Source organism: Rossellomorea sp. DUT-2, from assembly GCF_052665285.1.
In genome coordinates this window covers 1-57,671 of the sequence record NZ_JBQPEO010000008.1, presented here as the reverse complement: position 1 = coordinate 57,671, position 57,671 = coordinate 1, and the positions used below count along the sequence as shown (strand labels likewise).

47 protein-coding genes, 2 tRNA genes and 2 rRNA genes are annotated in these 57,671 nt (G+C 35.1%); 8 read left to right on the top strand and 43 right to left on the bottom strand.

Features of this window, described 5'->3' with window-relative positions; all coding sequences use genetic code 11:
* Positions 1-546: 546 nt before the first annotated feature.
* From ACOSV2_RS21270 to ACOSV2_RS21180, 19 genes are all read right to left on the bottom strand, one after another.
* Positions 547-1,740 carry an alanyl-tRNA editing protein gene (locus ACOSV2_RS21270; protein ID WP_428976788.1) on the bottom strand — a complete coding sequence of 398 codons (1,194 nt, stop codon included), beginning with the start codon at positions 1,738-1,740 and terminating at the stop codon, positions 547-549.
* A gap of 64 nt (positions 1,741-1,804) precedes the next feature.
* A complete protein-coding gene (locus tag ACOSV2_RS21265) occupies positions 1,805-1,957 on the bottom strand; it encodes a hypothetical protein (protein ID WP_428976787.1) in 153 nt (50 codons plus the stop codon).
* 474 nt (positions 1,958-2,431) lie between these two features.
* Positions 2,432-6,226: a hypothetical protein gene (locus tag ACOSV2_RS21260; protein WP_428976786.1), complete on the bottom strand. Its 3,795-nt coding sequence runs from the start codon at positions 6,224-6,226 to the stop codon at positions 2,432-2,434.
* 401 nt (positions 6,227-6,627) lie between these two features.
* On the bottom strand, positions 6,628-8,031 hold the full coding sequence (locus tag ACOSV2_RS21255) for a hypothetical protein (RefSeq protein WP_428976785.1): 1,404 nt from the start codon (positions 8,029-8,031) through the stop codon (positions 6,628-6,630).
* 273 nt (positions 8,032-8,304) lie between these two features.
* Positions 8,305-9,627: a hypothetical protein gene (locus ACOSV2_RS21250; RefSeq protein ID WP_428976784.1), complete on the bottom strand. Its 1,323-nt coding sequence runs from the start codon at positions 9,625-9,627 to the stop codon at positions 8,305-8,307.
* A complete protein-coding gene (locus ACOSV2_RS21245) occupies positions 9,624-11,462 on the bottom strand; it encodes an AAA family ATPase (RefSeq protein WP_428976783.1) in 1,839 nt (612 codons plus the stop codon). Before ACOSV2_RS21245 ends, ACOSV2_RS21250 begins: the two co-directional genes overlap by 4 nt.
* Positions 11,463-11,520: 58 nt before the next feature.
* Positions 11,521-11,748, bottom strand: coding sequence for a hypothetical protein (locus tag ACOSV2_RS21240; RefSeq protein ID WP_428976782.1), 228 nt, complete (start codon positions 11,746-11,748; stop codon positions 11,521-11,523).
* A gap of 106 nt (positions 11,749-11,854) precedes the next feature.
* Positions 11,855-12,250 (bottom strand): hypothetical protein, encoded by a 396-nt coding sequence (locus ACOSV2_RS21235; RefSeq protein WP_428976781.1) that lies wholly within the window; start codon positions 12,248-12,250, stop codon positions 11,855-11,857.
* On the bottom strand, positions 12,243-12,839 hold the full coding sequence (locus ACOSV2_RS21230) for a hypothetical protein (protein WP_428976780.1): 597 nt from the start codon (positions 12,837-12,839) through the stop codon (positions 12,243-12,245). Before ACOSV2_RS21230 ends, ACOSV2_RS21235 begins: the two co-directional genes overlap by 8 nt.
* A 96-nt stretch (positions 12,840-12,935) precedes the next feature.
* Entirely contained in the window at positions 12,936-16,274 is a 3,339-nt protein-coding gene (locus ACOSV2_RS21225) for a DEAD/DEAH box helicase family protein (RefSeq protein ID WP_428976779.1), read from the bottom strand.
* 13 nt (positions 16,275-16,287) lie between these two features.
* Positions 16,288-17,433 carry a restriction endonuclease subunit S gene (locus ACOSV2_RS21220; protein ID WP_428976778.1) on the bottom strand — a complete coding sequence of 382 codons (1,146 nt, stop codon included), beginning with the start codon at positions 17,431-17,433 and terminating at the stop codon, positions 16,288-16,290.
* A complete protein-coding gene (locus ACOSV2_RS21215) occupies positions 17,430-18,887 on the bottom strand; it encodes a type I restriction-modification system subunit M (RefSeq protein WP_060674643.1) in 1,458 nt (485 codons plus the stop codon). Before ACOSV2_RS21215 ends, ACOSV2_RS21220 begins: the two co-directional genes overlap by 4 nt.
* Positions 18,888-19,072: 185 nt before the next feature.
* Positions 19,073-20,395 carry a restriction endonuclease subunit S gene (locus tag ACOSV2_RS21210; RefSeq protein ID WP_428976777.1) on the bottom strand — a complete coding sequence of 441 codons (1,323 nt, stop codon included), beginning with the start codon at positions 20,393-20,395 and terminating at the stop codon, positions 19,073-19,075.
* Complete coding sequence (locus ACOSV2_RS21205) at positions 20,388-21,788, bottom strand: HsdM family class I SAM-dependent methyltransferase (protein ID WP_428976776.1); 1,401 nt, start codon at positions 21,786-21,788, stop codon at positions 20,388-20,390. The genes ACOSV2_RS21210 and ACOSV2_RS21205 overlap by 8 nt, the downstream gene beginning before the upstream one ends.
* A 20-nt stretch (positions 21,789-21,808) precedes the next feature.
* On the bottom strand, positions 21,809-22,105 hold the full coding sequence (locus tag ACOSV2_RS21200) for a hypothetical protein (RefSeq protein ID WP_060674648.1): 297 nt from the start codon (positions 22,103-22,105) through the stop codon (positions 21,809-21,811).
* 252 nt (positions 22,106-22,357) lie between these two features.
* The gene (locus tag ACOSV2_RS21195; protein ID WP_428976775.1) at positions 22,358-22,930 is read right to left on the bottom strand and encodes a site-specific integrase; all 573 of its coding nucleotides are present in this window, start codon (positions 22,928-22,930) and stop codon (positions 22,358-22,360) included.
* 552 nt (positions 22,931-23,482) lie between these two features.
* Complete coding sequence (locus ACOSV2_RS21190; protein ID WP_428976774.1) at positions 23,483-24,427, bottom strand: tyrosine-type recombinase/integrase; 945 nt, start codon at positions 24,425-24,427, stop codon at positions 23,483-23,485.
* Positions 24,428-24,442: 15 nt separating this feature from the next.
* Positions 24,443-25,555 carry a tyrosine-type recombinase/integrase gene (locus tag ACOSV2_RS21185; RefSeq protein ID WP_428976773.1) on the bottom strand — a complete coding sequence of 371 codons (1,113 nt, stop codon included), beginning with the start codon at positions 25,553-25,555 and terminating at the stop codon, positions 24,443-24,445.
* Positions 25,545-27,107 carry a tyrosine-type recombinase/integrase gene (locus ACOSV2_RS21180; RefSeq protein WP_428976772.1) on the bottom strand — a complete coding sequence of 521 codons (1,563 nt, stop codon included), beginning with the start codon at positions 27,105-27,107 and terminating at the stop codon, positions 25,545-25,547. Before ACOSV2_RS21180 ends, ACOSV2_RS21185 begins: the two co-directional genes overlap by 11 nt.
* A gap of 611 nt (positions 27,108-27,718) precedes the next feature.
* Here ACOSV2_RS21180 and ACOSV2_RS21175 point away from each other — a divergent pair.
* Both ACOSV2_RS21175 and ACOSV2_RS21170 read left to right on the top strand, forming a co-directional pair.
* Positions 27,719-27,946 carry a helix-turn-helix domain-containing protein gene (locus tag ACOSV2_RS21175; protein ID WP_428976771.1) on the top strand — a complete coding sequence of 76 codons (228 nt, stop codon included), beginning with the start codon at positions 27,719-27,721 and terminating at the stop codon, positions 27,944-27,946.
* Between the two features lie 112 nt (positions 27,947-28,058).
* The gene (locus ACOSV2_RS21170; RefSeq protein WP_428976770.1) at positions 28,059-29,288 is read left to right on the top strand and encodes a site-specific integrase; all 1,230 of its coding nucleotides are present in this window, start codon (positions 28,059-28,061) and stop codon (positions 29,286-29,288) included.
* Between the two features lie 620 nt (positions 29,289-29,908).
* On the opposite strand, the gene ACOSV2_RS21165 is transcribed toward ACOSV2_RS21170, so the two are convergent.
* The 10 genes from ACOSV2_RS21165 to ACOSV2_RS21120 all read right to left on the bottom strand — a co-directional run bounded on the left by ACOSV2_RS21165 (position 29,909) and on the right by ACOSV2_RS21120 (position 42,541).
* A complete protein-coding gene (locus ACOSV2_RS21165) occupies positions 29,909-30,436 on the bottom strand; it encodes a hypothetical protein (protein ID WP_428976769.1) in 528 nt (175 codons plus the stop codon).
* 77 nt (positions 30,437-30,513) lie between these two features.
* Positions 30,514-31,866, bottom strand: a complete 1,353-nt coding sequence (locus ACOSV2_RS21160; protein ID WP_428976768.1) for a metallopeptidase TldD-related protein — start codon at positions 31,864-31,866, stop codon at positions 30,514-30,516.
* Positions 31,867-31,889: 23 nt separating this feature from the next.
* The gene (locus tag ACOSV2_RS21155; protein WP_428976767.1) at positions 31,890-33,254 is read right to left on the bottom strand and encodes a TldD/PmbA family protein; all 1,365 of its coding nucleotides are present in this window, start codon (positions 33,252-33,254) and stop codon (positions 31,890-31,892) included.
* Entirely contained in the window at positions 33,251-35,056 is a 1,806-nt protein-coding gene (locus ACOSV2_RS21150; protein WP_428976766.1) for an alpha/beta hydrolase family protein, read from the bottom strand. The genes ACOSV2_RS21155 and ACOSV2_RS21150 overlap by 4 nt, the downstream gene beginning before the upstream one ends.
* Positions 35,053-37,218, bottom strand: a complete 2,166-nt coding sequence (locus tag ACOSV2_RS21145; protein ID WP_428976765.1) for an AAA family ATPase — start codon at positions 37,216-37,218, stop codon at positions 35,053-35,055. The genes ACOSV2_RS21150 and ACOSV2_RS21145 overlap by 4 nt, the downstream gene beginning before the upstream one ends.
* Before the next feature lie 13 nt (positions 37,219-37,231).
* On the bottom strand, positions 37,232-37,597 hold the full coding sequence (locus tag ACOSV2_RS21140; RefSeq protein WP_428976764.1) for a hypothetical protein: 366 nt from the start codon (positions 37,595-37,597) through the stop codon (positions 37,232-37,234).
* 22 nt (positions 37,598-37,619) lie between these two features.
* Positions 37,620-38,996 carry an NAD(P)-binding domain-containing protein gene (locus ACOSV2_RS21135; protein ID WP_428976763.1) on the bottom strand — a complete coding sequence of 459 codons (1,377 nt, stop codon included), beginning with the start codon at positions 38,994-38,996 and terminating at the stop codon, positions 37,620-37,622.
* A complete protein-coding gene (locus ACOSV2_RS21130) occupies positions 38,980-40,272 on the bottom strand; it encodes an MFS transporter (RefSeq protein WP_428976762.1) in 1,293 nt (430 codons plus the stop codon). Before ACOSV2_RS21130 ends, ACOSV2_RS21135 begins: the two co-directional genes overlap by 17 nt.
* Positions 40,273-40,352: 80 nt before the next feature.
* Entirely contained in the window at positions 40,353-40,904 is a 552-nt protein-coding gene (locus tag ACOSV2_RS21125; protein WP_428976761.1) for a DUF6423 family protein, read from the bottom strand.
* 383 nt (positions 40,905-41,287) lie between these two features.
* On the bottom strand, positions 41,288-42,541 hold the full coding sequence (locus tag ACOSV2_RS21120) for a helix-turn-helix domain-containing protein (protein ID WP_428976760.1): 1,254 nt from the start codon (positions 42,539-42,541) through the stop codon (positions 41,288-41,290).
* 44 nt (positions 42,542-42,585) lie between these two features.
* Between ACOSV2_RS21120 and ACOSV2_RS21115 the strand changes: the two genes are divergently transcribed.
* Positions 42,586-42,807, top strand: a complete 222-nt coding sequence (locus ACOSV2_RS21115) for a response regulator transcription factor (RefSeq protein WP_428976759.1) — start codon at positions 42,586-42,588, stop codon at positions 42,805-42,807.
* A gap of 247 nt (positions 42,808-43,054) precedes the next feature.
* Entirely contained in the window at positions 43,055-43,933 is an 879-nt protein-coding gene (locus ACOSV2_RS21110; protein WP_428976758.1) for an aKG-HExxH-type peptide beta-hydroxylase, read from the top strand.
* A gap of 49 nt (positions 43,934-43,982) precedes the next feature.
* Here the strand turns inward: ACOSV2_RS21110 and ACOSV2_RS21105 are convergent, their stop codons facing one another.
* Positions 43,983-45,203 carry an MFS transporter gene (locus ACOSV2_RS21105; RefSeq protein ID WP_428976757.1) on the bottom strand — a complete coding sequence of 407 codons (1,221 nt, stop codon included), beginning with the start codon at positions 45,201-45,203 and terminating at the stop codon, positions 43,983-43,985.
* A 292-nt stretch (positions 45,204-45,495) separates the two neighbouring features.
* On the opposite strand from ACOSV2_RS21105, the gene ACOSV2_RS21100 reads away from it, so the two are divergent.
* The gene (locus ACOSV2_RS21100) at positions 45,496-46,707 is read left to right on the top strand and encodes a site-specific integrase (protein ID WP_428976756.1); all 1,212 of its coding nucleotides are present in this window, start codon (positions 45,496-45,498) and stop codon (positions 46,705-46,707) included.
* An 82-nt stretch (positions 46,708-46,789) separates the two neighbouring features.
* On the opposite strand, the gene groL is transcribed toward ACOSV2_RS21100, so the two are convergent.
* Both groL and groES read right to left on the bottom strand, forming a co-directional pair.
* On the bottom strand, positions 46,790-48,424 hold the full coding sequence (gene groL / locus ACOSV2_RS21095) for a chaperonin GroEL (RefSeq protein WP_034766062.1): 1,635 nt from the start codon (positions 48,422-48,424) through the stop codon (positions 46,790-46,792).
* Between the two features lie 53 nt (positions 48,425-48,477).
* Complete coding sequence (gene groES / locus ACOSV2_RS21090) at positions 48,478-48,765, bottom strand: co-chaperone GroES (RefSeq protein WP_034766060.1); 288 nt, start codon at positions 48,763-48,765, stop codon at positions 48,478-48,480.
* A gap of 325 nt (positions 48,766-49,090) precedes the next feature.
* Here groES and ACOSV2_RS21085 point away from each other — a divergent pair, with 325 nt between their 5' ends.
* On the top strand, positions 49,091-49,834 hold the full coding sequence (locus tag ACOSV2_RS21085; protein ID WP_428976755.1) for a CPBP family intramembrane glutamic endopeptidase: 744 nt from the start codon (positions 49,091-49,093) through the stop codon (positions 49,832-49,834).
* Positions 49,831-50,037 carry a YdiK family protein gene (locus ACOSV2_RS21080; RefSeq protein WP_113971435.1) on the top strand — a complete coding sequence of 69 codons (207 nt, stop codon included), beginning with the start codon at positions 49,831-49,833 and terminating at the stop codon, positions 50,035-50,037. Before ACOSV2_RS21085 ends, ACOSV2_RS21080 begins: the two co-directional genes overlap by 4 nt.
* Positions 50,038-50,052: 15 nt before the next feature.
* Here ACOSV2_RS21080 and tatC read toward each other — a convergent pair whose 3' ends face one another.
* The 3 genes from tatC to ACOSV2_RS21065 are packed head-to-tail and all read right to left on the bottom strand — an operon-like array spanning position 50,053 to position 51,744.
* Positions 50,053-50,826: a twin-arginine translocase subunit TatC gene (gene tatC, locus ACOSV2_RS21075; protein WP_428976754.1), complete on the bottom strand. Its 774-nt coding sequence runs from the start codon at positions 50,824-50,826 to the stop codon at positions 50,053-50,055.
* Between the two features lie 15 nt (positions 50,827-50,841).
* On the bottom strand, positions 50,842-51,012 hold the full coding sequence (locus ACOSV2_RS21070) for a twin-arginine translocase TatA/TatE family subunit (protein WP_044340658.1): 171 nt from the start codon (positions 51,010-51,012) through the stop codon (positions 50,842-50,844).
* A gap of 54 nt (positions 51,013-51,066) precedes the next feature.
* Positions 51,067-51,744: a redox-sensing transcriptional repressor Rex gene (locus ACOSV2_RS21065; protein WP_397554610.1), complete on the bottom strand. Its 678-nt coding sequence runs from the start codon at positions 51,742-51,744 to the stop codon at positions 51,067-51,069.
* Positions 51,745-51,933: 189 nt separating this feature from the next.
* Here ACOSV2_RS21065 and ACOSV2_RS21060 point away from each other — a divergent pair, with 189 nt between their 5' ends.
* The gene (locus ACOSV2_RS21060; protein WP_428976753.1) at positions 51,934-53,880 is read left to right on the top strand and encodes an ABC-F family ATP-binding cassette domain-containing protein; all 1,947 of its coding nucleotides are present in this window, start codon (positions 51,934-51,936) and stop codon (positions 53,878-53,880) included.
* Positions 53,881-54,215: 335 nt separating this feature from the next.
* Here the strand turns inward: ACOSV2_RS21060 and tsaD are convergent, their stop codons facing one another.
* From tsaD to ACOSV2_RS21020, 8 genes are all read right to left on the bottom strand, one after another.
* Complete coding sequence (gene tsaD, locus ACOSV2_RS21055; RefSeq protein ID WP_428976752.1) at positions 54,216-55,232, bottom strand: tRNA (adenosine(37)-N6)-threonylcarbamoyltransferase complex transferase subunit TsaD; 1,017 nt, start codon at positions 55,230-55,232, stop codon at positions 54,216-54,218.
* Positions 55,229-55,666 carry a ribosomal protein S18-alanine N-acetyltransferase gene (rimI, locus tag ACOSV2_RS21050; protein WP_428976751.1) on the bottom strand — a complete coding sequence of 146 codons (438 nt, stop codon included), beginning with the start codon at positions 55,664-55,666 and terminating at the stop codon, positions 55,229-55,231. Before rimI ends, tsaD begins: the two co-directional genes overlap by 4 nt.
* A gap of 21 nt (positions 55,667-55,687) precedes the next feature.
* Positions 55,688-56,386 (bottom strand): tRNA (adenosine(37)-N6)-threonylcarbamoyltransferase complex dimerization subunit type 1 TsaB, encoded by a 699-nt coding sequence (tsaB, locus tag ACOSV2_RS21045; protein WP_428976750.1) that lies wholly within the window; start codon positions 56,384-56,386, stop codon positions 55,688-55,690.
* A complete protein-coding gene (tsaE, locus tag ACOSV2_RS21040; protein ID WP_428976749.1) occupies positions 56,383-56,838 on the bottom strand; it encodes a tRNA (adenosine(37)-N6)-threonylcarbamoyltransferase complex ATPase subunit type 1 TsaE in 456 nt (151 codons plus the stop codon). The genes tsaB and tsaE overlap by 4 nt, the downstream gene beginning before the upstream one ends.
* A 167-nt stretch (positions 56,839-57,005) precedes the next feature.
* Positions 57,006-57,082 (bottom strand) — tRNA-Asp (locus ACOSV2_RS21035).
* 79 nt (positions 57,083-57,161) lie between these two features.
* Positions 57,162-57,235: transfer RNA gene (locus ACOSV2_RS21030), tRNA-Met, on the bottom strand.
* Between the two features lie 91 nt (positions 57,236-57,326).
* A 5S ribosomal RNA gene (rrf, locus tag ACOSV2_RS21025) occupies positions 57,327-57,443 on the bottom strand.
* A gap of 102 nt (positions 57,444-57,545) precedes the next feature.
* A 23S ribosomal RNA gene (locus ACOSV2_RS21020) occupies positions 57,546-57,671 on the bottom strand; the annotation flags it as partial.

Here is a 57,671-nt window from a genome sequence, read left to right as displayed (position 1 = left end):
TCTCGATTTCAATTTATCTCCTAGCTCTTTTTCAAATTTTCTTTGCCGAATTCTCTATAGAATCAGATGCTTTTTTTATCCTGTTCGAATACTCCGTTTGAGTGCCTTTCCTTGTATGGATTTCATAATAAAGAAATTACCGGAACCTATTAAGCTCCCCCAATTGTAGTACCTGCGTCTGGAACCAACGAACCAATGGCTTAGCAAAATGAGACTAACATTATACAAACCTTAAGAAACAGCAACTTTAATAGTTTTATGATATTTATATCTTCAAACCTTCGCTTCCCATTCCCATTAACCACATTAACGAACGACACCCGTTAATGTTTCATAATTGCGTTGAAATAAGACTTAAGACCTCCAGATGTTCATTATCACAGAACTAATGACCTAGACATTATAAAAGGTTATTTCCCTTATCTAAAGGAAAATAACCTTTTAATTCCAACTTTATGCATTATTTGTAATTATTCATATATTAAATTGCAAGTTATTTCAATGATTAGTTTTCATGTCTTTTTCACCCAATGAAATATTTTTCAACTATAGCTGATTCACCAACGTCTCAAGAAGCTCTTCCCTACTCATAACAACTTCTCCCCCACCTTGAACGAACGACTTATTCCCTCCACCTTTCCCGTTGATCAACGGGAAGACCTTTTGCGCGACCTCTCGTAGGTTGGCGCTCGGTGAGGAACCCTTCGCCGCTACGAGCTGAAGCTTATGATCATTTTGAACAACCAATAACACAATTGCTTCTTCTCTCTTAGCGACGATATGCTGTGCGATTTTTTGAAGCTCTTGGATGGAGCGGTCCGAGTAAGCTTTTTTGATTAATGTATAGCCTTCTTGTGAAGTTCCCTCCCCAAGTAATCCTTGTGCTTCATACGTTAAGAGAACCTCTTTCAACCCTTCTAATGCTTTCTCTTGTTCTTTTTGCTTGGCAACCATTCGCTCGACGGTCGGTACCATATTTTCTTCAGGCGCCTGCAGCACAACGGTTAGCTCTTTCAGTAGTCCATGCTTACGGTGTAATTGATTCAGTACCCGGTCCCCACATACAAACTGCAATCGAATATGGCCTTTATGCTTTTCCCAATCGAGTATCTTAATCGCCCCGACTTCACTCGTAGAACGCGGATGTGTACCTCCACATCCGTTGTAATCAAAATCCGGTATCATCACTAATCTGATATCGTCGGTGACGGTTGGCTGCTTTCTTAATGGATATTGGGACAATTCCGCTTCTGTTACCCATCTTGTTTCAATATATCTGCTCTCTCGAATGACACGGTTCGCTAATGCCTCTGCTTCCAGAGCTTCCGATTCAGTTAAATCACTCACGTCCAAATCGATGGTTAAAACCTCCTTCCCTAAGTGAAAACTGACCGTCTCATATAGTAATGCTTCCGCAAATGCTGCAGACAGGATATGCTGCCCTGCGTGCTGCTGCATATGATCAAAGCGTCTGTCCCAATCGATCTGTCCTTTTACGTCCCCTGAAATATCTTCAAATGGTTCTTCTATGTAATGACGGATCTCTCCGTTCACTTCTTCCACATTGATAATCCGCTTATCCTTTAATGTTCCCGTATCATGGGGCTGGCCACCGCCTGTTGGATAGAAAGCTGTTTCTTCTAATACGACGTACCAGCCTGAATCATCCTGCCGTTGATCCTGTATGGATGTTTGAAAGGTTTTCATATAGGCATCTTGATAGTATTGTTTGACTGTCATCGGTAACCCTCTTTCTGAACTGTTGTATCCATACTTTATCATAAGAGGGATGGATAGAACCATTTCAGTCCCTTTGGTTCTTATCCATGGATATCGGTACCGTCCCTACTTGTTCCCAGGGGATTCCCCATCGCCTTTCGAATTCTTCCTTTGCCCGTTCGTCTCCTTCAATGACTCGTTCTACCAGCGTTCTGAGTTTCATGGTTAAATAGTTCATGTTATCACCTGCTTTAGTTTAGTAAAAAGTAGAAGTCACATGGAGCATACGTAAATAGTTTCATTACGGATGTCTTTTTATCATACTTTTTACCTATCAGGTGATTTTCTAAACTCGTCAACTCTCTCTGAACGCAAAAAAAGTGGTCACTCCATAAGGAATGACCACTTTTATCTGGATTGCTCCAGAGAATGGGGATGATGATTACATCATGCCGCCCCTAAGGTGAGAGTGTGTAATATCTTTAACTTAATGTGCGTAAAGTGCGATAAATCAAGGTTTTGTTAAATTCTTACTGTAACATCTTTAACGGGATTTTACTGTTTTTCACTGGATTGCGTTAGCAAAATGTTAGCAAACCAAAACAATTATGTTACCGTTCCGTTTTTCATACCATCCTCACCTAGAGAGTACTCGCTAGAAAACATTTAAGAAGTGTCTTAAAAAAGACCTCAAAAAATTATCTTCCCTTAATCACTCAAAACGTTCATTTTTTTGTCTTTCCATGTTCAATTCATTATCCCTTGTACGATGAATAACTTCTTTAAACTTCTCTTCTTCCTCCGTTGCCCATTGCTTAATAACCAGGTTGCTGTGCTTTTTCAGTTTAGTTATTAAGCACAAGAAACTTTGTAACCTATCTGCACGAGAACCCCACCATGTTCTTGGGTGAAATGATTTTTTAAATATATTTAATATTAACACCGGGTCATAAAAACTATCCATTATCCACCTAGCTAAAGGTGTCCACTCCATTGAACTATCTTTAGTAATTTGTTGAAAAGGCTTTATGACACGTGCAATAACTGGATAACGAGTTGTTGAACTGACTTCACACCATTTTTTAATAATATCGTCATTTATATTTGATAGCACTTTCCCTTCTCTAGAAAGTGCTTCGGTTAACCAACCATCCAGCTTTTGCTCTTCACCTAAAAATTCATTAAGGAATACTTCAGGCTGTGTCTCGGATAAAGAAGACAAAACCCCTTGAAAATCTGATGGGAAAATTTCAAATTTTTCATATCCATTTGCAAGCTTTTCACACAATCTCCTAGCGTTTTCTTTTCCGGATGCCCCCTTTAAACAATATTGAATAATTCTTGATAATTCATAATCATAGTGGGCTTTGTTATTGTCTTCTTTTGAAAATTTATATTCTAACAAAAGTTTCTGGCCGGCATATAATATACAACCACTAATAGGAGTTTCTTTTGAAATACCATGTAATCTCATGTTTAATATTTCAATGGATACTTCTAGTCCATTTTCTTTTTGTGATATTAATTCTAATAATTCCGTAAGATCTTCATCATTTATAGTTTCATGAACTCTACCATATGCTATATTTTTATATTGCCAAATAGGAGCTTCTCCATATTCAAGTGATTGTCTTAATCTACTTACACCACGAGAGTCAATCTTTACACTTATTTGTAATAATGGAAAAATAGGAGCTAGAATTGGATCCTTTACGGATTGATCAAGTATTTCTTGTGTAAAGGAAAAATCAATTTCTGATAATCTATTTAAAAAGCCTCGGAGTACTTGATAGTTGCGTTTTGAAGCATCTATATAGGATAACTTATTACAAAAACGAATCCATGTTTCTTCATGATTGGTAGAACCGTCTGCTATTCCTTGCCCAAGACTAAATAGTCCAGGCCCATTATTACTCAGAATGTCCAACAATAATCCACTTAAAGTTTCCTCATGGGACCCAACCGCACTCCCAATTTGATGAATCTTCTGCTCTACAGTTGTATATTCATCATTATCTATATCATTAACAGCATCGACCAAATCATAAATGCTTCTTCCTGACATTGAATAGAATTTTGCTTGTTCTATTAAAGATCTCGGCTCCAAAAGCACTATTAATTCATTTAATCTTTTGTATACCTCTGGCTCCATATTCTCTCCATCAAATCTCATGGTTGTTTTTACGGCTAACCAGCCTTCTCTCCAAGGGCTTTTTGAAGAAATAATTTTTGAGACATCTTCAAGTTCACCATATAATCTTCCATTTACCCAAAGCCCTCTAAAATTTGTGGCCAGTAATTCTCTTGCTTTAAAAGCAAAAGGGCTTTCTGAATTTGCCACTTTAAGAGAGTAATCAATAAAAAATTTGTACCATTTTTGTATTTCAAATCTGTTTGTTGGTTTATATCCATAATCTCTAGGTCGTGCTCCAAATTCAAAGATGTAAGATGAACTAAAATGAGTTGTTACTAAAGCTGCATCCAATAACGAGACTCCTAAATCAACTTCATCTTCAATATCGGATTCTATTAATTTCTTTATTGTAATTAGTCTTTGATCTGCCGAAGCATGGGTCCCGGAAAGATAAATATAAAAAAGAGACTTTAGTAAATTTCTAATGGAATTTACATTTTCATTTGGTTTCTCCGAAAGTGCAAACTTGCAAAGTAAATTAGTTGAGCGAATAAATAAATGTTTATCATAGGCCAAAGATCTAAGAAGATTTGTAAATTCATTATAGAAAGCATTGTCTCGCGTAAAAAACTTTTTATTCTTACTAGACTTAATTACTCTTTCTATTGCAGAAAGTGTTAGTTCTGGATTTAATGGAGCAATATTTCTGAGCAGTGTTACTCCCAACTCGTTAAGATTACTTACATCTCCGAGTAATCCATCTTCCATCAACCATCTTTTAGATACTTTGAGAGCTTCTTCACTTTCATGTAGATAACTTAATCTTCTAGAGAATGATTTTAAAATCCTCTCATTACCTCTGTTTTCAAATAGGCTACATATTTTTTCAATTGGTATGTTTTCTAGAGCTCTTTGAGCGAGTTTGTTAGCAATTGCATGGGGAAGTACTGCACGCCACTCCCCCCGCTTTTGAACCAGATCACGCCGCATTAACTCACTTACATTACTATACATTTCTTGAACACCCATACCTACTAATTCACTTAGCAGTTCTATTTCTGCATACTCAGAAGGTTGTATATTAAATGAGTAAACCAACGAGCACGCCTCTGCTGCTCTTAATAGTGGCATATTGGGCTCATTTCGCTGTTGAAATAAACGAATGAATAAATCATTATCTTTTAACTCTGATAAGTTTTCTCCACGTTTCACTGTGTTTCCCAAGGCAATTGCAATCCTAGCATTTCCTCCAGAAAAGTTTGAAATACTCCGTGCATCTACTTCTGTTATATGACTAAATCTTTTTAAAATGACTTTTTCGACTAAATCAATGGAAGCTGGTTCTAAGCGAAAAACCTCGGTTTCTTCTGGTTGGTCATCACTAACATCATATTCAACTGTTATTAGACTTACTAAGCTATTGGGCTTCGAACATATTAGACCCAATCGCCTATGCAGATCTGGTGGACAATTATCTACTGCAAGAATAAATCGAGATTTTAGAGCAACTAGTCTTTCAGCAAAGTTAATAGGGTCTGGGTTCGGGCTGTCACTAATATCCGTGTAAATTACTAATGATTTGTTTAAGGGATTTTCTCCTATTCTTTCATCAAACAATGCTTGTAGTAATCTTGTTTTTCCTACTCCAGAAAGACCTACTAAACGAACTGCCGATGCTGGCCTCTGAAGAATATTTCTTATTTCATTTATTCCACCACATGCTGATAAACCTTCTGAATAGGATTTGGGTTCGAAAAATAACCGAACATGTTCATCTAACAAATACTCTTCTTCAACACCTAATGAGCAATTTGCCCAATTCTCATATGTTTTCCATCCTTGTATTGGCCTTCCTACTTTTTCTCTTACCCATAGAACCAAAGCAGGGTGACTACGTACCCAACCAGCAATTCGTTCTCGATCATAGAAATCTACTTTTACATCATCTTTAGTCGGGTAGTCAGACAATGCGTCTAACATAGCTTCCTTACGGTCTTTGAGAGCCGAATCAGCGGTTGAGCCTTGGCTACTAATAATAATATAAGCTCCCTTTGAATCTACTAAATCTTTTATAACTTGTCTAAGCTTACCTTTTGGTCGCATTTCATTAATAATTTCTGCTCTTGGCATATCTGGTTTTTTCACTTGAAAACCCGTTTGAGATTTTGGTATAAAACTATCAGCATGTATAGGAGATAAAAGGTCAACCCTGACATCAATACCACCATCTTTAGCGTTTTGGTGTCCCCCCCATGTCACTCCTGCTGTAGGTAATCCGTAGGTACGAAGTTCAGCCTCACAAAGAAGTCCGATTAGAGATCTTAAATCGCTATCACTTAATTCGGTTATATCTTTACCATCAATTTCAAGCATTCTTCTTAAACCTCCTCCTCCAATAAAAAAAATCCTCTAATAACCATTTTAGATTATTTACTAAAACCACCCTATCTTTTTAGTGAAAGATAATGCAAAAAGAAAGAGGCTCACCAAAAATTTTATTAACTATTGAGAAGCCCCTTTAATATTAATTATCTTTTGTTAGCATTTTGTTATCAATTCGGCCCAAAAACTATATACCAAATGATTGATCAACTATCACATCATGCCATCCCTAAGGCGAGAGTATTTAATATCATATAACCACTAAACCTATTAATCGGATTTTTCTATATCTCTCTGACTTATTTACAATCCATATGGTTTTGAGTGTTTATTAACACATCTCCGGATGTTCAGGACACTTAGGGTTGTGGTTTTCAGTAACTCTTATATATTTAGCTCCTTCTAGCTTCAATATGACCGCCATCCTCTATCCATGAATATAACCATTTGACCTCAATATCGTAATAATCAAAATAATGCACTATGTCTTTTATGTTGGAATATCCATACCAGTCATATTTATGAACAAGTTCCACGTTATTTTTTGAAATACTAGATAATTCTTCCTTATCCGAATCACTTAGTAATACTGACGCTAGAAATAATGGTATACTATTTTCCTCATTTATTGGTACTTCAATCAACGGCTTGGATAGTACTTGACCTAATTCAGTTAAGCTAAATTTACTTCTATTATCAATATAGTAATCTACTAATGATTCCACAGTAATATTTTTATAAGTACCCTCTATTAGGTCTGTACCAGTTATTTTTTGATGCTCATCGGGATTTTTGATGAAATTCATAAGTACTTCGTCTGATGGAGGTAGAGTATTATGAATGAACCCCCAAGCCTCTTTCCAAGAGTCTAAACCCAAATGCGCAGCAATAGCTCTTGCAGTCAAAATTTGAACTTGAGAAATGATCGTTTGAGTGTCAACACTTGAAATGTTGAAGAAAGGAGGGAGTGGCCAGATTAACTTCTCTTTATATGACATTCGACCGTGTGCTATAGAATTTCGTATTTTAACAATTTTATTAATAAAGGAGTATGTTTGGTCGTCTAACATAGAATGCCTTTTTAAAAAATAATTTATCTTTGTAGAGATTGAGGCTTCATCGTTAATTAGTACTTCCTTTAAGATTCTAAATTTATTATTAATAGTATCTTCTCTAGCTTTACCACTTAGATTAAGTATCTCTGAAGAGAATAATGTTAGAAAACTCTTAATCTCTTCATTAGCTTCCACTTTAAAATCATTATAATAACAGCTTACGAGCAATTCTAGAATATGAAAATGCGTTAGAATTGCTTCGTCATGATAAGTATTCACTTCACTTTCAGCAACCATATAAAGTGCTTTTCTCCATCTATCTAATAAAGTAATAATTAACGTTTTAAAACGTTTATCTTTAAACTTCTCAAGTAATAAATTTAAATCCTTTGAATGATCCATTCCTTCTAAGGAAAAAATGGTGCACTCTATATTCTTAGAAGGATTAATTCCATTTTCTACTATCTGATGTTCACCCTTTTTTAATTCATAAATTGTAAATAGATGTCCCGTAAAATAGCACAAGATACCTTGAACTACTAGTAAATCTGGTCTAGTATAACGTTTTATTTCCAATAGACTATCAATACTGTCGATTGTTTTAATACATTCAACAATTAGTTGATTGTTTTTAGTATAAACAGTTGTATCATTTATTTTAAACTCAACATTAAAGTCATCAATACTTGGTATATCGTAAACATCTTTGTAAAAGATTACTCTTTCTTGTTTTTCATCCACTTCAGTCACCACTTTCTATCAAATAGCTATTATTATAAGTCTCAATAATGTTCAGGATATGTCTGTATGCGTGCGTTTTTTAAGCAATATTTGAATTCTTTAGTTTATATTATTCAGCAAAAAACTCAGTATCATGATATAAAAGGTTCGAAAAGTCATCGTGTTTTTTTATCTTTTCCTGTTGATAATTTCGCTAATATCGCCCTTTTATAAAAGTGAAGGCGTTACTTATTTCTCCTACAAATAAAATAATTCGAGTCAAAATTGTAGTCTTCATTTACACCTATTCTCATAGGTTAAACTAAATTCATCCAATCCCCTTGAAGACATAATACTTTCCTTATACTTTGCAATTTTTATTAATTCAGAAGTCGAAGACTTTATTGGCACATCCCCAACACACAGTAGCCCATGTACAGGGATAGGACCACCTAATATGTAATCCCCTTTACTGTCCTTAACCAGATGCAAATAATCTAACAACTCTTCTAGGCCAGTAATTGCATAATCGATTCTCGAAGTATTCTTTACCTCACCAATAATTATTTTTACAATCTTAGAAGTCTGTCTATCAGATACCTCCAGTAAAAAATCAGGACGACCTTGCCATAGAAAGTCAGATGTGCTTCTTCCAAACAACTCATATGCCAAGATATTCGCTCTTGTAAATGATTGATATTTCCGATTTAGATAAGCATTACTACTGTCAGATATTTCATCAATCGATATACTGAATTTCACTTTACCCGAACCAGTTGAATCGTGATAAAGTTTAAAAATATAAGACTCAGTGTCCCAAGAGGCTACTAGGTTTTGTGATCCGTCCATTAAATGAAGCTGGCTTTCATCGGTGTTACTCTTAATCAGTTGTATAACCCAATAAAGTTCAAATAATAAATCTATTTTATCAGGTGCTATAAATGTTTCTTGAAGAACATTCTTAATGTCTTGTTCGCTATACTTTCCATTCATTAACTTCCGATAAGATGCTAATAATTTTGCAGCGTTTCGATACAACTTATTTCGATGACTTAATGTCTTTTCTATAATTCGATCGGATACTGAAAAAGAATCTACACGTTGTAAGTAAATATTCTTTTTGTATGTATGGGCTAAGTAACTTTTTATACCTTGCCACTCTGCAAACCATTCTCTATTTTCAAATCCCTTAATATAATTGTCTTTAAATAAAACATTGTATAGTATTCTCAATAGTTCTTTAAGAACTAAGTTCTCAGGAGTATTATAAGAACGGATATTTTCATTTATCGAATACACTATTTTATCCTTTGGATTACGCTCCACCCGTTCTTTTATTGTCTGCGCCCAATCAATTTGCCCTCTTACTTCTCCATAATAAGTTTCATTCTCCAAGATGGTTGTTGTTTTAAAACGTTTTATTAATGTTGGCAGTTCTTTAACAAACTCTTTTGTTTCTTCTCTAAGCAAAAAGCGAATGGTTAACAGTTGTTCAATGTTTGATATATTTGTATTCATCTTGGATATAAATGAATTTAACTTTACTTTTCCTGCCTTTAAATAACCGTGGAGAAATCCAGATATTTCTTCAAGCAATTCATCTTCTTTTACACTCATTCGAATACACCTGTATCAAAGAAATCATCCACAAAGTCATTTAGCTGCTTCAAATCAATTATTGCATCTGTTTCAACAGTCAATTGTGCAATGAACTCTTTTATTTTATTAAAAGGAATCCCTTCAAATTGAGGTAAAACATAAAGAATGATTGCAGAAGTAAAATCGTCGTTATCTAGTGTGTGTTTTGCGATATCCTCAACAATGGCTGGGCCAATTTTTCGATATTTATTAATCAACTTCCATATAGTTACTAGGATATCAGCGTTTGGATATATATACATGTTCCAAGCAGCTAAATATTGTTCAATCAGTTCAATTGTAATATTCTTTGGTATTCCAACCGGAATAAAGGCAAATCTACGCATGAATGCGTAGCTCATCTCATACAAAGAGGCTTTATCAATTGTATTCATTGTCCCAATGATACGCCAATCATTTGGAACTACATATGTATAATTATTTGGTTGGATTGTAGTTAATTTTCCTTGTGGTTTAATCACAATAGTTTCTCCGCTTTTAGACTGGAATGGGAGTGTTACTTCGTCTCCAGTTAAGACAGAAAATAATGAACCAAATGCCTTATCTATATCTGAACGGTTAATTTCATCAATGATTAGCCACGTATTTTTAGGCAGGTGGGTTTCCTTATCTTTTACACAATCCAAGAATATTCCCTCGCAAAAATATAAATTCCCTTGATGATCAGGACGATATCCTCCAATGGTTTCATAAGTGGACCAATTCGAAGCTGCGGTTACCATTTTTGATTGCACACGATGCATTTTACAAATCTTACTAGCTAATTTTGATTTTCCTGTTCCAGGTGGTCCAGTAAAGATAATGTGTTTACCATTCCTTATTGCTGTAGTAATTTGATCTATAAGAACTTCAGGGTTTTCGAATATTAACCCATCGAGGAATGGGGTTACATCAAAATCAACCTGAGGAATCTTAGGGTTGTTTTCAGTGCCATCACCTGTATAAGATGTATTGCCACCATTACCGGTTGAAGATGATTTTGTCTTTTCACTTTCTCTCCATCCTTCAACGATTGGTGTTCTATAAAAATCAATTCTTTCATTTAAATACTTCTCTTGTAACTTTTCTCGAATTAGAAATATCTTTTCGTCTGTGTCAGAAATAGAGCTATCTTCGATTATACTTGAATAAGCCTTTGCTATTTTACTTTTGTGCCCCCAACTAGCAATACGTTCAAATTTATCTGGAAGCAGCAAATGTAGAAAGATATGCTGCATCTGTACTCTTTTCCCTACCGATTTACGAGTTTTTTCTGCAAATTTTTTTAAGTTAAATGCATTTTTTAAGATATCCTCACGTTCTCCTAGAGGTTGCTCTTTAAAATTTCGGGCTACTAAACACAAGAAAGATATCTCAATATACTTACTGGTGTTATAAAATGTACCTGTAGCACCTAACCCTTTCTTTAAACCTTCAAATACTGGTTGTGATGGATCTAGCTTAAGCCCCTTCCATGAAGCAATCATTTCTAATTTGTCCACTTTAGTTTTGTAACTGATTGAACGATTGTAAGGGAAAATATAATAAATAAATATTAATTCAATTGCCAACTTATATATACCTTCAGACTCATTTTCTAGCTGTTTCTTTAATTTGCTATCAAAATTGTCTCCAGACTCATCAGGGTTTTCTACAAATATAGATTTAAATTTATTAATGTTCGTAAGAGTCCAAACAGATTCTCCATCCCATATTAACGATCTATCATTAAGTAGGCATTCATTTTTCCATTTTTCTGCAGCATCATATATAGCTTTTCGATCATTAATTTCTTTTTCAAAATAAATTGCCATGGTTTTCTCCACCTTCTTTAATATAAGTACCTCTGAATTTAATTCCTATTAACCTTCCTTACAAACACTTTTCACTTTGAAATTCAATATATCTTTTTAAAGCAAGCATATAATGCCCTTTTGAACCCTTATATTCTTTTTCAATAGCTGTTTCAATACTGGGAGTTACTACTGATTCCCCGTTATAGATACCCTTGTTAACTAATCCATTAAAACGACCTACGTAATCACGGGCAGATTTCTCACCAAGCTTATATTCATTCATTAAGAACTTTTTAAACTCCATTACTATTTTCCTCCCCTGCTTTTTCTCACTATTTAATCGGTAAACTTTAATTTTTTTTGAAATAAGTTTGATAGGATTTGAAACTTATGATACTCCCCAAATTTTCCTATTCTAAAATTTTTTGAATAAGTTTTACTGATAACAATATAGAGACAAGGAGAAAAGCAATGTTGAAGTACCATATGAAAACAAAAGCAGTTCTTATAAAGTCAAAGTTAAAAAAAGATATCGATGACTGACTTATAGTATTAAAAGCTAAAGGGGTCATAGAATATACCACTATAAAACTCATTGCCAAAACAGGTATCCACTTAATGAGCAAAACATTTTTAATATTCTTTTTTTGTCTTTCTAATGCTTTAGGTTTATCGGTCTCCAATGGTTCGTCTAAAACCATTTTTATTTCCGGATACCTAATACCAAATAAAACAGTTACAAATACTAATAGGATACTTATTGCATCAAAAGAGTCATTTAAGATTGAATTTAACTCATTATTCATCCTCTTGCTCCGTTACAGCTACTTCTTGGTTAATGCCCAATGCGTTGTTTAATAATTCATAGGTATCTTCTGAGATTTGATACTTCCTTGCACTGCCTCTAACTTTAGAAATGGGATCTAATTGCGGTGCATTTGTACTAACTAATCTATTAAGCTCTTCTAACACGTTATCTGATTGTATTACAACATGATAAGTATCATTGTTAAATTCAGATGAGACAATTGTTTGCTGAAGTGTATTTAATATTTCAGATTCCAATTGATACCGAAATCTTGTTCTTACATTTCTTATTAATGCTCTACTTTCTGTCTCTGTTAATTGAAACATAGACGATACCTCTGCCTCTGTTGGAATTCTCCCTTGAAAATAGTGCTTGATTAGATGCAAAAGTCTGTGCTGTTTAATTTCGTCTGCCCTAGTTGGTAACCCTTTACCTAGTAACATTTCTTTGTATTCGGTCAACGCTGCCACTGCAATATTTTTGATTGCTAAATTGAATTCTTCAGTATCGTCAGTTTTAAAAAGTATCTTTAATTTTTCTATTTCTTCTTCCGTCAAATAGTCATTAGTTAGTTGTAAGTTTATCATGTAAACTTCCTCTCCCATTCCACAATATGAATATAAAAAAGGCAACCTAAATAAAGTATCTTTAGGTGCCTTTTCTTAGTAGTAATTTGTTATAAGTTAAGCTCCGGCAATCTCTTCCGAATTTCGATTTATCTCATCAATAACCCCAATAATCTTACGGGCATCGTCCATATTATCCTTAAACAACTCAACAATACTTCCGACTGACTTAAATGGGTCTTGCTGTAACACTTTCTTATCTATTACTCCGTTCTTCACGACATAATCCACAATAAGTTTCACAAACCTACTTTGATAGATATTAAGTTTTTCGTTGGTTAGAAACTCCGAAAAAGCTTCATTTGCTGCTAGAGGATCCAATCCTACAATTTGTCTTACGAGCCTAGTAATAGGAGTATCCCCAAAGTCCTTTTCGTAATCTTCTTTAGTTCCTAGTTCATTCCAAAGAATACTTTCCAACGTCTTTATATCTTGATCAGTAAGCTTCTTGTTATTTCTAAGCTTGTGGATTGCTATTTCATCTCTATGTTGTTGAAGATAGTGATGTACTTTCTTCTTATAATTTTGTAAGTCATTGGTGTGGAAGATCGGACCACTTTCTTTTACCTCTAATACTTGATCTTTGAAGTTTGTGAAGTACATTTTTTGCTTTTCTTTTTCAATAAACTTGATTAGGTCACGTAGTGCTTCACGAACTCTTTCTAATTCAAAGATATCAGCACTTTCCCAGAACTCTTCAGTTAAAACCTTATTAATAATAGGCTTTTGCTCTACTACTTGTGGTATTGTTCCTAATTTAGACAATGCTTCTGCAGTTGTTACCACACTTCGTATTGGCTTAGTAGCATTCTTTGTTTGTAATTTAGCTAACTCAATAGTGTACATTACTAAGTCAAAACGTTTAGCAAACTCGTCATCATTAAATGGTACGATGATATGAGAAACATGCTCTTTAATTTCATTTACTTTCATTACCGTTAATGAGTTCCAATTAGCTTTATTTTTATATTTATGAACATGTTGCAAGTGTTGACGAACTCGGAAATTTTCATCATCCAATGCATTAATGTCGGCAAACACATCATTAATGATTTCGCTACGGTGTGAAATATAATCTTCCGTTTGATATTCGATCCCTTGAAGTTCTTTTATAATTTCAACTTTTGAATTAAACAGTTTTTCCGTCAAACTCTCGGTAGCTTTTCCTTCAATACCCTTCGGATTCTCTCTGAAGAATTCAAAGTTACCGCAATAGTCAAATATTAAGAAATGAGTTTTATCCTGCCCTATCCCCAGTAGGTCTGGGCATAAACGTGTTCCACGACCAATCATTTGCCAGAACTTTGATTTTGACCGGACCTTTTTAAAGAATACTAGGTTAACCACTTCAGGAATATCTACACCAGTATCAAGCATATCAACTGAAACAGCTATCTGAGGCATTTTTTCTTTTGTTGAGAAATCTTCAATTAGGCTTTGGTAATAATTCACGCTATAGTCAATGACTTTCGCAAATTCTCCACCATACTCTGGAAATAAAACATCGAATCTTTCAACTATCTTTAACGCATGTTGGTGATTTTTCGCAAAGAGAATTGTTTTGCCAAGTTTGTCTCCACCTTCAACATGTATTCCCTTTTCCATTAAGTTCTTGAGAACGGTATCAATTGTGTCAGCATTAAAAAGCCACTCATTTAATGCTCCACTATCAATATCATCTCCAACCTCATCTTCAAATGTTTCTTCATATAACTCTTTTTCCTCATCTGATAAATCATCGTAACGGATACCTTCTTCAAGGAATTTCATCCTTGTTTCGATGGTTCTGTAATCAACCAAATATTCATCTTCAACCGCTTTTTCTAACTCGTAAGCATACGTCGGAGTGCCACTTTCCATGTTAAATACCTCATACGTATTTTTATCAATTTCATCTTTTGGGGTAGCAGTCAGTCCAAGCAGCATACCGTCAAAATAGTTGAAAATTGAACGATACTTTTTATATATACTTCTATGAGATTCATCAATAATGATTAAGTCAAAATGACCAATAGTAAATAACTTCTTGCCATCTTTACGTTTGACTTCATCAATGGCATTCATCATAGTTGGATAGGTTGAGAAGACCATACGACTTTCATCAGGATTATCTTTGTTATCCAAGAGGTTACATAACGATAAGCTAGGTAAAAGATTATTAAAGTTTTTCTTTGCCTGAAGTAGAAGTGTTTTACGATCTGCTAGAAACAAAACGTTTTTCACCCAGTTATGGCGAGAAAGGACATCCACAATCGAGATAGCTGTTCTTGTTTTCCCGCTACCTGTCGCCATAACTAGCAGCATCTTTCGCTGATTTCGTTCCAACGCATCGCAAACTGCTAATATTGATTCCTTTTGATAGTAACGATTCGTTATATCATCGTTAATTTCAATATTTTTCAGTTCACGCTTCATTGTGAGGCGATCTATAACAAGCTTTAAATCGGCTTTATTATAGAATCCAGATACCCTTCTTGGTGGATAGGGTTTATGCCAGATATAGGTTTCAAAACCATTGGTATAAAAAATTACGGGACGCTGCCCATATTTTTGTTCAATGCAGTCGGCGTATAGTTTCGCTTGTTGCTTACCGATATTAGGATCTTTTGATGTTCGTTTTGCTTCAACTACACCTATAGGTTTACCATTATCACCAAGCAGTACATAATCAACAAAACCAATACCTTGATTATTCGGCATTCCTGTCACTTCAAATTCCTTTGCAACATCCGTACCGAATTCCCATCCAGCTAATTTTAAATCAAGATCAATATACTTCTGCCTTGTTTCAAACTCACTTATTTCATCAACCTCAAAATCATATTGGTCTGTATTTATTTCCCGTTTAATTGTATTTACCTTTCGAAGCTCTTCATTTTCCTTCATCATTTCTTCTAAACGACGATCTTTAGAGCTTAACTGGTCATATAAGTCTTGTAGCTCTTTTGGTCTTACACGTTTCTCTTTACCATGTTGTAGTAAGGACTCGTCAAACTCCTTCGCAGTATATTCATCTGAGTAACAGTAATCTATCCAAGCTACAAACTGATGTAAATTGTGCAGAGATAATATTGCTTCATCACGATTGATGCTTGCGTTGGAGTGGACTGATACATTTCCCAACTTAACAATGTACTTCAACAAAGGGAGTAAATCATCATCAATGATAGCTAGAAAATTAGAATCGTGAATTAAACTTGATAAATTCTCTTGGTAAGGTACTTTTAATTCACTATCAGAGCTATAAAGCCATTTTACCGCAAGCTCAAGTGCGCGACGTGACAAAATCGCACACGTCGCAGGGCTAACAATAAGAGCTTTCTCTGCTTCTAGGCAGGCATTATTGAAATTTTTATACTTAGGTTTTTCTTTAAGAAAGCCAAAGTTTGTTGCCAATATTACCCCTCCTTTATTTAGTCTTTAAAATTTTTTCTTGGATTGATAATTCTCCTTTAAAGGCTCGTTGCATTATCGAATTAAATAGGTTTTCTAGTTCTCTAAGGGTAGTTAGCAGTAAAGACTTTTCTTGACGTATCCTATGAACGATTGCTGTAAATTCTTGTTGTTTATTTAAAGGTGGATTAGGAATTGGGATTCTCTTTAATTTGACCCCAGTTAAATGTGCGATAGTTGCTTTTGAAGTAAAGTCTTTGAACCCCCCGTTACCTGCAAAATATTGCATCACACTCTGTAGATATTCAGGAGTTGCAAGGTTATTCTTTATTCTTGCTCTATGGAGAGCTTTTTGAAAATAGATGCTCTTATTATCCCATTCCCATATTGCAGTTCTACCAACTTCCCCGCCTTCACAGATAAGTAAATCTCCTTTTTTGAGAGATAGTGTTTCTAATTCTTCATCGAGGAAGTCCATTTGAGGCAGGTCATCTAATATAAAATGTCCCCATTTTACATTTCGATTTGCTAAATATGGTCTTGTGTTTTGCCCTTTTTGTTTTTTTTTATCTAACATTTTTCCTAAACGAGTATCACATATGTCACTAAACTCTAACAGAGTCCATTGTTTAGTATTTCGAAGTGGGTCCCCAAACATCTCTAGAAACACACTTTGTGTTAGTTGGTCTAATACCTCCACTTGTACTTTACGTTTGTCAATTAAGGATTTAGCTTCATTTAGAATATTTACTACCTTTAACTGATATTCTAAAGGAGGAACAGGTATATTTATTTCTCCGATATATTTCTTTGAGATATGTTTAAGTCCGGCACCTCTAAATCCGTTTTCTAATATATGAATATTGCCTCTTAAATAGTAATATATATATTGCATATTTATTAAATCTCGATTGAGAGCTTGTAAAATAAAGCAATCCGTCGATACAGAAAATTGACCTTTTGAAAAATGGATATTAGCATTTCCACCAGTTCCAATTATTATACTTTCACAGTCAACCTCAAAATAATCTAAGAATTTATTTTGTTTATTACTAGATGTGAAAAATGGATATTCACCTTTCAATTTTCCTTCACTAGCTTTTATATTTGATTTGGGTAGAAACTTGAGAAGTTCTGAAATCTTATATTTAATTATTTTCACTTCAACACTTCCTCCAAATTTTTTATCCCATATAAAATTTCATCCTCTAAACCTTTTATTCTTTGAATTAGTTCTTGTGGGGACTCATACTCCACTTCCTCATACTCAATTTCTTTATATTTATCAATAGACAAGTCATAGTCATTTTCACGCAATTCATCAACCTTAACCAAAAAGGATTGCTCTGTTCGTTTTCTTTCTTTTTCATCTTGTAGATTATGAAATCTAGCAATAATATCAGGGATATCATTTTGTTCAATAGGACTTCTCTTATCATCGAGTGAATAGCCGTCTGCTTTCATATCATAGAACCAAACATTGTCAGTACCACCAGCCCCTGTTTTAGTAAAAACCATGATTGCGGTAGATACTCCAGCATAGGGTTTAAAAACACCACTAGGCATTTTAATAATCGCTTCTAGTTTATGAGTATCAATAATTTCTTTTCGAATTTTTTTATGAGCTTTTGAGCTTCCAAATAAGACACCATCTGGTACAACAACAGCGGCACGACCACCAGCTTTTAGAATACGGATGAATAGTGATAGGAATAGGATTTCGGTTTTCTTTGTTTTTGTAAGTTTTAATAATTCGTTTGAAACTCCTTCTTCATCTAATGAACCCTTAAATGGAGGATTTGCTAGTACAAGAGTATATTGTTCTTTATCTTTATTTACTTCTGCTAGAGAATCTCGGTAATCGATATTAGGGTTATCAATGCCGTGAAGCATCATATTCATTGCCCCAATACGCAACATCGTTCTGTCCATATCATTTCCGTAGAACATCGTGTTGTTAAAATGCTCTTTTAAGCCTTGCACTAAAAACAGATCACTTTGGTTTTTTCGTAAATATTCTGCTGCTGATACAAGAAAGCCAGCTGATCCCATTGCCGGATCGATAATGACATCTTCCGGGGTTGGTTTCATAAGTTCCACCATCATATCGATAACGTGGCGTGGTGTGCGAAATTGTCCATTTGTCCCAGAGGTTGCTACTTTTGATAGTAAATACTCATATAAATCACCTTTTGTATCGCGGTCTTTCATAGGAATGTTATCAATACCATCAACAATTTTAGAAAGCATATTAGCCGTAGGTATCATAAACATTGCGTCATTCATGTATTTTGAGTAAGCAGAATCCTCTTTGCCATGTAGGTTCTTAATGAAAGGGAATACTTCTTTTGATACGACTTCATACATTTCTTCAGCTGATCCAATCTGCTTAAAATGACTCCAGCGTAAATGCTGCTTATCTTTAGGGAACAGGCCTTGATGTTCCGTTCCAAGAAACTCTGCTTCCTGCTCTTTCGTTGTCTCTTGTTCATCTAGTCCTTTTATAAATAATAGGTAAGTAAATTGTTCTATTACTGTTAATGGGTTTGTAATTCCCCCAGACCAAAATGTTTCCCATATTTTATCTACTTTATTTCTAATTTCTCCTGTAATCACTTTGTTTCCTCCTTGAATTTTCCATTAGTTATTATATCACTATCTAAAATATCCAGATAGTAAGTGGGGAAAAATCATTTACAACTCTTACCCCCACCATTAAATTAGTTCAATTGAAATCCAACCAACTTAATACGTGAAATTATTAATAACTTCCTACCTAATTGTTTTAAAAAGCAATTGCCTTAGTCAAATAATAAATTAGTAAATTCCTCAATCTGCTTTCTGACAGCTCTGAGATCCATTAATTTTAGTTCTTTGTTAATTTCATCGATTATCTTTTGTTGTAATTGGATAGTCGGTACAGGTACTTTGATTGTTTTGATTGCTCCAAGCTTTATAAACTGTTGAGCAGCACCTCCTGACCGGCTTTCAAAAAACTTTTCGGCCCATGTTGTATTGAAATAATAGACCAAAAACTCCGGCAAAACTTGATTAACATCGGGCATTACAATAGTAAGGTGCTGATTGGCCACTGCCCCTTCAAATTTTTCATCGACTAATGCAGCTTTACCTATAGTACCGACCCTGGAGATAAGCACCTCATTTTTAAAAAGTGTACTCTTTAAATTTATCTCCTTAAATTCCTCATCAATATAGACCAGTTCTTCTTTTGAGATGAGGTTTCCTTTAAGGTCCTTAATGCGTACATATGGTATACCTTCAGTTTTATATTCCTTAGAAGGAATGGCTGCACCAGATCTGAATTTAATGGTGATATCTTCTAAAGATTTAGTTTCCACAGACCACGCTTGACTCTTGTTATCCATATAAAAGCCAACATCAAGCCTATCTTTCAATTTATCATATGGATAAGGTTGATATAGTATTGACTCCTTTATCAACTCTTCTTCTATAATTAGAATATCATTTTTAGTAAACACTTCTTCTACAACCTGTTCAGTTGATTTAGTATTATTATTTCGTTCTATCCAAAGAGAGAAATATTCGTTAGCTTTATTTTCAATAGCATCATTAAAACAGTTATCAGGAACCTCTAAATCTTTTAAGTCCTTTAACTTAACCGTTGGAACTGTCATCCCTTTTGACAAAGCTGTAATTTGTTTATTAAAAGAATTACTCCTTAAAACAAAGTAAAGGACTTCAGCTAATATTCTTTTGGGTCTTAATACTGCAAAAGTTGTGTTTACAACACACCCTTCAAATTCTTTAGTAACAACCGCAACTAAATTTCGCTCGGGTCGAACTGTTGAAATAAGAATATCCCCTTGTCTGACGATTAACCTGGCTCTAGCCGGTAATTCTTCTCCGTGCATTTTTTTTGCTGACAAAAGTATTCCTTCTTCTGTAATACAATTGGAATCTATATAGCTGTATTCGCGATCACTTATGATCTGATCTTGATTTAATCTGTCAGGATTAAAATCTACAACCTCATTTAATGGCGTACCTTTTATAACTGCCAAATCCTGCTTTGATAATAATGAAGTTACAACCCATTCATCATTATTAATAACGTTATATGGAAGTGTACTGATCTCAACCATTTGGCAGTCCCCCTTTTTTCCATTTTGAAAATCCTCCAACAATTTCCTTAAAATCTTCAACGCTATCTGCTCTTGCTAGGAATATTTCATCAGCTGACTCATTAGCTTCTTTTTTCTTACGTAAGACTAGTACACTTACCTTCACACTAGCGTATGGCTTTAAGGTGTGCGTAGGTAAACTTACTATAGTCTCTATAATACTTTTTTCTTTTATGAAATCTCTTGTAATACTGAACTTCTCACTAAACAAAACACTTTCAGGAACCAACATCACAATGTACCCACCTGGTTGCGTTACGGTTATAGCCTTTTCAATGAATAAATCAGATGCATCAACTCTTTTTTGTGCTAGTTTATAATTGATGTGTAACTCTTCAGGCAGGTTATATTTTAAGCCTAATGGTGGATCCAGCAAAGTAAGAGAAAAGGTATTAGCTTGTAACTCCTCATCCTCTCGTATCGAATCTTTACAATTCACTTCAAATGCATTTATCCCGCTTACAATAGACATTATTTTTGAAATGGTACAAGTATCTTGATAGATTTCAAAACCGATTAGTCTTTTGATGTTATTGGCTCCAATTACATCAAAAGCAATTGAGCCATATCCAGAGGCTAAGTCAACAACACTATCCTTTTTAAAATCTAATTGCTGAACTAATCCTACATACAATTCACGTAAATGTGGTGGAGCATTGAACTGACCTATGATTGGTTTGTTAACCTCTAAACATTTCATTATTATCTGTCTTAATGCAGAATGGACCGGTGGTAGTACACTGATTTTGTTTAGAAAGGTCACGAGCTGCTCTGACTGAAGATCATAGTTAACTTGTTGGATATCAATCTCATAAAATTTTGAAGCTTCAAATAGCAATTCTTTAAACTGTTGAAATTCTTCAATTTTTACCCACTTATCGAGATCACCATGTTCACTTAAATAGGTTCTTACTAATAATGTATGGGCCATAACTTTCCCATACTGCTCACTTGGAAGATATCCTCTAATCCCCTCTAATGCCTCCCAGGCAGTTTTTTCAATCAAATCGTCCTTTGTTAGATATAAATGCTTACTTTCAAATTCCGGCTCATCAGTTGGTAAAAATGTATTTCCATCGAACCAGTACTGATTATCAGGAAATACTAATAACGCATAAGGTGCTTTTATTCCTTGAACATATTTCATTAATTGTTGCTGGGCACTTGGATTTGGTTTTTCCTTTATTTCAACAACAACTTGAACCTCTTCATTACCTTCATCATTTAGTGTATAACCAACCAAGTCAGGACCACTCCGACCTATTTTTACACCGCTTTTAACGATAGGTAATCCTTTTTGTTTTAATTCTTTCTCAATTTGATTTAACAACTTTTTCTCCAAAGATAATCCCACTGTATCTCACTCCTTTTTTATTAAGCAATAATCGCTTCTGTTTTTTTATTAAATCTCATCAACTTCTGCAAGTAGAAGTTTTCTTTTTCTGCCTCTTTGCCACTTTCATATTCCTTCTTATTTATTGCCTTGGCACTGGCAACACTATATAAGATAGTATTGTTCTTTTTTACACCAGGCATTTCTGACACAATTTCCAGTACATCCATTAATACACAATTGTTATCCGTTTGAAGGTAGCGAGGAACACTAACCTCTTTCTTCTTACCTACATGACCATACCGACATACCACCCTCCAATACTTATACTCATCCATTGACGCGATTACCTCCTTATTGTTTTATTTCGTTATATCCATTGGTGCGTTTTATTATATTTTCATTAAACCATCAAATTAATCTCCTGTCAACACTCCAGTGAAATTTACTTTAAGTGAACTAAACAAAATACGCACCAATGATAAAATAGTTAATGATTTGGTTTTCTACTAAAAAAGGAGCTCAACATTTGGTTGAACTCCTTTTTAGGATGGTTATGCACCCTTTTATTTAGTGCAGCATTTGGAGATTTATTTATATAATAAGTTTTGAGTTGTTTCAATTTTACTATGTCGCAAGCGATTCTTTATCATGTCGAGAGATCCCCCCGCATTAACTAGCAAGATAGCATGCATTCTTCTTAAATCATGAAATGTTATTTTCCTAACATTCGCTTTTTCGATTAAACGATAAAACTCTATTCTAATGGCAGAAGGTTTTCTGACTCCTCCAGTTTTATCGGGGAATACCAGATTTAATTTATTCTGCTTTCGCTTACCCATCTCCCTCCGCTGCTTTTCTTTGTACTTCTTTAGGGTAATCACCAGATTAGAAGGCAAAGCTATGGTATGGGAGCCACTTCTTAATGGTTCAATTTGTTCTTCTCCACTTCCTGTTGAGATAGCATTCTTATTAACAGTTAAAGTTTCCTTATCAAAGTCGATATTATCCCATGTTAGGGCCAAAAGTTCTCCTAGCCTCACCCCTGTAGAGAGTACAAATTTATACATTTCCCCGCTACCTTCTAGTTCTGCTACTTTGAGAAACTCGATTATCTCTTTATTACTCCACGGTACAAACTTTCGTACTGGCTTTTTATTCATTTTCATCATACCTTTCATTGGTTTTTTATTTATAACTCCTATCTAAACAAGAGTTTAGAACTGGTAGAACGACAAGAAAACACATTATACTTCCTAATATCCCTTCTGTCCTTTTTACTCTCAACAAAATCATTTTTTACCTACTCTTAGAAATGATCATTTTTAGTTCTCAAGATTCAGAGATTGAGGACGTAAGAAGTTAATGACCGTATGTATCACTACTTCTATAACCTAACTGATGCTGTACTCTTAAAATTTGTTTTCTTAAATCCCCCTTTCAAGTCTTTTCCAAGATTAAATTAGGAAATAAAAAAGGGCAGACGGATAGTGAGATCACTAATCCATCGCCCTGGTCCTTCCAGCCGCAATGCATTTAACTTAAGGCTACTATATTGAATTAACTTCATTATATTCGCGGTATTGCTGCATTTCAAATAGAAGCGATAAATTTTTTCATTGAATCAAGAACTTTCACTTTAATGCCCTCTAAGAAGTGCATTTAGAGTTTTATTCATGGATTCGTTAGGAACTTCTTCCTTCTCATTGGCAGTGTTATAAAAATTGATCTGAATTCGCCTCCAAGTAATTTCGATAATTCATATTATAGTTAAGATAATGCATCGTTGTTTCAATTCTCTCATGACGTAATTGCTCCTGTATAGAAAACTCGTTCGCTCCACTTATTAGGAGCAGCTGGGCCATAGTATGCCTCAGATCGTGTACACGTACCGCCCTATCAATATCAGCTTTATCATAAATTTGTTGTAACATTGAAACCAATCTGCTTCTATTCAAGGGCTTACCTTTATAAAAGAATACTTCTTTATCTTGTCCATTAGACCACTTCAACCATTCAGGGTGTCTAAAGTATTGTTCAAAAGCTTCTTTCAATTTGTCTACAACTGAAACAACCCCTGCTGATGTTTTCTGGCCACGAGTAATCTCTATTGTTTGAAACTCTAGATTTATTTGTGACTTTTTCATCAAACAAACCTCTTGTGAACGTAATCCACATGTTAAAAACAAAAGCATTAATACATAAGATTGCCTAAAAAAAGGATCCACTTTTTTTGATGCTGATAATAACTTACCAGCATCTTCTTTACTGAAAGCACGATCTACCTTTTTAAGCTTATAATACGGATTCGGGTAATACGCTGTTGGGTTTGACTTTATTAAACCTACCATTTTCAAGAATTTAAAAAAGCATTTTAGTGCTTCAATACTATTGTAAAGGGTAGAATGACTGGCTCCATTCTCTATTAGGAATTCCACGTAATCATCAATAAACTCTTCATTAATTGGATCATATCTCGAATCTAATCTTCCAAACTTAAACTTATCAAAATTCAATTCCCTTACAGGCCCCAAGGACATGATATATTTCCCAAACCTCTTAAGAAGATACTTATAGTTATCCTTTGTTGACTGAGCTACATGTGTGTGTTTATACCATTCCTTATAATAATCTGAATCCAAAATAATATTGCTTCCCACGTTCTTAACCTCCTCTTACAAAAGCTTCGCAATTGGATTCTTCTCCATGTCTTCTTTTATCTGTTCTCTACTTTGTTTTGCATATGGTTTCAATGATGTTACAGTAGAATGTCCCATCAGGTCCATCATTGCATATAAATTGATGCCTGACCGAATACCGTAAACAGCATAGCTATGCCTAAAATTATGCACGCTAAGTTTCTCTACTTCTTCGTTATTAATCGAGTTTGCTTTCTTTGCTAAACTTTTTACCATCCCTCTAACTGCTCGGTCTGTTATCGCCGTTTCTCCTCCAGTTGATGAAAAAACATATAAATTTCCATAATTGGCTTTAAGTGCTTGCCAATTCTCAGCGAGGTGCCCATAAATAAAATCAATATACTTCATTAAGACATGTAAAGCATCAAGTTGAATATATGCAGGAAGAAGCTTCTTTTTTTTACGTTTTCTCCTCACCATAATCATTTCTTCTTCCAAATCAATGTCCGATAAAGTGATACCAACAAGTTCACTTACTCTTAATGCTGATCCAAGGAAAACACTTATAATCGTGTAGTTACGGAGTCCGAAAGCTGTTTCTTTACTTAAAAGGAGTAATTCCTTTAATTGTTCAATATTATAAAATCTTGGTAATCCTTCTTTGTTCCAGTCCACCCTTAAAGTCCCGTCAAACTCTTCTTTATTTAATAAATAAAATTCCTGCACTACTGTTTTTATAAAAGTTCTAAAAAATGCTGCTTTTTTAGCGCTTGTATTACTCGAAAAATCACTTTGACCAAAATAATCAAGCAATGCAGTTGTTGGATATATAACTTCCGTTAACTGTACATCTAAGGTTCCATATTTTCTCATGATAAAATCACCAAATAATTTTCCTTCAGATTGGTAGGTAACCTTAGATGTATCTGCTAATCCTTTAAACTTTGAGCTTGCATAAAAAAAGAGCAAGCTTTCTTCGACAGTGAATTGTTGAAGGGAATTTCCTTGTTCTGTTGCCTCTCTATCTCCACTTAGACCTAAAACATTAAATGCAGCCATTTGGAGGTCTTCCATGTTATGCAACTCTAATAGTTGCTGGATAGCAACTTGAGCAGAACCATGCTTAGAAACTTCTTGGTTAAAGGTCATCTTTTCGTCCTCCCGTGTAACTTAATTTAGTCAGCTCATTTTTAACAAATTTTCTTTCTAAATGAACATATTTGGCAACAGTGTCATCAGATATATGCCTTGTTAAGCTTTTAATAATTTGCGATGGGCAATACATTATTAATCTTGTCACAAATATGTGTCTGAACAGGTGTAGACCGCCTCCATAATCCCAGCCCGCTATTAATTGGTATGTGTTAAATAATAGCCTTAAATCTTCAAGGAATATCCTGGAGTCATCGCAAAAAATGTGTTTTTTATCACTAGACTTTTTATACTCAATCAACAAGGCATACACTTTTGATGGTATCGGCAAAATAGCATCCATTCCTTTAGTATCCCTTATAGAGATTGATTTTGTACTGAAGTTTATATCCTTCCAACTAAGGCTGGCGACCTCACACCCGCGAAATCCCATTAGTATCATTAAAGAGAGAGCTAGTTTGTCCCCTACAGGGTCAGAAGAATAACGCCCAATAGTATTTATAAGATCTTGTATCTCTTTATCTGATGGTAGTCGCCTGTAGAAATATTCATCAGCTTCAATATTTGTTAGCCTTGTCGTAACCTCCTTAACTATTTTCTTTTTTTGAAATAATAACTGAAAAAAACCACGTACATACTGTAAATTTCTTTTAGCCGTAATTTCCGTTAATACCTCTTCTTTAACTTGTTTTATGAGGTAAGATTTATAATCATCAAGGTCTTCACTGGTTACCATATTGAAAATAAAAGTGTTAACGGATTGACCTTGAAACTTAACCAGTGAATTTATTGCCCAGTTAACAAAGAGTTGTACTGGACTGTAATAATTATTATTAAAACTCTCCGGTTTAATGTTTCTTTCTTTCTTCAAGACACGTTCAACAACTCGAACTAGAGGATGATTAAATTTGATCTTCTCTATTTTTTCTACATAATCATTAAGACGTATCTTCGTGAATGGCTTTAAGCTATTAAGAAAACTTTGATAATATATTAATTCTGTGGAACTTAAAACCTTAACGACGTTAGTTAGGTATTCAGTATTTAAAAAATCACTTCGCTCAAATTCACCTGATTTCTTCTTAGTTAATTCCTCCATTTTAGTTAACACCTTTTCAAACATAGCCATGTTGAGGTTATACACTCTAGTTGAAGAACCAAATTTAGTCCTCATGAATTTCTTTACAAATCGTGAATCTAAACGGTCCTTAGCTATATTTGCATAAAGCCACTCGTTTACATTTCCCGACTCTAAAGAACTTTGTTTTACGTTTAAATTCAAGTCATACATTTTTCCAATCATGTCATCCATCCAACTTTCAATGAGATGTGAGTTTTTCCTATTCACATCTTTTCCAAATGGCGACATTTTTATTCTTTTTTCGGAGAACCCTTTCCGAGAAATATCATTCTCAAACCAACCTTTCCTACCCTTTCCAAAACGGCTCATGTCTTTTTCAGTAAACAAATTCTCTATACCGCCTGACTCGTCAGCTTCATCAAAGTCAAAATCAAATAAAGACAGCTGTACTGTATCTTGGTTTTGCATATCTTGTTTCTCCTCTCTTTTCGACTTCTTAAATTAATGAATAATCTTCTTCACCACTTTATATTGAGCACAAAAAAAGCACCGTCCTATATCTGTGAGAAAACACACGTAAAGCGTGTTCCTACAGATATAGAGACGGTGCTTCCGCTCTAGATCTATTTAAAAAGAAAAAAGATTATTCTATTTTCACTCCAACAATAAACTGAAGTGCTTATGACTAAACTTTATAATAATTTCTTTTGGGTAGCAACTATAAGTAACACTTTTGTGTAAAAAAATTTTAGTTTCGCGTTAGAGCTCTATACATTTTAGTTTAATCCATTTTGGAATAAGTTCAGCGAGTATAAATCCTCGCCAGAGCCAATTAGTGTTTAAAAAAATTCCCGCAATTTTATTCTTGACAATTCAATATATCTCACTTTAAGATGTTTAACATAATCAAATTTCATAAATCATTTGGGTAAACCCCACAGATTGGATCAGGAAGGACCTGCCAATCCAAGTATAAGATTATATGTTTTCAACTTGTAATCTTACTACCTTGGGTGCAGTCTATCTTTCTTTCCGTTTCTGTGGGGTTTTTCTGTTTGATTTTACAGGAGGCAATATTTATGAAAAAAAATACACAGCACAAAACTTGGGATTCATTACCCGATACTCTCACAGCAAAACAAATTTCTGAATTTCTAGGAATCTCTAGAAGAAGGATTTATGAGCTATTTCAAGTGCATGTTGATCATGGGGGAATCCCCAACTATGAAATTGGCGCTTCAAAAAGAGTGGAAAAAGATGATTTAATGCAGTGGATTAAACGACTGAAGGATAAGAAACAAGCATAGCCACTGATGGAAACAAGTATATATGGAAAGGCTCTCTTAATAATTTATGTGGAGCCTTCTCCTCCTTTCTACATTATATTAATTATATTTGGAAGTGAGGTAACAAAGGAGTATGAAAGGTCATTATAAAAGAAGAAATTGCAAGTGCAACCCTAAAAAGAAATGTACTTGTGGGAAGACTTGGACTTTTTGGGTGAACATTGGACCTGATCCGAAAACCGGAAAAAGAAGACAGAAAAGTAAAGGTGGATTTAAAACAAAGGAGGATGCAGAAAATGCTGTGTCTGCCTTAATTACTGATGTGAAAAAAGGTACTTTTATCAAAGAATCAGACATTTTGTTTAAGGATTTTGCTGAACAATGGTTGCCTATGTATATTGAACGAACTTGTCCTAAACCTGGAACAATTCGACTTCGAAAATATAGCATAAATAAATTACTCCCCTACCTTGCTCACATAAAGCTTAAAAACGTTTCAGAGGAAATGTTCCAAGATGCTTTAGATGATCTAAAAGCTAAAAATTTGTCCAAAAGTACAATGGAGGGCATCTTAGCAACAGGTAAAATGATATTTGATATGGCCGTCCATAAGAAACTGATAAGAGAAGATCCAGCAAAAAAGGCTTATATTAAAAAGGATCCTAAAGTAATTAAAGAAACAGATGAGGATGATCAAAAGAATTCAGATGAAGATCTTCCAAATTACTTTGAAAAAAAAGAGCTGAAAATCTTTTTGAATGCAGCAAAGAAAAATGGGCTGTTTATGGATGAACTCATTTTCACTCTGCTAGCCTACACTGGTATGAGGGTAGGTGAATTAGTAGTGCTTAAATGGAAAGATATTGATTTTACTAAGCGAACTGTCCGCATTAACAAAACGTACTATAACGAATATAACAATATCGCTAAGTACGAACTGGTACAACCTAAGACAGAGAAATCTAAACGTAAAATTATGGTATCAAGCCTTGTGATTGAAATGCTAAAAAAGCATAAAGAAGAACAAGAAAGAACCATTGTTAGATTAGGGGATTTATACACTAATAAGGGATTTATTTTTACAAATGTTCAAATCCATCATGGCTTCCCTATCTTAACAAAGTTAGTGGAAAATAGGATGAAAAGATTACTTAGATTAGCTAATTTAAATACGAAGCTCTCTCCTCATAGCCTACGTCATACCCACACTTCACTACTTGCGGCAGCTGGAGTAGAACTAGAAGACATTAAAGATCGCTTAGGTCATTTTGATGATGAAATAACCAGGAAGATATATCTTCATATTACAGACCCTGTGAAGAGAGAAGCATCTGATAAATTTGATAACTTCATGGAAAGCTAAAAAATATTCATACCCCTCATATGACAAATTAACTTTAACCAAATCGATCACATACTATTGAGGCAAAAAAGCATTGGTAAATTAAACATACCAATGCCTTTTTATAATACTTTGACTAGAGATAATAACTACTTATATTTCACCAACTCAGTCTGCCTGTACTCCAAAGTTTACAACAATGTTAGAGCATCTGTGTTACGAATCCCCAAGCGTAGGAGAGTTTGTAGAGTATTAGCATGAAGATATTGATTAAATCTGGGTTAGTTATTAGTTGAATCTACCTGCTAGAATTAACGACTATACGCTGCTATTTTTCTACATTTATTTAGACGATTTCTATATTTACCACTGGGGATTATTCTATGGTGTTGTAGAAATAAAATAACCAAATGACTATAACTTGTCATTTGGTATAAAAAAGACGTTAATTATTAAAGTTATTTTTTCATAAATTCAAAACTTCACTACCTGACAACCTGCTCGCACTGTTTTTTCACATTAGGAAGTAAACCTTAAAACCCACTAAAAGTTAGTAACCTGTATCCTTATTGTCATTAGAAATGATTTTCAAATCATCTGACTCAATTATTTCCAGTGGTGGGATATTATCTTCCATAAAATCACCTCCTTTTCAACGTAAGTTTGTACAAGGACATATGATCCCTCTTTATTATTAATACAATCAGCATAGAAACAACCATTGGAATTAATACAAGAATGTTATAAAAAAGGTGCAACTCTATTCTTGGGACGAACAATTGTATGATACTAACTGGAACTATGCTTCCAAATAGGTTGATTCCAGAAACATCTTGGACTACCAAAAGGGTATGTTCGAACAAGTGCCATATTTGTAAATAAATTGATAACTTCCACCAAATTTCAGCTTTACCTATAAAACTCCGTTTGAAAATTTGTAGGCCTATCAGCATTTCAAAAGCATACGAGAAATGAAACCACTCTGCATCAACTAGTTGAGGATATGCTAAACCCAAAAGCCCCTTCGCCTCATCTCTATCCCAACCACAAATATAAACTTGGCTAGTTTGAGTGAAATGCTCAGACAAATGCAGAATAATGGTTATAATAAAAATCCCCATTGCCGGTATGAAGTATTTAGTATTTAATCTTTCTAAAAGATTTTCCATATCACATATATCACCTCTAGTAAAAATTCACTAAAATACAATTCTCTAAATTTTATTAACAAATTAAAGACTATAGATTAATTGTTTATACTTACTTTTAATTTATTCACTAAGAGTGAAGGGGATCCAAAGCACCCATTTATTATTGAAGAATTATCATAGCAAAAATCATCACTTATATCTTTTACACCTTTTAGAAGTTTGAAAAAATTCCCAGAAATCAAGACTCCATCTAATCTAAGTTTTTCCCCATTGCTTCTCTTGAAGTAACCATCTGCTAATACACTAAAGTCCCCAGTTATTAAATCAATTCCTGAATTAGTAGCATAAATAGTATCTAAAACTATACCTGTGTGAAGATTTTTCATCATTTTTTTGATAGAGGTTTTTCCTTTTTTTATATACATATTGGTTGACGCTACTCTTATGTTGCTCTCTAAATTCTCACGATAGCCATGACCGTTTGAATTTGTTTCAAGTAATTTGGCGGTTTCATTGTTATGCAAAAGGTTATTTAAGAACCCATTCTTTACCAGTACCACTTGTTGCGAATAGTTCCCTTCAAAGTCAAATATTGAATTTACTAAGCCTTCACTACATGTTGGATCGTCATATATGTTGATTAAATCACTCGCCACTTTCTCTCCAAGACTTTTAGTTAAATACTTACCCTCAACAGTATCTGCAAAGAATACGGAACTAAAACTACTCAAAAGTTTAGCAGCAGCAGTATTCGATAAGATTGTATTGTATACGCCATTTATTTCATTCTTAGCTATTAATCCTGCTCTTTTCTTTAATCGATTAAAATTAATGATTAAGCTATCTAGTAAAATACCAAAAGGATTTTCTTTGGAATAACTAATAAAACTTTTTTCTATTGTGTGGTATTTTACATGAATTAAGAAACCATAAATAGATTGCTGTTGTACCTTACAACCTTGATGAAGATTTGAAGAGTATTGTTCCGATAATAGATGATAATATTTTGCATTTAAAATTGTAATCTCTGGGTATAGTGCATTTAACTTTTCTTTGACTTCTAAAAATCGTTTCCATATTTGTTGTTTATTTAAGTCTTCTAACTTTTCTCTTTTCTTCAAAGAGACATAATCATCATAAGAAAAATCATTTGTACAACGGCTATCATATTGCCTAATTAATCTGACAGAATCTAATAAGAAAGTTTGAATAATATCGAATTCTTTTGAAGATGTATAAAAAGTTCTTACTTCCTCAGAAGTATTTAAAACTTTTATCAAAAATTCATTTTCATCTGATTCTGTATAAGATAGTTCATTTTGATTTTTTAAATCAACTTCATATTCTTTTTCCAATGAATGTTTTGCAAAGATCTTTACATCTTTAAGTTTTAATTCCAAGGATTTTAAATTCACTTTGTGTAGAAAATCTAATATCTCGGTATTCAAGATACCCCCCCCTAAGAGAGAAATTAACCAACAATTAAGCTAGAAACTCTAATGGTGGGTTGCCCAATTGTTACCGGTATAATCCCGCTTATTGAATTACATAAGCCAGCTTCAATCTTCAAATCATTGCCTACCATATCAATATCTTTTAGAACAGTCTTACTGTTACCAATTATTTTTGTATCTTTTATGGGGTATTTAATAATTCCGTTTTCTATAAAATAGCCTTCTACAATTGAAAAATTAAAATTGCCTGTTTTCGGATTTACAGAACCCCCACCAATAGTCTTGACGTATATTCCCCGTGCTGTACTATTCAATATAGCTTCAGGAGTATGTTCTCCTGCCTTCAAATATGTATTTGACATCCTAGCTGTAGGTTGGTATCTAAAGGATTGTCTCCTAGAGGAACCATTATTTTTTATTCCTAACTCTAACGAGGATTTATAATCTACCAAGTAATTTTGTAATACTCCACCTTCAATTAAGATATTATTTCTTGTAACATAACCTTCATCATCAATACCAGTTGTTCCCCAACTATTGCTGAGAGCCCCATTATCTACATATGTAATATGTTCTGAAGCTATTTTTTCACCTATAGCTTCTTGAAAAATCGAATTTTTTTTTGAGATTGTAGCTGCCTCTAATGCATGACCACAAGCCTCATGGAATAATACTCCTCCGCTTCCATTCCCAATAATTACTGGCATTTTTCCATTAGGAGGTTTTTTACTACTTAACTTATTAACAGCCATTAATGCAGACTTCTTGGCTGATTGAATAATGAACTTGTTAGAAAAATGATTCAGGTCATTTGAAAAGCCGGGTGAATACACTCCTGTTTCTATTCTATTCCCCTGAGTAGCTACAGTTTCAATTCCAAATCTTGTACGTACCCTTACCTCAGAGACGTTAATTCCATTCGTATTGGCTATACCTACTCTTTGTATTGAATCCTTATAGTAAACTTCAACATGATCGATTTCCTTATGAGCAAAAAGGGCTTCCTCGTATGCCAAACGTGCTTTTATATGTTTTTCTGTCTCTTTAATCTCCTTATTATCAATAAAATTAAATGCTGTAACACCTTGTCTAGACTCATCATAATTAACAGGGTATAAAGAGTTGGCATCCTTGCAGAAACTATTTAGAGAACTAATTAATTTATCTCTAATAAGATTTGTTGAAAAAAAATAAGAAACCTTTTCATTATTAATAATTCGCACCCCCACACCTATATCTCTTCCAGCAATGGGGTGTACGACTTTATTATTCCGAACAGTAAAGGCGTTTTTTGTTGTGTCCTCAAAAAAAACTTCTACAAATTGGTTTCCGTTAGATAAACCAATATTAAAAATATCTTCTATTGTGTTTTTTGAAATCATAAGCCTGACTCCTGCAGGGAGTTAACTTGGGATATTTCTTCACATTCAGCTATAAAGCTATTAATTTTTTCTAAATACTTAGCTTGATTTTCTAAAGAAACGATACTATGTCCCTCATTTTCAAAGAAAAAGTAATCGAACTTCTTATTGTACTTTTTTAGTTTATTCACTAGTATTTCTGATTGATTTATTTTAACTCTTGGGTCATTTTTCCCATGGAAAATCAAAACAGGTTTTTTAATCTTATTAATATGATAGATTGGTGAATTCATTTTTAATTTTCCAATCTCCTTAATAGGGTCACCAATAAAATCAATTAACATTTCTCTCCAATGTTGAGGTGCATCTAAAATATACCTTTCTAAATCTGTTGGTCCACAAACACTAATACAGCCTTTCCCGATTTCTTGATATTTAATAATTAACATCTGGGCTAAGTACCCACCAAAACTCCGTCCCATAATAATTGGTTTATCAAAAGAATAAAAATCTTGTAGATATTTAAAACCCATTACTATATCTGCTAGGGCTCCTTCTATCCAGTTCTTTTTACCAAGTTCAAGGAACTCTTTTCCATACCCTGATGATCCTCTATAATTAGGACAAAAGATGCTATAGCCCTCTTTAAGAAACAATTTAAAATGAGGTTCTTTGGTGAATTCTTTTTCAGAATGATTAGGACCCCCATGAATCCAAATCAAAAGCTTTCCACTTTTATCTTTCGGCTGATGCAATAGCCCTTCAATTTCTAGTCCGTCTAATGAGGTATATTTGAGTCTTTCAATAGATGCCTCTACATATGTTTCATTTTCATAGTTAGTGAGGTTTAAGTACTTATTATCACTTAATAAAAATAAGTTTGTTGTGTGGTTTGCGGAACTTCCCATCACAATTAAAGCCCCATGGTTCATAGAAAAACCTTCAACTATAGAAATATCTTCAGACATTTTTCTATACTTTTTTGTTAGGATATTATACCGGTAGATATAATCTCGAGTGCCGGTAGTTGTGGAGAAAATAAGCTCATTTGTTACCTTATCTATATCCAACATTCTTATATTCTCATTTTGAAGCTTAAATAAAGTCTTAAGCGACTGTTCGTTCATATTATAAATTGCTAAATAGGCATACTCTTCTCTATAGTTAGTTACCAATAAAAGCTCATTATTTGATATGAAAGCTGTATCAAACACAGTAAATGAATCTTCTTCTTCGCAACTGAATATATCTTGCCACTCGTCATCAACTTTTAAATAGGGTAAACATCGAGAGTTGTTAATATGCTTAAAATACAAAAACTTTTTCTCATCTGGACTTATATCATAAATATGTGTTGGATACCCATATCCCTCATGCAGGAGTTGTAAGGCTTCATTTTTAAAGTGGTATTGATAAGTATTAAAGTATTGTTGATTAACTACATTTGAACTAAAAATCAAGGTGCTGCCATCCTTACTTACTTGAGGAAAATATATGTTAGACATTTCTCTCCCTTTGAATTGCTTTAGCTCTTTATTTGTTATATTAAAATGGTACAAAAGATTATTTTCCTTTCCCTTTTCATCCATTAACAAAAGTAATTCTTCTGTGGATAAAGGCAAAATGGATAAACATTTATTTTCAAGGGAAAGAAGTAATTCACCATCACTAAAACTTCCATTACTTTGTTTCTGACTATATAAATGATAGATGCCGTTCCTATTTGTTAAGAAAAATAACACTTTACTTTGGTTTTCATAAGTAAAGTATTCTATTTTTTCTTCTGTTATTAAGTTAACCAATTTTTCCTGCTGAAGAGTCATATGACTATAAACTCCTTGTCCTTTAAATCAATTTCATAACTACCATTTAAATCATTTAATAATAATATTTGATCGAGTTTTTCCTGCAATCTACCTTCATAGGTTCTAATATCAATTTGGGTTAAGTCTTCTTCAGATAAGAATTTTATGTTTTTACGTATTTTTACATTTAAATTTTCCGCGGTAATTACATAATTGATTTGCTCAATAAAAGAATTCCACCTCTTTTGTATATATATATCGGAGTACCTTAAATAAATCATAGAACCTATTAGTTCAGGTAATCTATTGTTATTATCATGTGCCGGGTTATTATGATGTTCATTATTAACAAAACCAATTGCTTTTGTGCCATGTTGGCTTTCATAATCAGTAGCAAAAACGAATAAACAATTACTTAAAGTGAAATAGTTATCATTTGCATCCTTTATTTTACCTTCTTTAATTAAAGTAACTATGTAATCTAAAAACTGATTACTAGCAAACCCAATATTTCGAATGACAATCACTCGATAAGGTGATTGTTTAATTCTTTCAGCTAAGGAACTTTTATTAATCGAATAATTCTGATTATATATGTTATAAGCAGTTGCTTCTTCTAGCTTACTCGCGGCATTAATGATAATTGGGTCTTTTCCATGTAATTTTTCAGAAATAATAGTTGAAAAATCTTCTATGGTCTCTGAATTACCACTTAGATTTAAAGTAGTTGGTTCAACTCTTTTTCCGAAGGGACTATTATACTTTTTTAGAATATTAATTATTTGATTTAATGCTACTTGATCAAATATTTCTATTAATTCATGTTTTATATTCTGTATTAATCGATATGTCTTTTTATTATATAAATCTGAAGTAACTCCAAAAATATTCTCAAATGTATAAAAAATATGTTTCTCCAATAACTCCTTGTCACCTTCTAGAGATGCTACAGCAGCAGCTTCATCTAATATGTCGAAAGCTTTGTCTGGAAACTGCCTATTTTTAATAAATTCATTACTAATATTTATTATTTCTCTTATTTCTCTTTCATTAATTTTAATTTTATGATGATTTTCATAATTCTTTTTTGCTTTTATAAGAATTTTGTTCGTACTTTCTAATGATGGTTCATCTATTTTAATTGGATGAAATCTTCGCTCTAATGCTAAATCCTTCTCTATATAAGTCTTATATTCTTTCGTAGTTGTAGCACCAATTAGTTGAAAGTCCCCTCTTGCAAGAGCGGGCTTAAGTATGTTTGCAGCATCTACTGTACCTTCAACTCCACCAGCTCCAACAATCATGTGAATCTCATCAATAAATAATACTACGTTTTTTAAACTACTAGCTTCTTGTATAATCTGAGTAAGCCTTTCTTCAAATTCTCCTCTATATTTAGTTCCAGCAATTAGACTGCCTATATCCAGAGAAATAATATTCAGATCCTTAAATTTGCTATTTTTGCTTTTCAAAATCTCTAAAGCAATCCCTTCAACAATCGCAGTCTTACCTACTCCAGGTTCTCCGACTAAGACGGGATTATTTTTAGATTTACGAGATAAAACTTGCAGCACTCTTTGTATTTCATTATCTCTTTCATAAGCCGGGGTATATTTGCCTAGCTGAGCGTTCAAGGTAATATCCTTACCATACTTATTAAGTGTTTTAAGGTTTTTAATATTGTTTGAAAGTGTTTTTTTCTCCTTATAACCTTTAGGGAATTGTACTTTTCCACCAACAATTCTTTGGCCATTATAGTAGTCTTTTAATAAGAGAAAATTTAAACGATCAGAATTTGTTTTATGTTCCGAGAGGATCCTAAATACTTCATTATTCTTGTGTTTCATAATTGCTACTACTATGAGTTCTGTGGTTATTTTCTCCAAACCAATACACTTTGTTTCTTTTTCTGCAGTTTCAATTATCTGTTCAAAAGTAAATGAGAATTGTTCATTTCCATTTTCTTCTTTAATTATTGACTCTTGTTCAATATTTGAAATTATTTTAGAAACATTTCCAGAACATTGTTGTATATATTCTATTATCTTGTGATTATTATTAAGAATGGCTCTAAATAAGTGTTTTGTTTCGATATAATTAGCTTTAGTATCGTTTTGACTATATTCACTTGCTATTTCAAGTAAGCTTTCGAATGATGAATCAAAAATTTTTTCTCCCATTTGATCACCTACATTATAAATTTCTAGTTAACATTGAAATTACTAGCAATGGTACTTCCTGATTTCTAATCTTTAATTTACTGGCTGCTTTATAAACCTTATCCATATTTTTTCTAATAGTTAACCTGCTATCTCCCATTGAAAACTCCATTTCAACTTCTTTTCTAAATTGCTCCATTACACTCTTCCCTATTTCAATTAAATCCTCAGAAAAAGTAATATTTTCTTTTTCTCGATGACTTAATGTTTCTGATAGTAACATTAATTGATTTAATTTTTCACAACTATATGCCATCCCAAGCGCTTGATAAAGTAGCCGACTTTCAAAGATCAGTAACGTAAACGCCTTTTCCTCAATTTCACTCTTTTCCAGTATCAATTTGATTCACTCTCCTATTGTTTTAATTTGTTACCGGGTTAATGCGACTCCAATTCGTTAACTTCTTTAATTTTTTATTTTTTTTATTTATTATCCCTTCACGCATAGCTATCTCACTAAATATTCTTTCAGCAGAAATTCTTGCACCGTCAATATTTTTTGCCGCAGGCCCTAAGCTTAATGCACTTTGTGAACTAGCTACAAATATGTTTTTATTGTGTTTAAGCTCTAGTGTTTCATCTGAAAGAACTGGAAAGTCATTGAAGAGATCATATTCACTATTTGTAAACTCTGGAAAACTCGAAATAGCTAATCCTATCGCACTAATAACAAGATCACTCCTTAACTCAATGTCATTAGATAGTTTTATTGTTTTATGTTTTTTATTGTCTTCGTAAATATCTATAATACCTTCCCCTTCAATAATGTTTAGTTGCCTCGTTTCTTTATATTCTTGAAAGATTTCGTAATGTTCTAGCATCGCACTTCCCTTATAGATTTCTTTAATTTTATTTATTCTTTCAGATAATGATAATTTCATATATGGTAGAAAGCCTTCATCTCTCCAATATTTGTGTGGAATATCAGTACAAGCATACCTTTCTTCATCTCGTATAATCCAATTAACCCTTTTACCGTTCTTCAGACATTCAAGAATAATATGCGCGGCAGTATTTCCACCACCAATAACACTCACAGTATTACTTTCATTGTTTAAGTAGCTGCTTATATCAGCTTCATATGCATTGATAACTAAGTTACTGTATTGAACTTCTTTAGATTTTTGACCTAACGCTAATATTACATATTTTGTTTTTATTAAACTTCCGTTTTTACTAATCAACGTCCAAGTTCCATCGGTATTTTGTTCTACTTTCGCTAAATCAAATTTAAAGCCTCTATTATGTAGATTATGAGCTTTGACCACATGGTTAACGTGAGATAAAAACAGATCTAATGGCGGTAATGACCTTTCACTCATTCTAGCCAAATGAAGCTGTTTTTTTTCGATTTCACTTAATTCATCAATAGCAAGCCTTCCGAAATCTGCCAAGGATAAATCTTCAGATGGAGCCAAATGATGAATATATGAACTTCTCATTACTTTTTGTTTAACATTCTTAGTACGTTTATAGAAGTTTTCAGCAAACATTTCATTGGTATCCAGTATTGCTATCTTTCCCTCAGAAAATCCGAGATGCCATGCACGAGCTGCTAGGGTAATTCCAGCTAATCCAGCTCCAACAATAACTAACTCTGTAGTTTCAGGTACCTCGTCTATCGATCTTAAATATGGTAAATGTTTTATTGTGAAGGACCTATCTTTTGCTTTTTCTTCCATTAAACTGGTGTCAATACTTGGCCCTAAGACAGAATCACAATCATTTATATACTTCATATAATATCTCCTCCTTTTTCTTTTCTAGCTCTATTGGTTCCACTTTTGAGATTGGTTTATCTAATGACCGATTGAAAATATAAAATATTCCTGTTGTGAAAATTAATGCAGAGGTGATACCTAAAGGAATTCTAGTTCCTATAAACTCTGCCAAGGTACTTGATACACTTGTTGCGAAGAGAATAGTTCCACTACTTACAATGACCCCCGCACTTCCAACTCTCGCTAAAAGTCTATCAGGTGTTATTGACTGCCTGGCTGTTCCATATAAAACAAATGCCATTGAGAGCGCTCCATCAAAAAAGAACATACCTATGCAAAAAATGACGAAACTGGATGAGATAGTGATTAGAAATACTCCCAAGGATGAAACCATTAGAATCGATCCAAGTAACTTCCCCCAACCTATCTGCTTTACCTTAGCCATAACTACTACTCCAAGAAGATTTCCTAATCCTGCACTTGAAAAGACAATTCCGACTAGAGTAGCATTTAACTCTAATTCTTGCTTAGTCAATACTAAAACAAGTAAGCCAACAGAGATTGTTGAAAAATATAATGTGAACTGAGTAAGTGTTAACAATCTTTGAATTTTATTACCCAATAAGTATTTAATTCCATCAAATGCTTCCAAAAAAGAGCCCTTAAGCTTTTTAGATCCTTCAATGGATTCTTGAGATTTTTTTTCCTTCTCAATAGGATCAAAACTGTAAGTTATAAATAAGATAGTTAAAAAAGATAAAAGAAATGAAAGTGCGTCAATTGAGAGTGTCCAGGCTGCTCCAATAAAGGTAATGCTCAATCCTGCTAACAATGGCCCGATTAAAGTACTAACTGCATCTGCCCCTTCAAAAGAATTATGTACATCTACAAGTCTCTCTCGACCAAATACTGCTGGAAGCATTGAATTAAAAGCTACCCTGAAAAATAAGCTTGCCATCCCCAGTAAAAACAACAGCCCTCCTATTATAGGCAAGGTTAAATTATCAAAAAATGCAGCCACTACCAAGATAGCAACTGCAAGGAATTGGGTGAAATCCGCAAAAAGTGATACTATTTTTTTATTTTTATTCTCAACCCAATTCCCTACAGGTACGGCAAGAATCATAGGTCCTATATGTTGGCAAATAATAACTAATCCTACTTTTAAAGGAGAACCTGTTGCGTTCAGAACGATCCAAGGCAGAGCTAGTTCAGAAAATCTAGTTCCAAATATGGTTAAAAACTGACCAAGCCACAATAGCCTGAAATTCTTATCTCTAAAGATATTAAGCATTTTTTCACTTCCTGTTTTTAGTAGCTAAGATACAGATAAGTAGTGATGGATATTAATTTAAAACAAGATAAGTATTAAGATTACTTAACTAACTGCTCTTTAACAAATACTTCTGGTAAAGAAAGTTCTGTTACTGGAGTAATAACTTCCATTTTAGGATAAGAATCCTTAAAGTTACCGTTTTGGATCATGTTATCAAACTCCGGTAAATCCTCAGGAACCATTCTTGAGTGAGCTGCAATGATCTCTGGCATTTCAGTTTCAATCTTTGCAAACTTTAGAATAGGCTCACCAGGTCTAACTTCACCATTGTTTTCATGCCCTCCACCATGGAAAATCACGCTATTTGATTCTGGAATGTAACGAGTGTATCCATAGTTTCTAGAAGTTAGTAGTTCAGGTTTTCCATCCTTCATTGGAATAGAGATACCTTCACCTAATTTCATTTGCCACGCTAACCATGGATTATCAGTTAAATTCGTTTCAGCTTTGATTAGTGTCCATTCACCAGCACTTGGCAACGGCACACGCATAATAATTTGATACTCATCTGTATCAATACTCCCAGTAACAAGTACTATTCTTCTTTCCTCATCAATTGCTGCAGACATATGAACATCAGTAGCTCTCATAAGTATTACCTCCCAAAATGTTATGTTTTTCCACCACTACTTACCTTATATTCAATCTAACACAGGCTCATAAACCTTAGTATTGATAAATACTTAGAATTTTTGATTAATTAAAAATAGGATTCCTCTGAACTTTATCAACCTGCCACCCCTTCCATTTGCACTAATTTTACTGTAAAATTCCAGTGTAATTATACTTACATTGGAGGTAAAAAATGAGAAAAACTATTTTAAAGTTAATTCTAATTACTGGACTAGTACTTTCTGCTTTCAACTTTAATAGCTCTAACCTTTATTCTAGTGATCAAGATTATCCAGACCCTACTTCAACAACTCAAACATAAAATATATAGAAAAAGAACGCCATACTATGGCGTTCTTTTTTAAAAGGTCTTTAAAGTTAAAAGCTTTTCAAAATAAAAGCTAGCTCTTTTATGATGATATATTGATTGGTAATAATAAGCTATCTCTGTATATAACTCAGACGTGAATTTCTTATCTTCCTTACTTTCAAAATAAGGAGCTACACATTTTTCTAAATAGTTTATGTATTCTTCAGAAATTCCTTTGTCTTCCATTTTATACTTAAGCAAAAAAAATTTAATTTCATATACTTTATTTTTTACTGATCTGCTTAACTTCATCCCAAATTCGATATGCTTATAAATTTTTATTGCATCCTTTTCTTTAGTCAAGATCATTAATAAAGAGATCATATAAAAAGAATTTAGTTGTTGAGACACATTCTTTTTGAGTTCCAAGCTTCTTCTGAAATAGGATTTTGCTTGGTCAAGATCTTTCAGCAAAAAATAACTATAACCTATATTATGTAAAATTTTCGACTTGAAGTCTTGAGGAACTTTATTCTCATTGTTATTTTCAATAACATTTTTCATTAATGATATAGCTTCCACAGGGTTGTCCATATCATTTAAGTTAATACCCAATAATAAATTGCATTCTAAACACCGTTGGAAGTTAAATTTTTTTTGAAATCCTTCCAGTGCTTTATAGGCATATATTAAAGATAATGGTGAATTGTTTAACCTACTTGTCACAAGTGAAAGTTGGTAAAACAAGTCAGGGTCATCCATTTCTAGTTCTTCAAGTATTTCCTTACTCTTTTGGAACTGCTCAAGCGAACTCTTAAATTGGTTATTTATATAATAATAAATACCTAAAAATTTATAATAATAGTATTTATATTGATACTCTAGAATACTAATCAATTCTTTGTATTGATTTAGTTTATCTTTATCAATTTTATTGGTTTGTTTTGTTTGTATGAGATACCTAAATTCGAATAGCTTAAAAAGTGCCTTAACAGATAAATCAATTGACTCCACTTTTTCTCTTAATTCTTTGTAATCTTCATGCATTTGCTTAATGTCATTAATTTTTATATGGTTATACCATTTTAAAATATGTTCACTAAGGAGCTTATCAGGGTCCTGCTGTATTTGCACTACAGTTATACCTAATCTTTCACACAATAGCTCTAGAATCTCATCACTAGGATTAATCTTTTCATTTTCAATTTTACTTAAATAAGTTGTTGAACAAATTCCTTTGGAAAGTTCGCTCTGTGTCAGTTGTTTTTTATTTCTATAAAACAGTACTCTTTTTCCTAATTCCATAAGATTCTCCCTTTAAAATATTCTAATGAGGTGAAAAAGATATTATGCAGCAAAAAATTAACTTATCTAGTCAAGAAATTTATGTTGCTCAGTTAGTCAGTGAAGGTAAAACAGATGGTGAAATCGCTAATACAATCTTTGTTAGTAAAAGAAGAGTTGGTGAAATTATATCGAATATAAAAAACAAATGGAACATCTCCACCCGGGTAGAACTAGGAATTCAAGCCTATCGTTCTGGATTGTTGAAAGAAAAAACATTTTCATAAAATATGCAATATATTGTAGTACAAAAAATTCTGACAACAAAATATAATTTAACCATAGAAAGGGGGGAAATTAAGATGAGTTTAAAAAACGAAGCAAATATCAAACGTTATATTGATCACTACCTAAAAGATGAAAAGATGTCAGTAGTAGTACAGCCACTTCGCATGCAAATTCACCTAGCAAAATAACAATTTATGATTCCCACTATCTATGGATGGTGGGAATTCTTTAAAGGAGGAACTATTAGTGACCCAATTACTTTCTAAGAAAGAAATAATGTTGCCTTTCTTAACCAAATCAAACATTGAAAGAAATATAGATATACTTAAAGAGTTTTGCGAAAAAGAATTAAACTATACGCTAGCCAAAAATTTATCTATAAAAGAATATTATTTTGAAACAATTAACTTTCTTCAGGATGTTCCTGTTCCATACTCTAACGATGAAATGCATATCACCTTTTTTGATCAAGCCTTGCAAAATAAGCTATTATCATTAGGTATGATTGATCAAAGTGACTTAGATAATGACCAACACATTTATTCAACAGACGAACAACAGTTTATTCGAAATAATTTAAATAAGGCAATTGAATTAATAAGGGTTCTTCATCCTAACCTTCATGCAGCAATAAACACTCTTGTTGGGACTTTCTTAATACTGAAGAAAGACCTCTTTGGTGGGGGATCAGTTTCAAATGTATTAGGACTAATATGGTTAAATCCACAAGCAGATTGGACAATAGTTGACTATGCAGAAGCAGTATACCATGAGTTTATTCATCAAAGTATATTTTTAGATGATATGGTAAATTGTATGTTTCCAAATGCAAATGACTGTGCCACTGAGGAAGCACTGGTAACCTCAACAATCTTAGAAATGAAGCGACCTTTAGACAGATCATTTCATGCTGCAGGAGTCTCAATTGGTATAATGCATCTATATTTTATGCTAAATGATAAAATTAAGTCTAAACAATACTTAGCAAACCTACAGTTAACCTTAGATGAAGTTAACGAAAAAAAGAAATTTTTAGGCGAACAAGGATTACTAACGTTAGATTTAATGAGAAAATTTGTGGATAACCCCAATTTTAGTGATGTTACTTATTCTCTTAACAACTAAACCTTCAGAAAATAGAACTCATTAGAAGCCTAATGAGTTCTAAATTTTTTTATTGTTGTAATTGTTTTACTTTGCTTAATACTAAGAAATCTCTGGACTTTATAACTAGGAGTGTTACTACTAATAATAAAGCTCCTGATATATTGAACACCCAGTGAATTCCCACCTTATCAACAATGATTCCAAAGACTAATGAAGTCACACCAAAAATACTTGTTACGAGCGTCATTTGAGCTGAGAAAACTTTAGGTAATAAATCTGTTGTTGTGCTTTTTTGTAATATAGTTTGCTGAGACACATCTTTAGGTTGTGAAAATAAACCTATCATGCCAGATAGGATTAAAGCTAAAATTGGTATTGAGATATTACCAAAAAGCAATGTTAATACCGCACTTAAGCTCGTCCCTAATAAGATGAAATTATAAGAATATCTTTCCAACAATTTGTCTTTCTTTAAGGAAAATAAAGATCCTACAAACAAACCTAGAAAAAATGATCCGTTAATATATCCCCACCATTCTTTATCCACACCTAACGCTTCTTCAACGTAGATATAAAGAATTGCTGCAATCCAGACAACACTTGCGATAGTTTCCATGATATCCATACTGATTAATGTTCTCAGTCTTTTATTATTCCAAATTAAAACCCAACCTTCTTTTAACTGTGTTCCTTTACTAATTGTTAATGGCTGTTCTACTTTTTTTACATTTTCTATCAATCCGATTAAAATAGATGAAAAAAGATATAAGACGCAAACTGTTAGTATTACTAACTTATATCCAATTAAAACCAATAAAATACTACCAATTGGCCAACTACCTAATTTAATTGTTTGATATAGGGCAGAAACTAAACTATTAGCCTTTACCAACTGTTCTTCAGAAACGAGGATAGGCACTAGTGAGTTCTTTAATGGGTTAGCACACCCATCTAATAACCCAATCAGGAAGACTATAACTAACAGTAGGAATATTGAGTCGAAAGAAATGTAATAAGAAAAGCACCATAACACTATCAATAAACCTGTTTTCATTAACTGAGTCACAAATAAAAGTTTATTAATAATATATTTATCTATTAATAGTGGAGAAATAACTCCAGAGATAAACATTGCACTAGTAATTACTAGTGGAACCATTGCAGTTAAAGTTGCTGATTGTGATAAGTTATACAATACAGAAATAGTTGCAATTATATAAAAAACGTCAGCTATGTCTGCTATTGATTGACCTATCCATAAGTAATTAAACGACCTATTTTTAAACATTTTTATACCCCTTTTATTCTATCAATAGTAAATTTATTTAGTTTTATCATTTTAACTAGTAACTAAGAATTCACATCGGGGTATATCCTTTCTATCCTAAAAAGGGGTATAGATTTCAGGTTTTTATTATCCTAATTATCCCATAACAAGTTATTATTTTCAATTTTCTTATGTTTTGCTAATGCCTTAGACTTTTACTTCTCTTTATTATTTTCTCGAATTATTTCTTCTTGAGTGGACATAATGTTATTTTAAAGCAAATCATTATAAGAAAGAGAGGTAAATCAATGATATGAGAGGACATTTCTACAGAAGAGGTTGCAAGTGCAAAAAGAAAAAATGCATTTGTGGCTCAAAATGGGCTTTTACCATTGATATTGGACTAGATCCAATCACCGGAAAAAGAAAACAAAAAGTAAAGAGCGGTTTTAATACTAAACAGGAGGCTGAAGAAGCTGCTGCCACTCTAATTCATGAAGTAAACCAAGGAATATATTTAGAGGAAACAGATAAAGCCTTCAGTGATTTTGCAGCTGAGTGGCTTCCCGTCTATAGTGATTCAAAAGATGTAAAGCCGGGAACTATTCGTGTACGCCTCCATGAGATTGGAAAATTATTGACCTACTTTGCTCAACTAAAATTAAAAGACATTACAAGAAAGATGTATCAAGATGCTTTAAACGACCTAAAAGACCAAGGTTACTCTGATAGTACCAGGGATGGAATTAACAGAACAGGAAGAATGATATTCCGAAAGGCACTCGAACTGGAGCTAATTAAGAAAGATCCTACCGAGTTTGCTTATGTAAAAAAAGATAAGAAAACGATTGAACAGTTAGAGGAAGAGGAAATTCCAAAGTACCTTGAAAAAGAAGAGCTCGCCTTGTTTTTAGAAACAGCCAAATATAATGGGCTTGAACATGATTACCTGGTGTTTTTGGTCTTAGCCTATACAGGAATAAGGGTTGGAGAGCTAGTTGCTCTTAAGTGGAAGGATGTGGACTTCATAAACCACAACATAAGTATAACCAAGACTTATTACAATCCCAATAATAATACCTTAGAATATCAATTAGTGACACCGAAAACCCGAAAGTCAAGGAGAAAAATTATTGTAGATGAAGAAGTAATTGGAGCCTTAATGAAACATAAGGAAGTTCAAAATGAAGTAATTAAGAGAATAGGGAAAGATTACTACGATCAAGATTTTATATTTGCGAAGATGGAAAGAAAATTCGGTTATCCAATTGTCATTAAGACAGTACAAAACAGAATGAAGAGACTACTTAATATGGCCGATTTAAATTCGTCATTAACACCACACTCTTTGAGACATACGCATACGTCTCTCTTAGCAGAAGCCGGTGTTTCGCTTGAACAAATCATGGATCGGCTCGGTCATACAGATGATCAAATTACTAAAAATGTGTATCTCCACGTAACCCATGAAATGAAAAAAGAAGCTTCCCAAAAGTTCTGCGAACTCATGAGAAGCCTCCGTTAATATCCTCAATGTTAGCAAAATGTTAGCATTTCACTCTTACCTTACTCAAAAACCCACTCATATCAAGGGTTTGGGGGCGTTATTACATCATGCCGCCCATTCCACCCATGCCGCCCATACCAGACATATCTGGCATGCCGCCGCCTTCTTCAGGAATGTCCGCTACTACTGCTTCAGTAGTCAGGAACATTGCTGCTACAGACGCTGCGTTTTGAAGTGCAGAACGAGTTACTTTGGTAGGATCTACGATACCTTTTTCGATCATGTTGACCCACTCACCAGTAGCTGCGTTGAATCCGACACCTACTTCTTCCTTCTTCAGACGTTCTACGATGATAGAACCTTCTAATCCAGCGTTGTGAGCGATTTGACGGATCGGCTCTTCAAGAGCACGCAGCACGATGTTGATACCAGTTGCTACATCTGCATCCGCTTCGATTGATGCTACTTTGTTGTATACGTTCACAAGGGCAGTACCACCACCGGAAACGATACCTTCTTCCACTGCTGCACGAGTAGAGTTCAATGCGTCTTCGATACGAAGCTTACGCTCTTTAAGCTCAGTTTCAGTCGCAGCTCCAACTTTCACGACTGCTACTCCACCTGCAAGCTTAGCAAGGCGCTCTTGTAATTTTTCCTTGTCGAATTCAGAAGTGGACTCTTCTAATTGAGCACGGATTTGGTTTACGCGAGCTGCGATTTTTTCCGGATCTCCAGAACCTTCTACAACAGTAGTGTTTTCTTTCGTTACCACTACTTTCGCAGCGCGGCCAAGTTGAGTGATGTTCGCAGATTTAAGATCCAGTCCAAGATCCTCTGTGATCACTTCTCCACCTGTAAGTACCGCTAAGTCTTCAAGCATTGCTTTACGACGGTCACCGAAGCCAGGCGCTTTAACAGCAACAGCGTTGAATGTTCCGCGAAGTTTGTTCACAACAAGCGTTGCAAGTGCTTCACCTTCAACATCTTCCGCTACCATTAATAGTGGCTTACCTTGTTGTACGACTTGCTCAAGAACAGGAAGTACTTCCTGGATGTTGCCGATTTTCTTGTCAGTGATTAAGATGTATGGATTTTCAAGAACGGCTTCCATCTTATCAGAATCAGTCACCATGTATGGAGATGCATATCCACGGTCAAATTGCATTCCTTCTACAACATCAAGTTCTGTTGTGAATCCTTTTGATTCTTCGATCGTGATAACACCGTCGTTCCCAACGCGCTCCATTGCTTCTGCAATCAGTTGACCCACTTCTTCGTCAGCAGCTGAGATTGCCGCAACCTGAGCGATGGAATCTTTGCCTTCGATTGGCTTAGAAATCACTTTTAATTCTTCGATAGCCGCTTGAACCGCTTTTTCGATCCCTTTACGAACGCCAACAGGGTTAGCACCAGCTGTTACGTTTTTAAGACCTTCACGGATCATCGCTTGAGCAAGGACCGTTGCAGTCGTTGTACCGTCACCGGCGATTTCATTTGTTTTGCTTGCTACTTCAGCAACCAATTTCGCACCCATGTTTTCGAATGCATCTTCGAGTTCGATTTCTTTCGCAATGGTTACACCATCATTTGTAATAAGTGGTGAACCGAATTTTTTCTCAAGTACCACGTTACGTCCTTTTGGTCCAAGAGTTACTTTTACTGCATTTGCTAATTGATCGACACCGCGAAGCATGGAACGGCGTGCTTCTTCGCTGAATTTAATATCTTTAGCCATTGATAAAGTCCTCCTCTTATTTAAATAAAGTATTGTTTATATACGAAGTTTGATTATTCGCCAACTACAGCCAGAATATCGCTATCACGAAGGATCAGGTATTCTGTGCCTTGGTATTTCACTTCTGTACCAGCGTATTTAGAGAAAATGATTCGATCGCCGACAGCTACCTCAAGAGCAACGCGCTCACCGTTGTCAAGAATGCGACCAGTACCTACAGCCATCACTTTACCCTCTTGTGGCTTTTCCTTTGCGGAATCCGGTAGCACAATACCGCTTGCTGTTTTTTCTTCTGACTCAACTAGCTCGATAACGACGCGATCACCTAGTGGTTTTAACAAGTGAAACAACCTCCTTGAAATTATGTAAATGATATTTATTAGCACTCGCTCACTGTGAGTGCTAACACAACTATTATATTAATTAATTCGTTTTCATTTTGCAAGAGTCCTGCTTAAAATTTTTTTCGTCATATTTCTCTTTTTTTCACACCCTCCTATCCTATGCCTCCCCGTATGGCTTTATTACTATCGATTGAAGTGTGACAATTCTAACAAAACCCTTAGATTTGAACAGTTCCTCTTTTCTTAGTAGAATTGTACAAGAGTGAGATCAAGATGAAATGAAGTTGTTCTTCATCTAACAGGTGCCAAAGGAGATCAAACGTTGAAAAAACATTTCGGATATATCTTAATTACCTATATTGTCATGCAGCTTTCAAGTATTGTAGGCATCCCCTTATTACTTAAGATTGGTGTAGATGTGCTTGGACAACCCGAAGATACAGTTAAAAGTGTTGTTCCGGGATATTGGCTCATCATCAGCTTTACGTTAACGCTGCTCGTTGTGTGGGGCATTCTAAGGAAGAGTGAAACAAGCACCGGACTTGAACGTTCCGCTCCCATGAATGCAGGCAGTTCCATCGTATGGGCCGTGGTCGGAATCTTTATGGCGTTCATTGCTCAATCCGTCGCCATACAAGTCGAGTATGCGCTCGGAATCGAGATGGGGTCTGAAAACACTCAGATGATTATCAGCATTATTGAAAAGGTACCCCTATCCATGATGGTCGCTGCAATCATCGGGCCTATACTGGAAGAGATAGTATTCAGAAAGATTATCTTCGGCGTTCTTTACGAGAAGATGAATTTCTTCTTCGCCGCGTTAATCAGCTCTGTTATCTTTGCCCTTGCTCATTTTGAGCCTGTGCATGTGATCCTGTACTCTGCCATGGGCTTTACCTTTGCGTTTCTTTATGTCAAAACGAAGCGTATCCTGGTTCCAATATTTGCCCATGTTGCCATGAATACAACGGTCGTTCTAATGCAATCTATCTATAAGGATGAAATTGAAAAAATGATCAACGAAGCTGAACAAATACAAGGATTTATTGGAGGATTATTTCTATGAGGAGATCACCATTATTCTCAGGCGTGATCTATCTCCTTCTCGGTGTGCTCTTCACATACTTTGCTGTGCAAAATGTACAGGATGATGGTTGGGGATTTTTCGCTTATATGCTTGTCTTTCTGGCAACCCTTGATTTTGGCTCCGGGTTGCGGATGGTGTTGCTGCATTTCAAAATCAAAAAGAAAATAGAGAATAAAAAATAAGGATTGATCAAATGATCAATCCTTATTTTTATCCTCGAACTGTTCCATTTCAAGCTTTTGTTCTGCTTCTAAAACCTTTTTATACCCGATTTTAGAAATCCAAATACTGATTTCATAAAGAAGAAGCAAAGGAACGGTCACCATTAAATGCGAGACGATGTCCGGTGGTGTAATGAAGGCTGCAATGACCAACAGTATGAAGTACGCCACTTTTCTCATTTGCGCCAGCAGCATCGGGGTAATAATCCCAAGGCGTGTCAGAAACAGCATAATAACCGGCAGTTGAAAGAGAAATCCAAATGGAATGGTTATTTGAAACAGGAAATGAAAGTATTCATTAATTCCAATCACTTGCTGGATATTCAGATTGGTTGATAAACCCATCATGAATTTCACAACATATGGAAACAAAATAAAATATGAAAATGACAATCCACCTAAGAAAAGAATGACAGAAATCGGTATGTAACTAAGCGTTACCTTCCTCTCTCTCTCGTATAAGCCTGGACTTATGAATGACCACACTTGAAATAGGATAAGGGGGGATGTCATGATGATCGCAATAAACATGATCATTTCCATATAGATTTTGAGAGGGTCTGTAATCCGAAAGGCGTTCATCGTCAATTCTTTCGCTTCATCCGCGTGCTGCAAGTATCGAATCAACGGCTCCGCAAGAAAAAAGCTCACGATTACCGCTAACAAGAAGAAAACGACTACAAACATGAGTCGTTTTTGCAATTCTCCTATATGTTCATAGACTGTCATGTCTCTTTGACTTTGACTCATGGCGTTCATCCTACCCTACTTAGCTTTTTTACTATTATCGTCCTCATCATCTGCTAAGCCCTTTGTTGCATTTTTAAATTCGCGTAATGTATTACCGGCTGCTTTCCCTAACTCAGGCAATTTCTTTGGTCCAAAGATCAGTAAAGCAACAACCGTTATAAGTACGATACTACCTGCACCTAACATAATGAGACACCTCCTCTTTTACCATTCTATCATAACGTAAATACGAATCATTTTCTATTCGGATATGATTCCATCTTGTGACATTTCCGTGTCATCCTCTGAATAATGCTTTAAGAAGTATACCAGTGATTGAAGCTCAACTGCCAAATCAATATGATGGACTCGAATATGGTCCGGCACCGTTAATCTCGCAGGAGTGAAATTCAGGATTCCCTTAATATTAGAGGAAACCAATCGGTCTGTGATATTCTGAGCAGAAGATGCCGGAACCGTCAGAATGGCCACTTCAATATCATGCCCCTCAAGACCCTCTTCTAAATCATCTAAATGATAAACGGGTACATCGCTAATTTGTGTCCCAACCTTCTTTTCATCCACTTCAAAAGCCATTTCAATCTTAGTATTATTATTTTTTATGAAATTATAATGAAGAAAAGCTGTACCGAGATTCCCTACTCCTATCAGCACAACCTTCGTAATAGCATCTTGATCCAATGTCTTACGAAAAAAGGATAGAAGATAATTGACATTATATCCATAACCCTTTTTACCCAACGCGCCAAAATAAGAAAAATCCCTGCGTATCGTGGCAGAATCGACCTTCACCGCTTCACTCAATTCTTTCGATGAAACCCTCTGCTTTCCCGACGAGTACAGATTCTTGATAAAGCGATAATATAGCGGAAGGCGCTTAGCCGTTGCCTGTGGAATTTTCGTTGTATCCTGGTTCATATTGTATTCCCCCACATCTATTCAAAACCTCTGATACCGCTTCCAAAATAGAAAGCATACAGAATTTAAAACTCTACTACCCATCATACACTATATTTTATCCTAAGTGTACGAAGATTAATAGTCGATTTATTGCCGTTCACCTCCCAAATACGGTACACTAGCACTATGAAATAGAGGTGAAACGTCATGATTCTACTACAAGTGAATCAACTAACGAAAAACTTTGGTGCCGATAATATCCTATCAAATATTAAGCTTGAAATACAGACAAGAGATCGGGTTGCTCTCGTCGGACGCAACGGAGCAGGAAAGTCGACTCTTTTAAGAATAATTGCAGGACATCTCTCCTATGATTCCGGAGACATCACGAAACCAAAAGGGGTTACCATTGGATACCTGGCTCAGAATACCGGCTTGGAGTCTGATCTTTCCATTTGGTCGGAAATGCTGACCGTCTTCGAGGAATTGCAGAGGCAGGAAAAGCAATTAAGAATATTGGAGCAACAGATGGCCGATCCTTCGGTGTATGATCAAGAAGAGCTTTATCAACGCGTATTAAAAGAATACGATGGGCTTCAGGTCAGGTTCAAGGATTCTGGAGGTTACCAATATGAAGCCGATATCCGCTCTGTCCTTCACGGCTTGAATTTCGCAGATTTCGATTACGATACAAAGATATCCACTTTGAGCGGTGGCCAGAAAACCCGTCTCGCTCTTGGTAAACTACTCTTAACCAGACCTGACATTCTTATTCTCGATGAGCCGACCAACCATCTTGATATTGAGACTTTATCGTGGCTTGAGACATACCTTCAAAGCTATGAAGGAGCCGTCCTGATTGTTTCCCATGACCGATACTTCCTGGATAGCGTCGTCAATCAAGTGTATGAGATTTCCCGTAATCGAAGCAAAAAATACCTGGGTAACTACAGTAAATACCTTGAACAGAAAGCAGAAGACTACGAAAAGGATCTCAAGATGTTCGAACGCCAGCAACAGGAGGTCGCTAAACTCGAAGACTTCATCCAACGGAATATCGCCCGTGCTTCAACAACTAAGATGGCCCAAAGCCGCCGAAAAAAGCTGGAACGAATGGACAAGATGGATAGACCCCTTGGAGATGAGAAATCTGCCAACTTTGCTTTTCAAATTGATCGTCCAAGTGGAAATGATGTTCTCCACGTCCAAGATCTTACTATCGGATATGGAATAGACGAACAGGTTTCCTCTCATAACGACTTCTCTGTTAAAAAGGGAGACAGTATCGCCCTTGTAGGTCCAAACGGGATCGGGAAATCGACTCTGTTGAAAACATTGGTCAATAAACTGCACCCTCTAGAAGGAGCATTTAAATTCGGATCGAATGTTTCGATTAGTTATTATGATCAAGAACAAGCCGAACTATCTTCTAATAAGACCGTCTTAAATGAACTGTGGGACGAATACCCAATGAAAATGGAAAAAGAAATCCGCACTGTACTCGGGAACTTCTTATTCTCAGGGGAAGATGTCTTAAAGCCTGTTTCCACACTGAGTGGTGGAGAAAAGGCACGTCTGGCACTTTCCAAGCTCATGATGGAAAAAGGGAATGTCTTGATCCTGGATGAGCCGACGAACCATCTGGATTTAGACAGCAAAGAAGTGCTGGAGAATGCCTTGATTGACTACCCTGGGACGATTCTCTTTGTATCACACGACCGTTATTTCATCAATCGAATTGCCACAAAGGTTGTAGAACTGTCCAAAAAGGGATCGACCGAATACCTTGGCGATTACGATTATTATGTAGAGAAATTACAACAGCAGGAAGAGCTGGCTGCCCTCGAACGGATGGAACAAGGAGAACAGGTGTCTTCACAGGTGACAACTCAAAAACAGTCCCATAAAATCGATAAAGAGTCGAAGAAGCTTGAGCGTCAACGAAAACGAAGAGTAGAAGAAATCGAAGGTCTCATGGAAGCTCTTGAAGAAGACATCCAGGAAAAAGAGGATCTTCTCTGTGACCCTGACGTCTTTCAAGATCACGAAAAGGTACAGGACATCAATGACTCCCTCACAAAAGCAAAAGAAGAGCTTGATTCTCTATTGGAAGAATGGACAGAACTTGAAGAGATTCTTCAAGAAGAACAGTAATCCACAGGATTGGGGATAACTCTAGGACCCCAATCCTGTTTTATTCCACATCATTATCCACAATTCAAATCCCGTTTATCCGTTGTTAACAGAGTTTTTCCACATAATCCACAATTATAACTTGAGTTATCCACATACACTTCCAAGAAATAGGTTATTAACACTAGATCTTTTTCACAAAGTGTACACATCATTTATATAGTTACTAACACTTTATCCACAGTCTGTTGATAAAACGTATGTTCGTTTCTTTTTACTCTCATTCACTCACAAGATATCAACAATCACTGGATATAAAAAAAAGCTTAAACGAAGTTTCGTTTAAGCTTTCCCTTTTAGAAGTTCTCGATATCAAGTCCAGGATGAGCATTCATATCCATGCTCCCTCTTTTTCCTTGTTGGAATAAGACCGTTCCAGCAGCTGCAATCATAGCAGCATTATCCGTACAAAGTGATAAAGGAGGAATGATCAACTCCGCTTCCACCCCTTCAAATGCTTCTTGAAGGGCAGCGCGTAAGCCTTTATTGGCGGCAACTCCACCAGCAAGTAATACTTGTTCCACTCCATATTCCTTTACCGCTTTAACGGTTTTGGTCACTAACACATCAATCACACTGGCTTGAAAGCTCGCCGCCAAGTCCTGTGGATGAATGGTTACTCCTTTTTGCTTCGCATTGTGTAGCGTGTTAATAACCGCCGACTTCAATCCACTGAAGCTAAAATCATAGGAACCCTCTTCCAGCCATGCACGGGGCAAATCAAGATTAGGTTCCCCTTCATGAGCCAACCGATCGATATGGGGTCCCCCAGGATACGGAAGACTCAAGGTCCGGGCCACTTTATCATAGGCTTCACCGGCTGCATCATCCCGGGTCTCCCCGATCACTTGAAACGAACCATGCTCTTTCATGAACACAATCTCTGTATGACCTCCGGAAACAACTAATGAAAGCAGAGGAAACCTCATCTCTTTCACCAATCGATTTGCATAAATATGTCCTGCAATGTGATGGACACCTACCAAAGGTTTGTTATGAGCAAACGCGAGTGCCTTGGCAGCATTGACACCAATCAGAAGGGCTCCCACCAAACCGGGTCCTTCCGTCACGGCGACACAATCAATTTCGTCCATCGTCATACCAGCTTGTTCAAGCGCTTCCTCCAGCACAAACGTAACCTGCTCCACATGATGGCGTGAAGCAATTTCAGGGACGACTCCACCGAACCGCTTATGACTTTCAATTTGAGACGAAACAATGTTCGCCACAATCTCTGTTCCATTTTTCACAATTGCAACAGCTGTTTCATCACAGCTTGTCTCAATTCCCAATACAAACATATCTTTTTTCATAAATTCACCCACATTACTAAAGCATCCTCTTGATTATCGGAATAATACCGCTTACGGATTCCTCCATCTTGAAACCCGAGCTTTCGATATAAATGTTGTGCAGCTGTATTGGATACCCTGACTTCGAGGGTCATCACACGAGCTCCAAATTCAATCGCAATACCCATGATCTTGCGCATGAGGCCTTCTCCCAAGCCCCGCCCCCGATAATCCGGGAGCACAGCCACATTGGTGATATGAGCCTCATCCACTACAAGCCACACCCCACAGTATCCTGCAAGCTTGTCTTCATCCTCGGCAACGAGATACGTAGACAGGTGGTTATGTTCGATCTCATTCAAGAAAGCGTCCCGGCTCCAAGGAATGCTAAAAGATTGATTTTCAATTTCCATTACAGCATCTAAATCATCAATCGTCATAAATCGTATATCCATATTCTAACGTTCCCTTATCTTCTATTCAGATTTTTTTTGAGATTCCAGCCATTTCACTTCTGCTTCAGCCATCCGTATATAATTAGGGAGCACTTCATGAGCCGACGCCTCTTTCAGACCACTACCAATAAAAGCAAGCTCAGATGGACGCGGATTATGACTGACAAAAGGAGCGATTTTTGCCTGATCTCCCAGTACTTCCATAATCATGTTCTCGTGAAGGGCAACATCATTACCGACAAAGAGTATATCTTTATTAAAATCTTTTAACTTCGTCACCCATTCTTCCAGCAGTACGTTGCAATCATTTTCCACACAAATTAATTGATCTCCCTGAAACTCATAAAGTCCCGTGTATACCTGTCCCCTTCTTGCATCGAACAAGGGAACAATATACCCTGTAAAATATCGTCCAGAGGAAGCCAGTGTCGCAAGACTTGATACTGGAATAAGGGGGATGCCGAGAGACCATGCAAGGGTCTTCGCCAAGGTCACCCCTATCCTTACACCTGTATAGGAACCCGGACCATTTGCAACCACAACCTTCGTTAAGTCTTTCGCCTCAATCCCGCAATCCTTTAACAATTGTTCGATAGCCGGCATGGCTCTTACTGAATGATTCTTCTTAATATACGTAATGTACTCCCCAATTACTTTGTCTTCCTCGATAAGCGAGACGCCTAACGGATAATTGGAGGTATCAATCGATAATATCGTCATGACACAATCTCCTTACACAATTCACTATATCGATCGCCATAGGGCTTCAACACGATTCTTCTCGTGGAATCGCCCTCCCGGAAAATCGATAGACTTAATAATTCTTCCGGAAGTTGATCTTGAATTAAGTGAGCCCACTCAACGACGGTCACACCTTCCCCTTCAAAGTATTCGTCGAATCCCAAATCTTCAAAGGAATCATCCAACCTGTATACATCCATATGATAAAGAGGCAAACGACCCCTATATTCTTTAATGATGGTAAAGGTGGGACTGTTAACCGTCTTTGTGACACCAAGGCCTTTGGCAAGACCTTTGGTAAAAGTCGTTTTTCCCGCCCCAAGATCACCTTCTAATGTTAACACAGCTCCAGGCTTCAAATGAGCTGCCAATTTCTCTGCAAACTGGCCTGTTTCCTCTGGACTGGTCGTTATGATCTCAAACTGATTCATGTTAATCTCCTTAATCGTCATTTAGAGTATAAAAAACCCTTAGGATCGTTTGTTACCCTAAGGGAAAATGTATATATGTAGTTTACCCTTTTTCGGGTATGAGAGTAAAGGTTGTGGTCACAGACAATAAAAAAAACGAAACAAAGTTTCGTTTGAATAAACAATAATGGCGGTCCGGACGGGACTCGAACCCGCGACCTCCTGCGTGACAGGCAGGCATTCTAACCAACTGAACTACCGGACCAAAGTTTTTTGACGAGAGTCAAAATAACTATCCATGCGTGACTCATAAAGGAATATCCTAACCCAAGTCAAAAATGGTATTGCGGGGACAGGATTTGAACCTGCGACCTTCGGGTTATGAGCCCGACGAGCTACCGAACTGCTCCACCCCGCGACGATATAAATGTTACTTAAGATGATTACTACTATCTATTCTACTATATGCAGCCTCACTAATAAAGTGATTATGCAAAAAATAAAATTTCGCCTGGCGACGTCCTACTCTCACAGGGGGAGATCCCCCAACTACCATCGGCGCTGAAGAGCTTAACTTCCGTGTTCGGCATGGGAACGGGTGTGACCTCTTCGCCATTGTCACCAGACGAATATTCAATTGAAGGGTTGTTCCTTCAAAACTAGATAAAGAATTGATGTCAAGAAAGCCGAATATCGACCCATGTTGTTCATTTAAAAAATGACTCTTTGTGGTTAAGTCCTCGATCGATTAGTATCAGTCAACTCCACATGTCGCCATGCTTCCATCTCTGACCTATCTACCTAGTCATCTTCTAGGGATCTTACTCACTTACGTGATGGGAAATCTCATCTCG

Excerpts from the sequence above, each read along its gene's own strand:
- ACOSV2_RS21210 (WP_428976777.1), bottom strand. The coding sequence starts at position 20,395 with ATGGTTGAGATCAGTACACTTCCATATAACGTTATTAATAATGATGAA.
- ACOSV2_RS21120 (WP_428976760.1), bottom strand. The coding sequence starts at position 42,541 with ATGGAATTAGGAAAAAGAGTACTGTTTTATAGAAATAAAAAACAACTG.
- ACOSV2_RS21170 (WP_428976770.1), top strand. The coding sequence starts at position 28,059 with ATGAAAGGTCATTATAAAAGAAGAAATTGCAAGTGCAACCCTAAAAAG.
- tsaE (WP_428976749.1), bottom strand. The coding sequence starts at position 56,838 with ATGAATCAGTTTGAGATCATAACGACCAGTCCAGAGGAAACAGGCCAG.
- ACOSV2_RS21150 (WP_428976766.1), bottom strand. The coding sequence starts at position 35,056 with ATGACTCTTCAGCAGGAAAAATTGGTTAACTTAATAACAGAAGAAAAA.
- ACOSV2_RS21070 (WP_044340658.1), bottom strand. The coding sequence starts at position 51,012 with ATGTTAGGTGCAGGTAGTATCGTACTTATAACGGTTGTTGCTTTACTG.
- ACOSV2_RS21245 (WP_428976783.1), bottom strand. The coding sequence starts at position 11,462 with ATGGCAATTTATTTTGAAAAAGAAATTAATGATCGAAAAGCTATATAT.
- tsaB (WP_428976750.1), bottom strand. The coding sequence starts at position 56,386 with ATGACGATATTATCGATTGATACCTCCAATTATCCGTTAGGCGTCTCG.
- ACOSV2_RS21195 (WP_428976775.1), bottom strand. The coding sequence starts at position 22,930 with ATGAATAAAAAGCCAGTACGAAAGTTTGTACCGTGGAGTAATAAAGAG.
- ACOSV2_RS21235 (WP_428976781.1), bottom strand. The coding sequence starts at position 12,250 with ATGAATAATGAGTTAAATTCAATCTTAAATGACTCTTTTGATGCAATA.
- ACOSV2_RS21265 (WP_428976787.1), bottom strand. The coding sequence starts at position 1,957 with ATGAACTATTTAACCATGAAACTCAGAACGCTGGTAGAACGAGTCATT.
- ACOSV2_RS21250 (WP_428976784.1), bottom strand. The coding sequence starts at position 9,627 with ATGAGTGTAAAAGAAGATGAATTGCTTGAAGAAATATCTGGATTTCTC.
- ACOSV2_RS21155 (WP_428976767.1), bottom strand. The coding sequence starts at position 33,254 with ATGATTTCAAAAAACACAATAGAAGATATTTTTAATATTGGTTTATCT.
- ACOSV2_RS21145 (WP_428976765.1), bottom strand. The coding sequence starts at position 37,218 with ATGGGAGAAAAAATTTTTGATTCATCATTCGAAAGCTTACTTGAAATA.
- ACOSV2_RS21185 (WP_428976773.1), bottom strand. The coding sequence starts at position 25,555 with ATGACCTTTAACCAAGAAGTTTCTAAGCATGGTTCTGCTCAAGTTGCT.
- tsaD (WP_428976752.1), bottom strand. The coding sequence starts at position 55,232 with ATGAAAAAAGATATGTTTGTATTGGGAATTGAGACAAGCTGTGATGAA.
- ACOSV2_RS21200 (WP_060674648.1), bottom strand. The coding sequence starts at position 22,105 with ATGGATGAGTATAAGTATTGGAGGGTGGTATGTCGGTATGGTCATGTA.
- tatC (WP_428976754.1), bottom strand. The coding sequence starts at position 50,826 with ATGAGTCAAAGTCAAAGAGACATGACAGTCTATGAACATATAGGAGAA.
- ACOSV2_RS21240 (WP_428976782.1), bottom strand. The coding sequence starts at position 11,748 with ATGGAGTTTAAAAAGTTCTTAATGAATGAATATAAGCTTGGTGAGAAA.
- ACOSV2_RS21100 (WP_428976756.1), top strand. The coding sequence starts at position 45,496 with ATGAGAGGACATTTCTACAGAAGAGGTTGCAAGTGCAAAAAGAAAAAA.
- ACOSV2_RS21105 (WP_428976757.1), bottom strand. The coding sequence starts at position 45,203 with ATGTTTAAAAATAGGTCGTTTAATTACTTATGGATAGGTCAATCAATA.
- ACOSV2_RS21130 (WP_428976762.1), bottom strand. The coding sequence starts at position 40,272 with ATGCTTAATATCTTTAGAGATAAGAATTTCAGGCTATTGTGGCTTGGT.
- ACOSV2_RS21165 (WP_428976769.1), bottom strand. The coding sequence starts at position 30,436 with ATGGAAAATCTTTTAGAAAGATTAAATACTAAATACTTCATACCGGCA.
- ACOSV2_RS21065 (WP_397554610.1), bottom strand. The coding sequence starts at position 51,744 with ATGAACCAGGATACAACGAAAATTCCACAGGCAACGGCTAAGCGCCTT.
- ACOSV2_RS21230 (WP_428976780.1), bottom strand. The coding sequence starts at position 12,839 with ATGATAAACTTACAACTAACTAATGACTATTTGACGGAAGAAGAAATA.
- ACOSV2_RS21180 (WP_428976772.1), bottom strand. The coding sequence starts at position 27,107 with ATGCAAAACCAAGATACAGTACAGCTGTCTTTATTTGATTTTGACTTT.
- ACOSV2_RS21175 (WP_428976771.1), top strand. The coding sequence starts at position 27,719 with ATGAAAAAAAATACACAGCACAAAACTTGGGATTCATTACCCGATACT.
- ACOSV2_RS21135 (WP_428976763.1), bottom strand. The coding sequence starts at position 38,996 with ATGAAGTATATAAATGATTGTGATTCTGTCTTAGGGCCAAGTATTGAC.
- ACOSV2_RS21260 (WP_428976786.1), bottom strand. The coding sequence starts at position 6,226 with ATGCTTGAAATTGATGGTAAAGATATAACCGAATTAAGTGATAGCGAT.
- ACOSV2_RS21115 (WP_428976759.1), top strand. The coding sequence starts at position 42,586 with ATGCAGCAAAAAATTAACTTATCTAGTCAAGAAATTTATGTTGCTCAG.
- rimI (WP_428976751.1), bottom strand. The coding sequence starts at position 55,666 with ATGGATATACGATTTATGACGATTGATGATTTAGATGCTGTAATGGAA.
- ACOSV2_RS21080 (WP_113971435.1), top strand. The coding sequence starts at position 49,831 with ATGAGGAGATCACCATTATTCTCAGGCGTGATCTATCTCCTTCTCGGT.
- groL (WP_034766062.1), bottom strand. The coding sequence starts at position 48,424 with ATGGCTAAAGATATTAAATTCAGCGAAGAAGCACGCCGTTCCATGCTT.
- ACOSV2_RS21125 (WP_428976761.1), bottom strand. The coding sequence starts at position 40,904 with ATGAGAGCTACTGATGTTCATATGTCTGCAGCAATTGATGAGGAAAGA.
- ACOSV2_RS21270 (WP_428976788.1), bottom strand. The coding sequence starts at position 1,740 with ATGACAGTCAAACAATACTATCAAGATGCCTATATGAAAACCTTTCAA.
- ACOSV2_RS21060 (WP_428976753.1), top strand. The coding sequence starts at position 51,934 with ATGATTCTACTACAAGTGAATCAACTAACGAAAAACTTTGGTGCCGAT.